The organism is Psychrobacter sp. AOP7-B1-25 (assembly GCF_052376195.1).
GTDB lineage: Bacteria > Pseudomonadota > Gammaproteobacteria > Pseudomonadales > Moraxellaceae > Psychrobacter.
The window spans coordinates 1-56355 of record NZ_JBQSVK010000014.1 but is presented as its reverse complement, the minus strand read 5'-3'; the positions used below and the strand labels follow the sequence as shown (position 1 = coordinate 56355).

The window sequence follows — 56355 nt, the reverse complement described above, 5'->3', positions numbered from 1 at the left end:
AACAGCAATAGTAACGCTGCCCAAATTAGAGGAGCAGATTATATCAGCACATTTTCAAATCTACCAAAAATAACAAGCAAATTGAGCAATGAGTCTAGCTACAAATGACAAAAAACCAAGTTATCCAGCCACATAATATATGATAGCGAAATAACTTGGCTTTTTTAGCTCAAAACTTATTGACTAATAACAATTAGACAAAAATAATAATAGTCACCAGCACTATTATTATCTTCGCCTAAGCTGTCATAGAGCCAATGTCTTAGGCGTCTTGGCTGACTTTGAACAGTTGACGACCACGGTAGAAACCATCTTTAGTCATGTGATGACGACGATGTTTTTCACCAGTAGTAGCATCTACGCTTAGTTCAGCAATTTCCATACGGTGATGTGAACGGCGCATGTCACGACGAGAACGGCTTTTACGACTTTTTTGAACAGCCATGATATAGCTCCTATACTTAAAAGGGATAAGCTTGAAATTCAGCTTAAGTCGATACTGACAGAGGCTATGTAATCATAACAACCTAAGTCTTAAGCATCATTAGTTAAATAGATTGCCACTCACATAAAACACTAACTAAGGCAGAATTTTATAAAAAATTTGTCCAGTTAGTTTTTGTCAGCAAGCAACAGGTTGCTCGAATGCAATAAACCGGACATTATACGCATGTTTATTAAATTAATAAAGCCCTGCCTCGCACTCTTCTGTACAAAGCTGATAAAAGGTTTTTAAATGCATCGAGTAGATAGTTTTGGTGCTTATAGTTTGCCTTTTAGCGAGGCTAAAGCAGCAAAAGGATTTTCGCTTTCCTCTTCTTCTGGTATCTCACCAAACTGCTCAACAGACATTTCACAGTCGTCATGCTTTGGCGCCATTGGCGTTTTGAGCAAGATCTCATCTTCTACCAACTTCTTAAATGGTAATAGACGCTCTGGAGATTGCTCGGTAACGATTTCATCTAGCAACAAATAGTCTTGCTCTTCATCAACCAAACGTACCTGACTATCATTTTCGAGTAACGCGATGTCATAATCATCAGACAAATCTATAGCGATTGGTTGCAAACAGCGCTGACAAGTTAACCAAACCTCACCAGTTAACGTAAAGGCTAGATGCAAGACGTTGTTGTGACGATACAAATTGGCATCGAGCTGTATGCTTGATTGTTCATGTTCAGTACTTAGAGTAGTAACAAGACGGTCAAACGAGTTTGGTTTTACCTCTCCTGACCATTCATAACCAGTGTCTGCCCATTTATCTAAGGAAATGTGCTCAGGCATGCCAGTAGATACAGGCGCTTTTTTATTGTCATTGTGCGATGCTGACGGTTTAGTTTCTGGAGTGTTTGACATGCGCGGCCTCATTGATCAAAACGGTGTATAATATTGCCTGCCATACTAACGGAAAGTACCATATTCTGCTAGCGCTAGTATGTTAAGATTTTTTGATAGTAAATTTGTTTAAGATCCTTTACTACTTACCTTTTTACCTAAAGTTTTTTGTCCTTAGTATCTATCAAGTCAATGTCTTCTCTATGAATCTATCCAATAATAAAATTGATTTTTCTGATTTACTTCCTACTGTTGTAGCAAGTTCGTTGCTTCAGCAGCTTACTAAATCAGGAAGCCAAACTAGAAGTATATCTGGTGGTAGACTATATTTTGATACAAATATAGATTTAACCGAGTGGAGAAATCAATGGCAAGAATTGTCTACTATTCAACCCAATAGTACTCACTCAACAGAATCGATAGTTGATAGCGAACGATTAGCTACCGATTGGCTGATACAGCTATTTAATACTTTGTTTTCTGATCAGCAAGTTATATTGGTTCGTAGCGATAATGAGCCTGAGTATTTTCCTGCTCAAGGTAATAAACCTGCGAGAATTGAATTTGCCCATGGATTTTTTGCAAGCGCGCTTCACGAAATGAGTCACTGGTGCGTAGCTGGTGTCGCTCGTAGGCAGCTGTCTGATTTTGGCTATTGGTATGCCCCAGATGGACGATCAGCGGCTCAACAACAAGCATTTGAGCGTGTAGAAATTAAACCTCAAGCATTGGAATGTTTGTTTACTTTGGCTTGTGGACGACACTTCCAAGTCTCACAGGATAACTTGTTTGCCGACTTCGATACTAGCAGTAGCACCTTCGCCAGTGATGTTTATCAACAGGTAGAAAGCTATATATCCAAACCTTATACTTTGCCACGTGACGCTAAGACTTTATTAACTGTATTACTTAACGTTTGTAAGACCTCTTCATCTGAAGCCAACGCTTAATTTGACTTACTTAGCTTCCTTACTTATTAACGATTTTCTACGGTTGGTAACGCCTTGCCACTAAATTCATACCTGCTTTAAGCTATACTGATAACTGAAGTGGTATTTTTTAAGATATTAATCTACTTCACTTATGAAGCAACTTTTCTAAAATATCCAGTGCTTGAATCACATCTAATCAATCAGGAAAAAACTTTGCTCAATTAAAAATCAATAATTATAAAATAAGGAACCACTATGGAAGTTTTCTATATTCATCCCGACAATCCGCAGCCACGTCTCATTGAGCAAGCCGCTAACCTATTACGCAAAGATCAATTAATCATTTACCCTACTGATACCAGTTACGCTTTTGGTTGTCGTTTGGGTGCAAAAGATGCTTTAGCTAAGCTGAAACAAATTCGTCAACTTGATGATAAACATCAATTTACACTACTTTGCCGCGACTTGAGCGAGATTGCCAACTACGCAACCGTTGACAATGTACAGTTCAAACAACTTAAGGCTCATACACCAGCACCAATTACTTTTATTCTTAATGCCACCAAAGACGTACCGAAAAAACTGGCGCATGCAAAGAAAAAAACTATTGGTATTCGTGTACCTAGCAACCCTATTGCTCAAGCATTATTAGAAGCAATGGATGAACCTATTTTGACCAGCTCTTTAATCTTGCCTGATCGAGACGATATCTTGGATGACCCATTTGAGATTGAAGATTTACTGGATAACCAAATTGATGGACTGATCAACGCAGGTATAAAAACAACCAAACTTACTACTATTGTAGATATGACTAGCAGTATTCCCGAGGTCATTAGACAAGGCGCAGCCAATGTAGATTCATTATTACTCTAAACAATTAATAATATAATTGGTCAAATTTAAGACAAAAAAAAGCTCCAATTCAATTGGAGCTTTTTTTTGAAATATGTCTTAAGTGCAAAATTAGTCGCGATCAACTAATTCAACATAAGCCATTGGCGCATTGTCACCATCACGGTAACCGCATTTTACGATACGCAAGTAACCACCTGGACGCGTCTGGTAACGAGGACCTAACGTGCCAAATAATTTGCCTACCATAGCTTTGCTACGCATACGGCTGAATGCTAAACGACGATTCGCAACGCTGTCTTCTTTAGCCATAGTGATCAATGGCTCAGCAACGCGACGTAGTTCTTTAGCTTTTGGTAAAGTTGTTTTGATCAGTTCATGCTCAAATAATGAGTTGGTCATGTTCTGAAACATTGCCTTACGATGACTGCCGGTACGACCCAGCTTGACTCCACTCTTACGATGGCGCATAGTCAAAAATCCTTAAAGTTTAACGGCTACGATAAGAAAAGCGATCATCAACACGTAAATCAGCTGGTGGCCAGTTATCTAGGCGCATACCGAGCTCTAAATCTTTAGACGCTAATACGTCCTTGATTTCTGTCAATGATTTCTTACCAAGATTTGGGGTTTTTAGAAGTTCAGTCTCTGAACGCTGTACCAAATCACCGATATAGTAAATGTTTTCAGCTTTCAAGCAGTTGGCTGAGCGAACCGTTAGTTCAAGATCGTCCACAGGGCGTAATAGCACCGGATCAACCTCTTCTTTCTCTTTCACAGGCTCAGGCGCTTCTTCAGCTTCTAGGTCAACAAAGATAGAAATCTGTTGTTGTAAAATAGTGGCTGCTTTACGAATTGCTTCTTCTGGATCTATAGTGCCATTAGTTTCAAGCTCAATGATAAGACGATCAAGATCAGTACGCTGCTCTACACGAGCGTTCTCAACCTGATAAGCAACACGAAGCACAGGACTAAAACTTGCATCAAGTTTTAAACGTCCAATTGCTTTAGTATCACCATCTTCACGGCGCTGGTTTGCTGGCTCATATCCACGACCCATCACTACACGCAAACGCATCTTAAGATGACCACGATCGCTCAATGTACCCAAGACCAATTCTGGATTGATGATGTCAACATTGTGCGGCAACGCGATGTCTGCAGCAGTAATAGTGCCTGGACCTTGTTTATCCAAGGTCAAAAATACTTCATTTTGGTCATGAAGCGTAATTGCTAAGCCTTTTAGGTTCAAAAGCAAATCAAGTACGTCTTCTTGCAGACCTTCAAGCGTTGAGTATTCATGGTCAACACCATCAATCTCAGCTTCAATGACTGCAGCACCAGGTAATGAAGATAACAAGATGCGACGCAGAGCATTACCTAGGGTATGCCCAAAGCCGCGTTCTAACGGTTCGAGCGTGACTTTCGCAATCGTTTCGTTAACCGTATCCACATTAATGGCATTCGGCGTTAGAAACTCAGTTGCATTTAGCATCATGATGTCACCTCGATTTATTAAACTGGTTTAATTAACGTTAATTGCTCAATGCTATATTCATAACATTGAGCGTTACGTCATTACTTAGAGTATAGCTCAACGATCAAGCTTTCATTGATTTCAGCAGGTAGATCAATACGATCAGGCGCATGTTTAAACGTGCCTTGTAATTTGCTGTGGTCAACATCAAGCCATTCTGGAATACCACGTTGTGTCGCTAATTCGATAGCGTTTTTAATACGTAGCTGTTCGCGAGATTTCTCTTGGATAGCGATGACATCACCATCTTGAAGCTGAATTGAAGGAATGTTCACGCGAACAAACTCATCACGACCAGCTTTTTTTACCATAATAGTACGATGACTAACTAGCTGACGTGCTTCTGCGCGAGTTGAGCCAAAGCCCATGCGATATACAACGTTATCTAGACGGCTCTCAAGCATTGCTAGTAGGTTTTCACCAGTAGCACCACGCTTACGAGCAGCTTCTTTATAGTAGTTAGCGAATTGACGCTCTAGTACACCATAAATACGCTTAACTTTTTGCTTTTCACGCAACTGTAGAGCGTATTCTGAGGTCTTGTTACGGCTTACGCCATGCTGACCTGGTGGACGACCAGCTTTTTTCGTTTTTACGTCATACGGTTTAACGCCAGACTTAAGGCCTAAATCCGTACCTTCACGACGTGATAATTTCAGTTTTGGTCCAATATAGCGGGCCATTGTTATGTCTCCTATAAGCTTTTAATATAAAAAGCTTCGTCTTTAATATTAGACGCGGCGCTTTTTCGGCGCACGGCAACCATTGTGTGGGATTGGGGTTACATCAGAGATGCTGTTAACTTTATAACCCAATGCACCTAGTGCTCTTACCGCAGACTCACGACCCGGTCCTGGTCCTTTGACCAAAACATCGATATTCTTAACACCATATTCTTGGGCCGCTTTACCAGCGACTTCAGCTGCAACCTGAGCTGCAAATGGTGTAGATTTACGTGAACCACGGAAGCCTTGTCCACCTGAAGTGGCCCAAGCCAATGCATTACCTTGACGATCGGTAATCGTAACAATGGTGTTATTAAAAGACGCATGGATATGGGCAATGCCCTCCGATACTGAACGACGAGTCACCTTTTTGCGACTACGAGTGTCTTTTGCCATCTTTTAGCTTCCTAAGTTAATTATCTTTTGAGAGGGCGTGTCGGACCCTTACGAGTACGAGCGTTGTTCTTGGTGTTCTGACCTCTAACTGGTAGGTTACGACGATGACGGATGCCACGGTAACAACCAAGATCAACTAAACGCTTGATGTTCATTGAAACTTCACGACGAAGATCACCTTCAGTCATATAGTTTGCAACTTGTGCACGGATAGCATCTAACTGTGTATCATCTAACTGACTAACTTTAGTAGTAGGGGCAATATCAACTGCTTCTAAGATTTTCTGAGCAGTAGTACGACCTACACCAAAGATGTAAGTTAGTGAAATAACAGCATGCTTATTATCCGGAATGTTTACGCCGGCAATACGAGCCATTGATTTCTCTCCATTAAAGAAAAATAAGCGTTATCTAGCGATAAGGCTTTACTCTTCAGATTTGTTGCTGTTAATACTAGAGCTTTTATAACCAGTCTCGATGTTGTGACTATAAGTCTGCTCATCGATTCTATTATAAAAGATTTTGTATAAACACGGCAAGTGGCGGATGATATCGCATCCGCCGTTATTTTTCAAGTATTAATTTAATTAGCAATGAAACCTAATGGTTTTCTAATACTAAATATTAACCTTGACGTTGCTTGTGGCGAGGTTCTGCTGTACAAATAATATGTACACGGCCTTTACGGCGCACAACTTTACAGCTACCACAAATCTTTTTAACTGATGCTTGAACTTTCATAGCATGCTCCTTGAAATATCGTACCGCTCATTTAAGGTTGAGTGGGCGATTGAATTAACGTCTGATCATGATATTGATGGGTCATCAAATGCGCTTGAATCTGCGAGATGAAATCCATTACCACAACCACCATAATCAGTAAAGACGTACCACCGAGTTGAAACGGCACACCGAACGATGACTGGACGACCATTGGCATTAAACAAATAACCGTCATATACATCGCGCCAATAAAGGTCAGTCGGTTTAATACATGATCGAGGTAACGCTGAGTTTGTTGTCCTGGGCGAATACCTGGGATATACGCACCACTACGTTTAAGGTTTTCTGCTACTTCACGCGGGCTAAATACCAATGCCGTATAAAAATAACAGAAGAAGATAATCATTGCGCCAAACAGTACCAAATATAGCGGTTGCCCCGGAGACAATACCAATGCCATATTTTGAAGTATTTTTTGTACTAAAGTAGGATCGGTCGATTGACCAACCCACTGCCCTAAACTTGCGGGAAACAACAATAGAGAGCTTGCAAAAATAGCTGGGATGACCCCTGCCATATTTAGCTTAAGCGGCAAATGTGACTGCTGCTGAGCATAAATTTTGCGACCTTGTTGCTGTTTTTGCGCGTAGTTAACAGGAACACGGCGCTGGGCACGTTCAATATAAACGATACCTGCAGTAACCGCGATACCTAGCAGTACAAAAATAAATAGCACAATCAAGTTCATCTGACCTTGATTGACCTGTTCGATAGATTGCGAAATCATACCTGGCGTACCAGCCACAATACTCGCAAAAATGAGCATTGAAATACCATTACCTACGCCACGTTCTGTAATCTGCTCACCGAGCCACATTAAGAACATTGCGCCTGCTACCAAAGAAGTAACAGCTGGAATATAAAAAGTAAGACCAGTAGATAAAGTAAGATTTTGACTGATTAAGCCGGCACACATTCCTAATGACTGTACTAGTGCTAAAGCAAGCGTTCCCTGGCGGGTATACTTGTTTAGCTTGCGTCGTCCCGCTTCACCTTCTTTTTTGAGGGCTTCAAGCGATGGCACTACTGCAGACATCATCTGTACGATAATTGATGCTGAGATATATGGCATAATGCCAAGTGCCATGATAGACATACGCTCTAGTGCACCACCTGAGAACATATTAAACATGCTCAAAATGGTATTTTCGTTGCGCGAAAACAGATCAGCCAAATTAACTGGGTTAATACCCGGAACTGGAATATGTGACCCTAAACGATAAACAATCAATGCGCCGATTAAGAATAATAAACGCGTCCACAGCTCATCATACTTACGTATAAATGCGAATGGATTAAGCGGTATACCAGCCGATGACATTGATTGTTTTGACACGTTACTACTCCTCGATGCTACCACCAGCAGCTTCGATAGCTTGCTTAGCACCTTTAGTCACTTTAATACCTTTAAAAGTATAAGCTTTAGTAACTTCGCCTGATAGCATTACACGAGCACGTGTCATATCGTGACGAATAAGGTTAGCAGCTTTAAGTGTTTCAAGGCTAACTACATCACCTTCAACTTTATTCAGTTCAGAAAGACGTACTTCTGCAGTCTTCATAGCCAGTTTACTGGTAAAACCAAATTTTGGTAGACGACGATATAAAGGCATTTGACCACCTTCAAATCCTGAGCGTACGCTAGAACCTGAACGAGATTTCTGACCTTTTACACCACGACCACCAGTCTTACCAAGACCTGAACCGATACCACGACCACGACGTTGGGCAGTTTTTTTCGCGCCAACACCTGGTGATAATTCATTTAATCTAAGACCCATTACGCTTCCTCCACTTTTACCATGTAGTTAACGCGATTTACCATACCACGAGTCGAAGGAGTATCTTCTACTACTACAGTATGATTAATACGGCGTAAACCCAATCCTTTCAAGCTCGCTTTGTGGCTCTTTAGGCGATGGGCACCCGATTTAAATTGAGTGACTTTCATTTTTTTCATCGTAACTCACCTAGTCTAAGTTAACCCAAGATTTCGTCTACAGATTTACCACGTTTAGCTGCCATCTTTTCTGGAGTTGACATATCACGTAAACCGTTAAACGTTGCACGAACAACGTTAGCAGTATTGGTAGAACCATAACATTTAGTCAAAACATCTTTGACACCAGCAACTTCCAATACAGCACGCATTGCGCCACCAGCGATAACGCCAGTACCTTCAGATGCAGGTTGCATGTAGACTTTACTAGCACCATGACGTGCTTTGATCGGATGATGCAAAGTTGCATCATTTAGCTCAACAGTAATCATATTACGTTTGGCAGCTTCTAGTGCTTTCTGGATAGCAGCTGGCACTTCACGTGCTTTACCGCGACCAAAACCTACACGACCGTTGCCATCACCCACTACAGTCAATGCAGTGAAAGAGAAAATACGACCACCTTTAACAACTTTCGCTACGCGATCAACGGTAACTAAGCGTTCTACTAGACCGTCAGTCTGTTCATGTTTATCATTTTTATCATTTCTAGCCATGATTAAAACTCCAATCCGTTTTCGCGAGCAGCTTCTGCTAAAGCTTTAACTCGACCATGATATTTAAAACCACTACGGTCAAAGGCAACTTTAGTAATGCCAGCTGCTTTTGCGCGTTCTGCGATCATTTGGCCTACAGACGTTGCTGAATCAGCATTACCAGTCGCGCCTGAACGCAAGCTGCTGTCTAAGGTAGATGCCTGAGCAATCACTTCACCACCATTTGGAGAGATAATCTGGGCATAAATATGTTTTGACGTGCGGTTAACCGTTAAGCGATGAACGCCTAAGAAACGGATATGTGCGCGTGTTTTCTTAGCTCGACGCAGACGAGCTGCTTTTTTATCAAACATTTCAACTCACCTTATTTTTTCTTAGCTTCTTTGCGAATCACATGCTCGTCACTATAACGAATACCTTTACCTTTATATGGCTCAGGTGGGCGGAAACCACGGATGTTAGCCGCTGCTTGACCAAGCTGCTGTTTATTGTTTGATTTTAAAACAATTTCAGTTTGCGTTGGGGTTTCAGCTGATACACCTTCAGGTAACGTATATTCTACTGGATGAGAGTAACCAACATTCAAGGTCACTTTGCTACCAGTAACTTGCGCGCGATAACCAACACCAATCAATTGAAGACGTTTTTCAAAGCCTTCGTTTACGCCAGTAACATAGTTGTTAACAAGAGCGCGCATGGTGCCAGTGTGCATCATAGCTTCTTTTGAATCGACTGTAGGTGAGAAAATGATAGCATCATCTTCCTGTTTCAGCTCGACCAATTCATGCAGGCGTAAAGACATAGTACCATTCTTGCCTTTAACTTCGACCTGCCGATCGTTCAAAGTAACGCTTACGCCGTTTGGCAGCGTCACTGGGGCTTTAGCCACACGAGACATAGGAATATTCCTTAAAAAATTTAACTTCTTTATATTAGCGAAAAAACTAACAGGCTAAAAAGCCTGCTAGTTTAGCATAGTTGTTCTCATTAAGCATCATTCAATTTTATTAACATCAAATACTTAGATCCTAAAGCTATACTGATTAATCATAAATTGGTATAACTTTAGGGAGAAACAAATAGACTTTATCGTCATATTACCTGAAGCAATAAATGCAAATTAGGCAACAAATGCAACGATTTCACCACCGATACCAGCAGCGCGTGCAGCACGATCGCTCATGATACCTTGGCTAGTAGATACGATAGCAACACCCATACCTTGCTTAACAGTAGGGATAGCGTCTTTACCGCGGAACTGGCGTAAACCAGGACGGCTATAACGTTGGATAGTTTCGATGACAGCACGGCCTTCGAAATATTTCAATTCAATAGTAAGGGTTGCTTTGTTGTTTTCTTCTTCAGCAACAACAGCGCTAGCCACATAACCTTCGCTAACTAGCAAATCAGCAATTGATTTACGTAATTTAGAGCTCGGCATTGCTACCGATACTTTGTTAGCCATTTGTGCGTTACGAATACGGGTTAGCATATCCCCAACGGTATCTTGCATACTCATATAGTTACTCCTTACCAGCTTGCTTTACGAACACCAGGCACATCGCCTTGCATGACACGCTCACGCAGCATATTGCGTGATAAGCCAAACTTGCGGAAGTAACCATGAGGACGACCGGTGATAGCACAACGATTACGCAGACGTACTGGTGATGAATTACGTGGAAGAGCTTGTAGCTCTAACATCGCTTCCATACGAGCTTCGTCACTTGCAGTCATATCACTGATAGTTTCTTTTAGCTTGATACGCTTTTCAGCATATTTAGCAACCATTTTTTCGCGCTTTAATTCGCGGTTAATCATGCTCTTCTTTGCCATAACGTCTTTACCTTATTTAAATGGGAAGCCGAATGCTTTAAGCAACGCACGACCTTCTTCATCAGATTGAGCTGACGTGGTGATTGTCACATCCATACCACGGATACGGTCAATCTTGTCAAAATCTACTTCTGGGAATACGATTTGTTCTTTAATACCCAATGAGTAGTTACCACGTCCGTCAAAGGCTTTAGGTGAAAAACCGCGGAAATCACGAATACGAGGAATTGCAATGGCAACGAGACGATCTAAAAATTCGTACATTTGCTCACCGCGTAGCGTTACTTTACAGCCAATTGGCCATTCTTCACGAATTTTGAAGCCAGCAACAGATTTACGCGCTTTTGTGACTACAGGTTTCTGACCAGCAATTGCAGTCATATCAGCTACAGCACCTTCAAGCAATTTCTTGTCCTGAGACGCGCCGCCTACACCCATATTAAGTGTGATTTTAGTGATTTTAGGCACTTGCATCACGTTGTTCAAACCAAGCTCTTCTTTGATTTGCTGTTTCAATTTATCGTTATATAAAGATTTTAATCTTGCCATTACCATTACACCCTTAGTGTCTTACGCAGTCGCCACTACTTCACCGTTTGAACGATAGACGCGTTGTTTCTTGCCGTCTTCGTCAAACTGATAAGTAATACGGTCTGCTTTTTGGGTTTGCGCATTTAAGATTGCGACATTTGAGATATGCAGAAAAGCTTCTTGCTTAACGATGCCACCTTCAACGCCAGTAGCCTGATTTGGCTTCTGATGTTTAGTAACAATATTAACGCCTTCAACTTTAATACGATCGTTTTTTACAGCTTGTACAGTACCTTGTTTGCCTTTGTCTTTCCCAGCAATCACGATAACTGTATCGCCTTTACGTAATTTTGACATGGATTACCTCACAATACTTCTGGTGCTAGTGATACAATTTTCATAAACTGATCACCACGTAGTTCACGAGTTACCGGTCCAAAAATACGAGTTGCAATCGGCGCTTTGTTTTGGTTCAACAATACCGCAGCATTGTCATCAAAACGTAACACAGAACCATCAGGACGACGAACGCCTTTCTTGGTACGTACAACTACTGCATTCATCACGTCGCCTTTTTTAACACGACCACGAGGAATGGCTTCTTTAACCGTTACTTTAATAATGTCGCCAACTGATGCATAACGACGATGAGAACCACCCAGTACTTTAATGCACTGAACTCGCCTTGCACCGCTATTGTCTGCAACTTCCAGCATTGACTCAACCTGAATCATAGCGTTACTCCACACGTATGAGCAATAAAAACCAGTTGCTGCCGCTAGCACAGTATGAGTAGACGGCATTTTGATATAAATAACCGCCACTTACTCTTAATGTGAGTGATATACGCTCGGCGCAATCAGCATCCCTAAAAAGGCGGCTATTTTAACAGCTTCTGGCTTTTAATGCAATTTACTTAGATTTTTTCTACTTTTTCAACCACATCGACTAAAGTCCAAGACTTAGTTTTTGAGATTGGACGCGTTTCTTTGATGCGGACAAGGTCGCCTTGTTGGCAAACATTATTCTCATCATGTGCTTTGATTTTCGTAGAACGACGAAGCTGTTTGCCATACAAAGGATGACGAACCAGACGCTCAATCAAAACTGTGATGGACTTGTCCATCTTGTCGCTGACAACTCGTCCTGTCAATACGCTAGCATTGGTAGCTGTTTGATTGTTATCGCTCATGAGTCGCCTCGTTGTTTCTCGTTAATCAAAGTCTGAAGCTGGGCAATCGTGCGACGATTGGCTCTAACTTCATGGGTATTACCCAACTGACCAGTTGCTTTAGCCATACGAATACGGAAAGCATCAAGTTGCTTTTCATCAAGTAACTGGGTCAGTTCTTCTAATGATTTATCACGTAATTCACTGATCTTCATTACATTATCGTCCGCTTAACAATGGTAGTTTTAAAGGGCAATTTTGCTGCAGCGAGCGTTAAAGCATCACGAGCAAGCTCTTCAGATACCCCTTCAATTTCATATAGCACTTTACCAGGTTTGATTTCGCATACCCAATATTCAACAGGACCTTTACCTTTACCCATACGTACTTCTAATGGTTTGTTGGTAATTGGCTTGTCTGGGAATACACGAATCCAAATCTTACCGCCACGCTTAATTTTACGAGTGATGGTACGACGTGCTGCTTCGATTTGACGAGCTGTCATACGACCACGCGTCAAAGATTTTAGACCAATTTGTCCGAATGCAACGGTGCTTCCACGATGAGCTAGCCCAGTGTTACGACCTTTGTGCATTTTACGAAACTTGGTACGTTTTGGCTGTAACATAGTTTAACCTCTGTCTGAGTTTCGACGGTTTCCACGACCACGGCGTTTTGGCGCACGAGTCTGCTCTTCTTTGACGGGATTATATACGCTGTTCATACCGTCAAGGATTTCGCCACGGAAAATCCAAACTTTAACACCGATGGTGCCGTAAGTTGTCTCTGCACGAATTGACGAATAGTCAATATCAGCACGGAGTGTATGCAATGGCACACGACCTTCACGGTACCATTCGCTACGAGCAATCTCAGCACCGCCTAGACGGCCAGACAGCTCAACCTTGATACCTTTAGCGCCAGAACGCATGCTGTTCTGTACAGCGCGTTTCATCGCACGACGGAACATAACACGACGCTCAAGCTGGCTACCAATACCGTCTGCTACCAAACGTGCATCAAGATCAGGTGACGTGATTTCTTCAATGTTGACCTGAGCAGGTACGCCCATAATTTTAGTCAATTCTTTTTGAAGTCTTTCGATATCTTCGCCTTTCTTACCGATAACAATACCAGGGCGCGCAGTAGCGATGGTAATTTTAGCAGCGCCAGTAGGACGCTCGATCATGATGTTGCTGATCATAGCGTTATCTAGCTTTTTGCGTAGATATTCACGAACTTGAATGTCGTTGATTAGGTATTCTGAGTATTGTTTAGGGTTAGCATACCAGTTTGCGTTATGCTTTTTTACAACACCAAGACGAATTCCGATTGGATGTACTTTTTGACCCATAACTTATTCTCCTACCTTTATAGTGATGTGACAAGTACGCTTGCTGATACGATCAGCACGGCCTTTGGCACGTGGTAGGATACGTTTTAGCGTGATGCCTTCATCAACATAGATAGTAGCGACTTTTAGGTCGTCAATATCTAAGCCGTGATTATGTTCGGCATTAGCGATGGCTGAGTTAAGACATTTCTTAACAAACACAGCGCCTTTTTTATTGCTATACGTTAGGATATCCAAAGCACGCTCAATAGATTTGCCACGAACTTCATCAGCAACGAGTCTAACTTTTTGTGCCGATATGGCGGCACCGCGTAATTTTGCAGTTACTTCCATGGTAAGCACCTTATCTCTTAGCTTTTTTGTCAATGCCGTGACCACGATACGTACGAGTCGGGGCAAATTCACCTAGTTTATGACCAACCATCTGCTCGCTCACGATAACCGGTACATGAGTACGGCCGTTGTGAACAGATAAAGTTAGGCCAACCATTTGTGGCAGAATCATCGAGCGGCGCGACCAAGTCTTAATTGGCTTGCGTGAGTTGGTGTCTAATGCATTCTCAACTTTAGCAAATAAGTGCGCGTCTATGAATGGACCTTTTTTCAATGAACGAGGCATGAAATTCTTCCTTTATTTCTTCTTGGCGCGACGGCGGATGATCATATTGTCAGTACGCTTATTACTACGCGTTTTAAGTCCTTTAGACTTCTGACCCCAAGGGCTGGTTGGATGGCGACCTTTGTTACGACCTTCACCACCACCGTGTGGGTGATCAACCGGGTTCATAGCGACACCACGAACAGAAGGACGAACACCACGCCAACGTGAAGCACCGGCTTTACCAAGTGATTTCAAGTTGTTTTCAGTGTTAGAAACTTCACCGATAACAGCACGGCAATTTACGTGTACACGGCGAGTTTCGCCAGAACGCATACGTAAAATAGCATATACACCGTCACGACCTAGTAACTGAACGCTAGCACCCGCAGAACGAGCCATCTGTGCACCTTTACCGATTTTAAGCTCGATATTGTGAATCACAGTACCCAATGGGATGTTTTTTAGCGGTAAGCAGTTACCTGGACGAATTGGAGAAGTCTCGCCTGACATTACTGTATCGCCAACTACTTGTTTCTTAGCAGCAATAATATAACGACGTTCGCCATCAGCATACTTAAGTAGAGCAATATGAGCAGTACGGTTAGGATCGTATTCAATACGCTCTACCGTTGCTGGGATATTGTCTTTAGTACGTTTGAAATCGATAACGCGATAATGTTGCTTATGACCACCGCCAATGTGACGAGTAGTAATGCGGCCATTATTATTACGACCACCTGACTTGCTTTTTGATTCTAGAAGCGCTGCATACGGACGACCTTTATAAAGGTGTGGATGCACTACTTTTTCAACAAAACGACGGCCTGGTGATGTTGGCTTTGCTCTTACGATAGGCATGAGTGTAATCCTTATTCGTTATTCGCTGTTTCACTAGTAGAATCAGTAGTATTCGCTACGTCTTCACCAGCATCAGCCATTTGTACATCTTGACCAGCTTTTAAGGTAACATAGGCTTTTTTGTAGTCGTTACGACGGCCGATGCTTTTACCAAAACGCTTTGTCTTACCTTTAACATTCAAAGTGTTTACTTTAGTAACTTCAACACCTTCAAACATCAACTCAACTGCTTTTTTGACTTCAAGCTTAGTAGCATTAGAATCAATTTTAAATACCTGCACACCAAGTGAGTCGCCAAGCATTTGAGATTTTTCTGAGAATACAGGCCCTCTTAAGACCTGATAAAGTCTTGCGTTATTCATGCTAGTGCTTCCTCAAATTGTTTCGCAGCTTCAACTGACATGATCACTTTATCAAATGCGATCAAGCTCACTGGGTCCACTTCGTTTGTACCAAGTACATTGACATGTGGAATGTTGCGAGCAGCTAAGTATAAGTTTTCTTCAACTTCTTTAGTAACGATAAGCGCACGAGGTGCATTCAAATCATTCAACTTAGCAATCAGTTCTTTGGTTTTCGGCCCAGAAACGCTCAACTCTTCTACCAAAATCAAACGCTCTTGACGAATCAATTCTGCTAGGATGCACTGCATCGCACCGCGATACATTTTACGGTTTACTTTCTGTGACCAATCTTGTGGTTTTGCAGCGAATGCGCGACCACCTGAACGCCAGATTGGGCTACGAATAGAACCCGCACGAGCGCGACCAGTACCTTTTTGGCGCCATGGCTTAATACCACCGCCAGAAACTTCGGCACGTGTTTTTTGTGCGCGTGTACCTTGGCGAGCACCAGCTAAATAAGCGGTGACGACTTGATGCACTAGTGCTTCGTTGAATTCACGACCAAATGCCGTATCAGAAAGCTCAACCGCCGCACCTGTAACTGTTTTTAAATCCACGTTAATCCCCTTGCTTAGGCTTTGACTGACGGACGTACGATAACATCGCCACCGGTGGCACCTGGGATAGCACCCTTGATGACAAGTAACCCTTTTTCGGCATCAACCGAAATCACTTCTAGGCCTTGAACGGTAACACGTTTGTTACCCATCTGACCCGCCATCTTTTTGCCCTTGAATACTTTACCTGGTGACTGGTTTTGACCAGTTGAACCATGCGCACGATGAGACACTGAGTTACCATGAGTAGCATCTTGCATACTAAAGTTGTGACGCTTAACAGGACCCTGGAAACCTTTACCTTTACTGTTTCCTGTCACATCAACAATCTGACCTTGTTCGAACAAGTCAGCTAGAATCTCGCCACCAATCTCACGACCTTCAAGATCGCTTTCGTTAGCACGGAATTCCCAAACACCACGGCCAGCTTTAACGCCAGCTTTAGCGAAGTGACCCTTTTGTGCAGCTGTTACACGGCTGTCACGACGAGTACCTGTGGTAATTTGGATGGCTTGATAACCATCTACATCAGTATTTTTTACTTGAGTAATGCGGTTTGCATCGACCTCAACAACTGTTACAGGGATAGATGCGCCTGTTTCAGTGAAGACACGGGTCATGCCGCACTTTTTACCGACTAAACCGATCGCCATTTTAGACCTCTTTATATCTTATATTAATGGGTTGGGTGTTTAATGTGCATTAACCCAAAGCAATTTGAACGTCAACACCCGCCGCTAAATCTAATTTCATTAGCGCATCCACAGTTTTGTCAGTTGGCTGAACGATATCAACCATACGCTTATGAGTACGGATTTCGTACTGGTCACGAGCGTCTTTGTTAACGTGTGGTGAGGTTAGAACGTTGAAGCGCTCAATGCGAGTCGGCAACGGTACAGGACCACAAACTTGCGCACCGGTGCGCTTTGCAGTATCAACAATCTCTTGTGCAGATTGATCAATCAGACGATGATCAAAAGACTTAAGACGGATACGGATTCTCTGGTTAGCCATGCCAGCAAGCTCCTAATATGTGCTTTCGCCATTCTTGCGTCGCAAGACTATGATCAAAAGCAGTTTGGTTAAATATTCACTTAAAGCGGCCTTCTGTTCTTAACCAGAATGAGTTCTTTATCCGAACTTATAGCGTGCCAAAAGCAAAATAGTTTAAAGCCCCGCCGACCCTCCTATATATTGGAAAGCAGCAAAGGCATAATGAAATAGTGCTAGAAACGATGCTCTAGCTGTCATAGCGCCAGCCTTTCTAGTCAGCTGCGCATATATAATTCAGTGGGGTATATTATACATAGTATTTTAGGTATTGCAAGAGCAATCTCCAGTGTGATTAAAGACACTCACTTTTAGATTGACCTCCAATCACATTAACGCTTTTATCGAAAATTATTATTTATTTTAAATAAAATCAATCTAAAACAATATCATACTGTTCTTGGGTATATAGGTTCTCTACATCAAAAGTAATCACTCTACCTAGCAGATACTCTAGATCGGCTACCGTATCTGACTCTGAAGTAAGTAGTAAATCAATGACTGCCGCATGAGCCACTACCGTGAACTTTTTGGGTGAATTATAAGTGCGAGCACAACGCATGATTTCTCGGAAAATCTCAAAACAAACTGTCTCCGCCGTTTTGACGAACCCGCGACCTTGACAAGTTGAGCACGGTTCACAAAGCTGCTGACCTAAAGACTCACGCGTGCGCTTACGTGTCATCTCTACTAATCCAAGTTCGCTAACTTGCGTAATCTTAGTTTTTGCGTAGTCTTGGGTCAACTGTGCTTGCAAGCTCTCTAATACGTCGTCTTTATGCTGTTGTTCTAGCATATCGATAAAGTCTAAAATAATAATGCCGCCTAGATTGCGTAGGCGCAGCTGACGGGCAATAGCATGTGTGGCTTCTAGGTTGGTTTTATAGACCGTATCCTCTAATGAGCGACCACCTACAAAAGACCCTGTATTAACATCAATCGTAGTCATTGCTTCTGTCTGGTCAATGATCAGATAACCACCAGATTTTAGATCGACACGGCGCTTTAGTGCATCACGTAAGTCGTCCTCGACACGGTGTACATCAAACAACGATTGCTCTGCGGTATAATGCACGATTCGATCATAGACAAAAGGAACAAACTCTTTGGCAAAATATTTTACTTGTTCATAGGTTTGCGTATTATCAATAATGACCTTTTCGGTATCAGCGTGAACCAAATCACGTATAGAGCGTAATGGTAGCGACAGCTCTTGGTAGATCAGCTCCGAGCTCTGATGATGATTAATCTCTTGGCGACGAGCACAGATAGTACGCCACAGCTGCAAGAGATAATAGATGTCCTCTTCTAACTTATTGACAGGGACGCGCTCTGCGGCAGTACGGGCAATAAGACCACCCTTTAAGTTAACAGTTTGCATCAGGCTACTAAGTTCTGTCTTTAATCGGGTACGCTCTTCATCACCGTCGATCCGCTGTGAGATACCAATATGATCACTCGATGGTAAATATACTAGATAACGTGATGGCAAGGAAATATTAGTCGTCAGACGAGCCCCTTTGCTACCCAACTGGTCTTTGGTTACTTGTACCAGAATGCGCTGGCTTTCATGCAGACGATGCTGAATCAATGTTTTGGACGCTGGTACTATCTCTGTACTTTGCGCACTAACAATAGGCGGTGTCACAGCCAAGCTGTCAGCAGCGGCGTTGGTAGTCGCGTCGTCCTCATTGATCTCGTGCTTGGTAATTTTAGCCGCTTTGTTTTTTTCTACAATTGGGCGTGGTTCACGCTGCATATCATTGACATGTAGAAATGCGGTCCGCGATTGGCCAATATCTACAAAGGCTGCCTGCATACCAGGCAAAACACGTACGACCGTCCCCAGATAGATATTGCCGACCAACCCCAATTTATGATGTCGTTCAATATAAATCTCGCCCAAAATACCATTGTCTAAAACCGCAACACGCGACTCCATTGGACTAATATTAATCAGCAGCTCTTCGGACATAGTTTTTTCTCTTATCTCTCAGCTTTTTTATCAGACGGTCATCGCCTATTAGATTGACAGTGTAACAAATGCGACTTGCTCTTGCCCATTACCCTACCGTGTCATTATGTGCACATCCCAATATTACGAGTTGACAGTGTCGACACTACTTTTTGTCATCTTTTTGATTAGTGCCAATGTTTGCGCTAATGGCAGACCAACAACACTGGTATAACTGCCATTGATGCGACTGACCCAAGCTGCACCCAACCCTTGGATGCCATACCCTCCTGCTTTATCAGTTGGCTCACCACTATCCCAATAGTCGCTCATCATCTGTGTCGTCAGTGGTATAAAAGTCACTTCCGTACGCTCAGTAATTCGCTGTTGGTTGATAATTTGGAAAGGCGTTATAGTTTTTGATGTACTTGGTTCTGCTATAGGTGATAGCTGTACTTGCGTCGCTTGAACTGCCGTCCATACTTCATGGACATTATCAGACATGTGCTGCCACATGCTATATGCATGCTCGCGATCGACGGGCTTTACCAATACTGTTTTACCATCTGACAGCACGCCAATGGTATCAGAAGTCAAAATAATAAACGGTGACGTCAGACTATCGTGATCCGCTTGAGACGTCTCACTTAGTTTCTGTATTGCAGCATCAGCTTTGGTTGCTACCATGCGTTCAATATATTCTGCTGGAGACTCGTTATCCAATGGCGTTTCATCGATATCTACACTTAAGATAGTAAAGTCTAACTGTGCTCTTTCCAGTAACTCACGACGACGCGGAGAGCCCGACGCTAAAATGATATCCATCGTTATTCTCTTCAATTATAAATTTAAGATGTGTCATACAGTATGACTATCAGACAAGCCGTTAATCTGAACAGCAGCTATAATGATTGATCATTAACGCGAAAACTTGCGCAAAGCAAACAGCACGAGCGGCCAGCTAAGAATACTCATTAATAGTGACAAAGAGGACTGCGCGACAAAGACGCCTTGAATAAACATCTGTAGTATCCATAGCGTCAACTGGAAGACAATCAACCCCAGACTGGCAATCAACCATGCGCTAATCGTGTTCAACCGCCTCACATAGATACTGGTAATTTTGATAACCAATGCGACAACCACAGCGGCAAAAGCTTGCTGTCCTAAATGTGTATCCATCAGTAAGTCAGCAATCAGACCAACTGTAAATGCAGTAAAAATACCAACATAACGTGGTTGAAATAACAACCAATAAATCAACACCATGATCATTACCATAGGACGCAGTGTTGCCATGCTAGGACTTAATGGATAGACATTGAGTGATGAGGCCACAATAAAACTCAGAACAATCACAACTATCAATAGTACCGTTGAGTTCTCAGAGTCAGGATACGACATGGGTACTTACCTTAGCGAGTGTTTGATGATTGCTATTATAGTATTGATTGGATATTGGCAAGGTGGATACTATAAGTGGGAAGCACTATAAATGGAAGCTGTTGAAGTATCGATAAGCCATTTATTTGATAATGAGAGTTGAGACTAGTGCCACCATTAGCTATGGAAAAATAGACGTATTATTCTCATTCAATACTTTGTCTTGAAGTATCAAAACATAGGCATTATCAATAAAATTAGCCGCTGGAGTGACTTCGATCGTTCTAAAGTTATCGGTTTGCTCGTCTTTGACATGTGCAATGCGACCTACTCGATAGCCTGCCGGAATACGACCGCCCAACCCCGACGACACCAGCTCATCACCTACTCGTACATCTGATGTTTTGAAAACATAATCGAGACTTAGTGAGGACGGAATACCTTGACCTGTGACGATGGCACGCTGACCTGTACGTTTGACCGTAACAGCAACTGATTGCTGCTCATCTGTAATTAATAACAGGCGGCTAGTATTAGGATAGACATTAATAATCTGTCCCAATACACCATCTTCATCGATAACCGTTTGTCCAACTTGCACACCGTCTTGTTCACCTTTATTAAGCACCACAATCTGCCTGAGCAAATTGGTATCTGTACCGATAACTTGCGCCAAATTAAGATCAAATTGCTCAGGCTTAGTGGTAGATAAGATGCCTTGCAAGCGTGCATTCTGTGCCAAGATATAGTCTTGCTGTTGTAGCTTGGCCTGCGCGTGTATCAGTTGTGAGTTCAGTTGCATGTTTTCGCGACGCAGTGCTTCCTTTGATTGCAGACTACCACCAGCCCAATGCTTGGCATAGCTTGGCAATAGAGACAACTCATAGATAGGCTGCATGGCGGCATGACTGGTGCTACGTACTGGTTCAAACCATTCGGAGTTTTTGCTATCGAACCACATCAAAACTAAGGCTACTATCAACACAATAGCAGTCTTACGAAGTGATAACGGCTGGCGAGCAAAAATACTTGGAATCATAAGTCGTCTGATTTGAGAGGTCTAAAAGGAACAATAGCACTTATTTGCAGGATCAGTGTTTATCGATGATATTGGGTTCTAGCACAATTGAATGCAATTAAAGGTAGCACAATCGGCTACCTTTAATTTTATATATTTACAGCTCTATCAGTCACATAAATCATTATTATCATCTATTACCAATAGAATATGGCAGTTAGGGATAAAGATGATTTAGACAAAAATCATGTTCAAACTTTTGTTATTGATGAAATCAAGCGCGATACCACCGCCGCGACTAACGCAAGTTAATGGGTCTTCTGCTACCGTCACTGGCAAACCTGTCTCTTGAGAGATAAGTTTGTCTAGGTCACGTAATAGTGCGCCGCCACCTGTCAATACGATACCGCGCTCAGCGATGTCAGATGACAACTCTGGTGGTGTCTGCTCAAGTGCTACTTTTACAGCGCTCACAATACCGCTCAATGGATCAGTCAAAGCTTTTTGTACTTCTTCTGAATTGACGGTAAAGGTCTTTGGTACACCTTCTGCCATGCTGCGGCCACGGACTTCCACTTCTAGTTGGCTGTCTTCATTCAATGCAGAGCCGACTTCTTTTTTGATGCGCTCAGCGGTTGTTTCACCGATAACACAACCATGCGTACGGCGTACATGGGTAATGATAGCTTCATCAAACATATCACCACCGATACGAATCGACTCAGAATACACACAGCCAGATAATGCGATAACCGCAATTTCAGTCGTGCCGCCACCGATATCAACCACCATAGAGCCACTGGCTTCGTGAACTGGCATACCAGCCCCAATTGCCGCGGCCATCGGCTCTTCTAGCAACAGTACTTTGCTCGCACCTGCAGATGATACGGCCTCACGAATCGCCTTGCGCTCAACCAAAGTAGATTTGCATGGTACACAAACCACGACGTTAGGCTGCGCCATAAAACGCTTAGCTTTTACTTTAGCGATAAAGTGCTTGAGCATTTTTTGCGTCACTTCAAAATCAGCAATCACACCGTCTTTCAATGGGCGAATCGCAGTGATGTTCGCAGGCGTACGCCCTAGCATCTGCTTGGCATCGATACCAACAGCAGCGACGGTCGGGTTTTGAGTACGATTGCTTCGTAACGCGACCACCGTAGGCTCGTCAAGTACGACGCCTTTATTAGGAATAAAAATTAGGGTGTTCGCAGTACCGAGGTCGATAGCGATATTATTTGATAAAAATCCAAACAGGTTCATGACTAATATATCCAGCGTCTTACGAATGAGGCGAATGAGATTGACTGAGGTGTTACTCGTCAGTGTTGAGCAGGTCGTCGTTAAACATTACTTGTGGCAACAGTTATCATCCCAACAAGTCAAAATCCAAGCAATAACGATGAAATGAAAAACTGGGCTAAATTATACCGATTTAGCTCAAAAAAAACATAGATATTTGCATCAGTAAGTAAGGATTTTCGTATTAGACGCCAAAAGTTGTTACAAAGTTTGAATTAATAATAAATATCATTCAACTCAATGAAATAACGTTTAATTTGATAACTAACAAGGCTCTACAGGCAGAGGAATGTTTTGCTTAACAGCAGATGCATACTGTAACGTATTTTGACGGCCAATTGGAGAGCAATTGAGGAACAATGATGAATTAGGGGTCAGTTTTGCAATTCTATGTAAATATCTACGTAAAACACTGTACTTTAATTAGCATTATGACTTGGCTGACACTATATCCTATTTAATACTACGTCTTCGTCAATTAAGCCGCTTGGTTAGGATTGTGCATCAATGAAGCGTCATACTCTGTAAACTTGAGTCAGATGCTTTATAATGAGCCCACTTACTATTCATTTCTATTTTAGTTGTTTCTATTTTAGCGCTTACGTATTTTCGTTTTCGTAACCAACTACTCTAAAAAACTGTCCTTAACTGGAGAAACTATGTCTCAGCAGCCAACAACGTCTGATAGCAACGTCAGCCGTGAAGAAATCCTAGAAGTTGCCAACCTTGCGCGCTTAGGTGTCGATGAAAGTACAGCCGATAGCTATGCTGATGATATCAGTAAAGTATTAAAGCTGATGAATACGCTATCTAACGTTGATACCACAGACATCAAACCATTAGCTAATATCCATGAGGCATGCCAAGAATTGCGTGCTGATGTGGCAAAACACGATATCAATCGTGAGCGTAATCAGTCAGTCGCACCTGCCGTAGAAGAAGGCTTGTATCTAGTGCCTCAGGTAATTGAATAATAGTGTTTAAATAACACATCACGTATTTGTCATTACCCCATTTTATTTTATGCTATTAACATTTTGACGGACGACACCTTATGTCTGAACTTCATTTATTAAGTACCGAGCAGCTCATTACTGGCTTGCAAGACCAACAATTTAGCAGCGCAGAATTAACCGAACATTATATCAAGCGTATCGACGCGCTAGACGGCAAGATCAACAGCTTTATCACTCATACTTCTGAGACAGCACGCGCACAAGCAAAAGCCGCAGACGAGATGCGTGCACAAGGTGACAAGCGCCCACTACTTGGTGTACCGATGGCGCACAAAGACATCTTTTGCACCCAAGGCGTACTGACCACTTGTGGCTCAAAGATGCTGCACAACTTTGTCTCACCATATGACGCGACCATCGTCTCTAATATCGACAAAGCAGGCATGATTAGCTTAGGTAAGCTCAATATGGATGAGTTTGCGATGGGCTCAGATAACAGTAGCTCACATTACGGCACCGTACAGAACCCTTGGAATCTAGAGCGCGTCCCTGGTGGCTCGTCAGGTGGTAGTGCTGCTGCCGTTGCCGCTGGTTTTGTCCCTGTTGCGACTGGTAGTGATACGGGTGGCTCTATTCGGCAGCCTGCGTCATTCTGTGGCCTAACGGGTATCAAACCTACTTATGGCCGTGTGTCACGTTTTGGTATGATTGCCTACGCTTCAAGTCTTGACCAAGCGGGTAGCATGGGCCGCAGCGCCAAAGATTGTGCTTATCTGCTCCAGCCAATGATTGGTCATGATCCACGCGACGCAACTTCTATCAAATATGAGATGCCTGACTACGTACAAGATATCAATGATGCCGAAGCCGCAGCTGGTGATAAGCCATTTGATGGTCTTCGTATTGGTGTGGCCAAAGAATACTTCAGTACAGGGCTCGATAGCGAGGTTGAGCAAGCAGCACGTGCCGCGTTGAAAAAATACGAAGAGCTAGGCGCAACGATCGTAGAAGTGAACATCACTGATCCTGAGATCACGCTTGCCACTTACTACATGCTAGCGCCTGCCGAAGCATCATCGAACCTATCACGTTTCGACGGTGTACGTTTTGGCTATCGCTGTGAGAACCCAACCGATCTGATCGACCTTTATACTCGCTCACGTTCTGAAGGATTTGGCCCTGAAGTACAGCGCCGTATCTTGACAGGGACTTATGCCCTATCGGCTGGCTACTTCGATGCGTACTATACCAAAGCACAGAAAATCCGTCGCTTGATCGTTAAAGACTTTGACGAAGCATTTGCTAGTTGTGATGTGATTGCCAGTCCCACTGCACCGACAGCTGCCTATAAACTTAGTGAAGACCTAGATCCTGCAACGATGTACTTAGGTGACGTTTATACCATCGCGGTCAACCTGGCAGGCCTACCTGCACTCAGTCAGCCAGTTGGTTTGACTAAAGAGGGCCTACCTATTGGATTACAATTAATCGGTAAGCACTGGCAAGAGAGTCAACTGCTCACGACTGCGCATCTGTTCCAGCAGCATACTGATCATCACCTACAACAATCACTCGTCGCAAAGGAGACGGTATAATGAGTACAACTACTACTGATAACAATGCCGTCCGTAAAGAGCTATTCGTCGATGGTTATGAAGTGGTCATCGGTATCGAGATTCACTGCCAGCTAAATACTGAAAGTAAGATATTCTCAGGAGCACCAACTGACTTTGGTCATGAGCCAAACAGCCAAGCCAGTATCGTTGACTTAGGTCTACCTGGCGTATTGCCAGTGCTAAATGCTGGCGTGGTCGATCGCGCGCTAAAATTCGGTATCGGTGTCAATGCGGAACTGGGTTTGTTCAATACGTTTGACCGTAAAAACTACTTCTACCCTGACTTGCCTAAAGGCTATCAAATCACTCAGATGGCCAACCCTATCGTCGGTGAAGGTTACATTGATGTCGTGGTCAATGAAGGTGAAAAGAACGAATACCCTAAACGTATGGGTATCACTCGCGCACATTTAGAAGAAGATGCTGGTAAATCAGTACATGACGCAGTCGATGGTATGACTGGTGTGGATTTGAACCGTGCTGGTACACCGCTGATCGAAATCGTCTCTGAGCCTGATATGCGCTCAGCTCACGAAGCATTGGCTTATATTAAAGCCATCCATCAGCTAGTCACATGGCTAGGTATCTCGGATGCCGTAATGGCTGAAGGTTCATTCCGCTGTGACTGTAACGTCTCTGTACGCAAGCCAGGCGCTGATCTCGGTACACGTACTGAGCTCAAAAACCTCAACTCGTTCCGCTTTATTGAACGTGCTATCAACCGTGAAATCGAGCGTCAAATCGATATCATTGAAGACGGTGGCAAAGTCGTACAAGCGACGATGCTATATGATCCAGAGCGTGATGAAACGCGTACCATGCGTACCAAAGAAGACGCCAACGACTATCGCTACTTCCCTGATCCTGATCTGCTGCCTGTCCGTATCGAGCAGCATACGGTTGATGCGATTAAAGCAGCGATGCCAGAGCTACCTGTGGCTCGTCGCGCACGCTTTGAAGAAGCGCTTGGTCTATCAGAGTATGATGCGCGTATCTTGACTGGTAGTCGTCAAATTGCCGACTACTTCGAAGCAGTGGTAGCTGAAATCGGTCAGCAAGATGCCAAAATGGCTGGCAACTGGGTCATGGGCGACTTGCTCGGTGCACTGAACAAAGATGACAAAGACATCGTCGACTCCCCTATCAGTGCCAAGCAATTGGCTGGCATGCTCAAGCGTATCAAAGATGACACACTGTCTGGCAAATTGGCTAAGAAAGTCTTTAGTGCTCTATATGAGCGCGAAGGCGGCGATGGTGATGATGCAGCAGATAAAATCATCAAAGACAAAGGCCTCAAACAAGAAACCGATACTGGCGCTATCAAAGCGATGGTAGAAGAAGTTATCGCAAAAAATGAAGCCATGGTAGAAGAATATCGCGGCGGTAAAGAAAAAGCCTTTAACGGTCTAGTTGGTCAGGTCATGAAAGCCAGTCGCGGCAGTGCTAACCCACAGCAAGTGAACCAAATTCTAAAAGAATTATTGGGTTAACATTGGCTGCTAAGCAATTATACTGACTATGCTCGGCAGAATAATATTGTATATATTGGCTGCTATAAATAGCCCTTGCAATATACATAATTTTGCGTAAAATAGTCAGTCATTCGGGGCGTAGCGCAGTCTGGTAGCGCACTACACTGGGGGTGTAGTGGTCGCAGGTTCAAATCCTGCCGTTCCGACCAAACATAGCAGTAATAGAGAAAAGCCAATCATTGTTTTCAATGGTTGGCTTTTTTTTGGATTAAATTTGGCTAGCTAATATATAGTGCAATGGGTAAAAAATAAGTTAAACTTTAGTCAGCTTTAAGAACAATATTGAAAACAGAATATGTCGTAGAGCTAGGGCTAGTTACCCAAGCGCCAGCCATTTCATGCTTTAAGATGGAATGCCTTGCACCTATTTAATTAAGATATGGATAACAAGTAAGGCATAACTATGAAATCTAGTCGCAAGGTAAATATAGATGGGTATTACACAATAATTAAAGATAATATTCCTGAGATGAGTATTGGCTTTAGTGCTTGGTCACTTGTTATAACCCATGTTTCAGACTCGTTTCAGTACCATAAGATTTTTTTAGGAATTATAGACAGATTAGAAAAAGAGCATAGAGAAAATGTCGAGGTTATCTTTAATAAATCTCTAAATATGTTAATCAATGATTTTTATGATGGGCTAGATGGTGGTTCAGATACTGAGATTAATAATGCTCTTATAGGTCTCATGAAATATGGCACACCTAACGGTCAAGAGATAGCTTTTATACTCCATGACATTACTTCTAATGCAACAATATATGCTTTTGAAGAATTAGAGAAAAACATACCTGAACCTAACGCTTTCAAATACATGGTTTCAGATATGATTACTTTACTATTAGGTCTTTTATGTTTTAAGAACAATATATTAATTCCTGCTGGCTCTGCAGCACTTCATATATTCTCAAAAAATTATAACAAGTTACTTTATATTGGAGACGCAGATTTTGATTGGCTTATAGAGTCTAAAATATCTACGAAGAATAAAGAAAAAGCTGATAATCGCTGGTCAAGGCACAATCGAACTAGACCTAAAAAAAAGAAACAATACTTAGAAATTATGGATCAACAGAACTTTACTACTTTTGCTGAAACAGCCGAATATATAAAGCAAAACATAGAAACAGACAAGACCCCATCTTATGACACTATTAAACGATGGTTAAGCCAAGCCAGAAAAGGCGATTTTTCGTAACCTATAATAACTGTGGTATGCAGGCATACGACACAATATGCACGCATACCATGCTCTATACATGCAAAAGTATTCAGCTATAACCACACAACCTATAATATAAATCCATGAAACTTCACACACCTTAGTGTAACGGTATAACATGGAGCTAAACATGACTCAACCTAACTCAGAGCAGCAACCACCACATAACTCGTCTAGCGATTTATCAAAACGACTACCGCCAATACTCAAAGCGGTATTTAGCTTTCTATTACCCTACTTGCTATCACCGCCTAATATCAGCATTCATATTTATCACATTAATATCCTGTTTTAAAGCCAAAAAACTGAGCACTGCCCTAGCGGATACTCGTATCCTACAGACTTTTATAGGGCTAGCCGTTTGGGTAAATACTACATCTTTACACTGGTTTATCTTATGTCCGAGCCTATCGATCAGTCCAAACCTAATCGCCTTATAGATAATGCCCCTTGGGAGCGTTACCGCCGGCCTTATGTGCGTGATTTGGCTTATGTACTAGCGTGTCCTAACGTCTTGACGCAGTGGTTAGACTTTGCACCGCATGAGAACACACATGCTGTTTCAGTACATAGCGCCAGTTTCTGGCAGGCGCAGTTTGAGGCGTATGAACAACGATTAACGGAGCTAGACACCACCACTGACTATCAAGCGCTGACTCGCTATTTACTCAAGCGCCCAAGTCCCAATCGACTAGGCTTTCACTTTGAAGGCTTATTGTCGTTTTGGTTAGAGGATGGATTTGCGCGCAAGCTGCATCCGTATGAGACACTAGCTAGCAATGTGCAGCTGTATAATGGCAAACAAACCACTGGCGAGCTAGATTTGATTTTGTATAACCATGCAAAACAGCTGGTTGAACATTGGGAGCTGGCCATTAAGTTTTTTATGGGCTCATTACCGTTTGAGCCTGTTAACTGGGTTGGAATTAACTCCAATGACAATCTACAGCGCAAAATGACATACATGCAGACCAAGCAGTTTCGAGCAGTATGGGTAAATACGGAAAATCACGGACAGGTAAAAATAGATAAGCGCTACGGAGTCATTAAAGGCCGATTCTTTTTACCGATTAATACAAATGATTGCGGTGATTATGACTGGCCATATTGGCTAACGCCAAGCTTTCCGATACATGAATGGTGTGATAAGAGAGACACGAAAGGTCTTGCGACTATTGACGCTACAGTATTGCGAGCCGCGCATTATATTGAATGGTTCACCAAGCGCGACTTTTATGATGAGCGAAATGTTTACGATAATCAGCAAATGGCTTGGTCAGATAACGAGCTACCTAAAACAGGTTTATACTTTGAAGGTAACAGACCAATTGTCATTTATCCAAGACAGTCAGACCAAATCGATAGATAAGTTTAACTAGCCTGGGGTTTTGAAAAGTAGTCGCTTAGAGAATATTCTAGTTTTAATAATCGGACGGCTTTCATAGAATACTTAATAACTCTCAATCACCTGCATTAGCTCATACCTAAGCATATCTGCACTGGGCATACGCTCAGCGTGGAAACGCACCATCGCAATACCTGCACTGGCAAGCGCTTTGTCCTTTTTATCATCCGCTTTTTGACGGGCTTTACTACTATGCGTCCAGTCATCAAGCTCGATAGCCACTAGTGTTGTTTGGGCATCGATATCCACGACCACATAGTCAACGCTCTGACGGCATATACGATTAAACCAAAAGCTACGCTCTGATGTCTCACTACTATTGGCTTCAATAATCCGTGATAACTGCACTTGGACAAATATGTGGTATTCAGGGAGAGCGTTTTTTAACTTATTAAAAAATATCACTTCTGTATTGGTCATAATTGGCATCGGTGCAAATGGCCAGATAGCCAACTCATCACCACGTACTGGCTTTGAATCTGGCTCAACGACGGGGCGCTTTGCTAACAGCTTTGGTAACGTAATCAGCCCCAAAAACCCAACGGCCAATATTAAAAATACAACACCAAACGACATGGTTCTACCTTATAGAATATGAGAGTGATGGGCTAATTGTCATTATTGATGGCAATTAATAATGCGCCGACCATGACAAGGCAACCTACATAGGCTGACAGGTTATACAACGACAGATTATAAAAATGGCGCTCATCTTAACTAAGGTTGTGTCAATCGGCAATCTATAAAACAAAAAACACGACAGTATTTGTCGTGTTCCCATATAAAATAAATAAAAATCGAATCGAGATCGTTAGAAATGCTCTACCTTAACGCCAGTACAGTACCCAAGCACCAGTCGTATCGACCTTAGGATCGCTATTAATTTTATCTTTCAAGGCTAGTGCGGCAATTTTACCACGCTCAGGTCCTACGATGACTCGTACACCGCGACTGGTACGACTGGTTTTGGCCTGATAGCCTGCTTGCTGGAATCTTTTTACCAACTCATCTGCTTTGGACTGGTCATTTGCTAGTGCCACTTGCACCCCAAAGCTGCCTTTCGCATCGGTTTCTTTAACCTCTTTACGAGCTTCGCTTAGTTTTTGCTGCGCTTCACGTTTAGCATCGGCAGATTTTTTTGCTAGTGCCTCTTCTTGTTGACGCTTCTTCTCTCGCGCTTGTTCAGCGGCAGCCGCTTCACGCTCTAGACGTTGCACTTGTTTGCTCGATGGTATGGTAATGCTTTGACCCAGCTGTAGCGCTGCAGATGGTGATAGATTGTTGGCTTGAGCCAATACTTCAACGGGCATGTTGTATTGTCTTGCCAGTTTGATGAGTCCATCACCTCTTTTAATTTGGTACTCAGAAGGCGATTTTGGTGGCTCGTTTTTAGCCGCTTCAGTTGCTTCTCTTTTCTTCTCAGCCGCTGCTTGGGCTTCAGCCTGCTTTTTTGCTTCTGCTAGTTTCTCTGCCTCCGCTTGTTTTTTGCTTTCGGCAAGTTTTTTGGCAGCCGCTTGCTCTTTAAGAGCAGCTTGCCTTTGAGCTTCTTGTTGCTCTTGGGCAGCCTTTTGCTTCTCGGTGTCACTAGGCTTTGTAGTATCAGTAGTCGTCTCACTATCAGTACGAGGCTGAACCTTTAGATCTGTAGAAACGTCCTTTGTAGACTCTGTACTGGTAGCCTCTTCACTAGCTGGCGCGCTATTGGCAACATATTGTTGACTCTCAGCACGTGCCTTAGCCAACGCTTCTGCTTCGGCAACTTCTTGCTCTGTCAAAAACTCTTTTGCACGTTTCTCTTGCTCTGCAACGCGTGCTGCACGCTCTTTTTGCTTTTGCGCAAGGATACGTTTTTCTGTCTCAATATCAGTTGTGAGTGGCTGCGGAGACTCTTGCTCCGAGCTTAGTTTGTCGACCATCGCTGATATCGGTTCTGGTTGGTCGCTATCACCAATCTGTTGCACCATGGCGTATAGCATCACGCTACCGCCAATAATCATCCCAATGCCCAATAAGGCTTGTCTCGAAAAGTTCATCCGTTTACGTCTCTTAGTTGGTAATAAGGTTGATTGAGCGTCGCAGCGACTATCCTAAAGCAATGTATCAAATCGCTTTAATCATAATCTCTTACCGCCAGTTACTGCCATCAAGTTTCAAAACTCATGCCGACCCTCTTATAGCAGTCTGGCAAATCGTTTTGATTATAAAGCATATTTTTCATGCTGTCTGCTATCAAGCTATGACTAAGATTAACATTAAACAGGCGCTACTTTAACTTAAATTCTCATACGCTAAGTGCATTCAATGCTTCACCAATCGTATGAAACGAGCCGCATACGACGATAAGGTCTTGCGGTTGGCTCGCCTTTATCATTGCATGGGTCGCTGTATGCAAGCTATCAAACTCATATATACTGGTATTATCAATATATTCAACCAAAATATCTTGCAGCTGCTCAGTAGTCGCGGCACGGGGATAATCAATCTCAGCAATAAACCAATCATCAATCGGTAAGCCTGCCTGAGTTAAACGCTGTACAACCTTGTCGATATCTTTGTCACCCAACATAGAAAATAACATTTTTATCTTCGGTGTCGGGACATTCGCTGAGCTATTTTGATTACTGTACTTGGTTAGATGCTGCTGCCAAAATGGTAATAGCTGGTCTAGTAAGAACTCAACGCCTTGCTCATTATGCGCGACATCAAATAACCAATGGCGACTATGGCTTTCACGATAATCGAAGCGACCAGCTAATTTGACGGTTCGTAGCGCTTGCTTAATAGCAGTAATACCAATATCTAATGGGCTTGCTAATACGGCTGACAATGCATTGGCGGTGTTAGTCAACGATAGCGCAGGACGTGGTAATTGCAAGGTAACTGCCGCATTGCTGTATTGCCAAGTCGTTGAATCAATATCACGGTAGCTAAAATCTTGTCCAATCTGATAACAAGTTGCCTGCTGAGTATCGATGGCTTGTTGCACACTGTCTGGCATCTCAGTAGCACCATAAATTAGAGGAATGCCGCTGCGTAAAATACCTGCTTTTTCGCGGCCAATATCTTCAACATTGTCACCCAACCAGTCAACATGATCGATGCCAATATTAGTAATGACTGCCATATCAGGATCGATAATGTTGACCACATCTAGACGTCCACCCAACCCTACTTCTAATACCCATACATCGCAGTCTACCTCAGCGAATATCAGTAGCGCTGCTAGTGTGGTCATCTCAAAGAACGATAACGTCAAATCGCACTGTAAACGTGCTACTTCTACTTTGCTAAAAGCCTCAGTCAGTGTTTCATCGCTGACCATCTCACCATTGATACGCACCCGCTCGTTGAAAGCGCTAAGATGTGGCGACTGATATAGCGCCGTCTTATAATCTGCGGCTTTGCACATTTCGGCGATAACAGCGGTTGTAGAGCCTTTACCATTAGTGCCTGCTACAGTAAACACATAAGCATCATCTTTGGCTGATTGCACCACTCCTAACGCTTCTGCGACAGGCAGTACACGTGATAACCCCATATCAATCGCAGACACATGAATCTGCTGCATATAATCGAGCCATTCAGTTAGGCTAGCACTTTCATTAAGGCTATGGGCTTTAGGGCTTCTGTGATCAGATGCTAAAAGGTCAGACATGAATAAAACCTATATAAAATTTAATAAAAAATAAAAATATATGTGTTCGCTAAAACCAAAAATAGCACTTACCGTGCAATGACGATAAATGCTATTAGAGGGTCTTGCATATGCAGTAGATATTAGCATGCAGCTAAGTCATTATGCACTCAATAAATGACTCATTATGCTGAATGACTTACCTTATTGAGCCTCTACATTTGGTACGCGGCATAGTTTTGCAAGCAAACGATAGATCGTATCAATTAATTGATGACGATGTACCACTTCATCTACTACGCCATGCTCTAATAAGAACTCAGCGCGCTGGAACGGCTCTTCCAACGTCTCACGTACGGTCTGCTCGATCACACGCTTACCAGCGAAGCCAATCATTGCTTTTGGTTCTGCTAGATGGATATCGCCTAGCATCGCCAATGATGCAGTTACACCGCCGTACACAGGATTGGTCAATACCACAATGTAAGGAACCCCAGCGATTCTTAAACGCTCGATCGCTGCTGCTGTACGTGCCATTTGCATCAACGATAGCAGCCCTTCTTGCATACGTGCGCCGCCAGAGGCAGCAAAGCAAACCAAAGGTACTTTTTGCTCTAGTGCTTTTTCAGCTGCTTGGACAAAACGATCGCCAACAACTGAGCCCATTGATCCACCCATAAAGCGGAAATCAAAAGCACAGGCAACGATGTCGAGATTACGCAGTTTGCCATACATGGCAACCAACGCCTCAGACTCGCCTGTCTTTTCTTGTGCTTCACTCATGCGCGTAGGATACGGCTTACTGTCCACAAAGCTTAATGGATCTTTAGCGGTAAATTCTTGTCCCGTTTCACCGTCTACTTGATCTAGTAACCAGTTCAAACGCTCACGAGCACTCATTGGTAGATGATGATCGCAATGTGGACACACATAGCAGTTAAAAATCAGTGCTGTGTTGGTAATCATCGAATGACAATTACTACACTTGGTTGACGGCTCAGTCTCTACCGCAGTCAATTGTGCAGTCAGTTGCTGCTTAACACCAGGAATAGGACGGTTGAGCCATGATTGCGTATCCGTATTGCTGTTTGGGCCGGCTTTAGCAGTATTGTTGTCAGGTTTTGTTATTGTATCAGTCATATTATTTGCCATCGTAAAGGCTTATCGACAAGTTTGCTCATTCACTTGTCATTGAAAGTTTAATGGTTGTCTAAACAAAGCGTCTAATACAGTCATAACATGAGCGGTTATGCGACATACTCACAAATACACTTTATATATCGGTAATTTGGTACCCGCTTGTTGATAGATAACGTATTTGCCAATAAAAAACGCGAACAAATCGCTACTATCAGACACCATATAATAGTGATGTTAGTTTACACTCGTAAACTAATTTTAGCAAAGTCATTTGATATTGTCTTCACATAAAGCTTTGCAGTAAATACTTTGAGTAAACAATAGCTACATCTTTACTTTTACTTTGCGATTTCAAATAACGACTTCTTTAAATATCTGTTTCGACATCGCCGCATCAAATCAATCATGACCTTTGTTGTATTACTTCAATCAAACGTTTAGTCAAACGCTAAAACAAAGTCGCTATCACTACACTATCATCTTAATAGCAGCAGTACTAAAGCAATCACTATTAAGCGCTTAAACTATCTAATGCCGAGCGTAGCTCATCCATTTTTGCCATGATGTTCTGCTGTGCATTCGCAACCGCTGCGGTATCGCTGGCATCAATATCGGCAAAGTTCTGTACCAATGCGCTACCAACAATAACGCCGTCTGCATGAGTACCAATCGCTTTGGCAGAAGCACCGTCACGGATACCAAAACCAACACATACTGGTAGATCTGTTTCCGCTTTGATTGCTTTAACTTGGGTTGCAACATCATCGGTATCGAGCGTAGCTGAACCAGTGACACCTTTTAATGATACATAGTAAATATAGCCACCACAATGGGTCAATACTTGCTCACGGCGCTCAGGCAACGTCGTTGGCGACAATAAGAAAATCTCATTCATAGAATGATCGGTCAAATGCTGAGTGAAGCTACCTGCCTCTGCTGGTGGTAAATCTACCATCAATAAACCATCAACGCCTGACTGCTCACATAGCGCCACAAAGTTGTCATAGCCAATGATTTCAACAGGATTGAGATAACCCATTAGGATAATTGGCGTCTGCGTATCTTTTTGACGGAACTCTGCAACCATTTCTAGTGCATTGCGAGTACTCGTACCTGCTGCCAATGCACGCTCACCCGCCAAGGCAACGGTTGGTCCATCAGCCATTGGATCAGAGAACGGTAAACCAACTTCGATCATATCTGCACCGTGTTTCACTAAATCATGCAGCAAACCTACAGTAGTCGTCGGATTAGGATCACCTGCCATTACATAAGGAATCAGGGCTTTTTTGTTTTGTGACTTTAAGGTTTCAAAGGTACTTTCAATTCTGGTCATAGCGGTCTCTTAATTATAATAAACTGGCTTACTTAATCCTTTATCTAATAATCTATATCAGACAAAGGGGGCTAAGCAATGTCTTTTACGAGGGAGAGTCTTGCAATCTATAAAATAGGCAACTTACAAAGTTGATAATTTATAAAGAGACTCGTTACTACATCTCAATCCCTTCTGCCTTCATGACTGAATGCAGATCCTTGTCACCACGACCTGACATATTAACGATGATCGTTTGATCAGGTGTCATGGTTTTAGCCAGTTTTAGTGCATAAGCGATGGCATGAGATGTCTCAAGTGCAGGAATGATACCTTCTTTTTGTGTGGCTTCATGAAAGCCTTCTAGCGCTTCTTTATCGGTACAACCGACATATTCAACGCGCTTCATATCTTTTAGGAAGCTATGCTCTGGACCGACACCAGGGTAATCAAGACCCGCTGAGATAGAATGCGTTTCTTGAATCTGGCCATCATCATCTGCCATTAGGTAAGTACGGTTACCATGTAGTACGCCGATACGACCAGCAGCCAGTGGCGCTGAATGACGACCTGACTCGATACCATCGCCTGTCGCCTCGACGCCATACATTTTAACGTCTGTATCGTTTAGGAAATCAAAGAACAAACCAATAGCGTTTGAGCCACCACCAACACAGGCAACCAATGCATCTGGCATTTTGCCTGTTTTTTCTAGATGCTGAATACGTGCTTCTTTTCCGATAATCGCTTGGAAATCACGAACCAATAGCGGATAAGGGTGCGGGCCTGCAACCGTACCAATAATATAATACGTGCTATCGACATTAGTTACCCAGTCACGCATGGCTTCGTTCATCGCGTCTTTGAGCGTACGTGAGCCAGAGGTTACTGGTACAACCTTTGCGCCAAGCAAACGCATACGATAGACGTTCATCTTTTGACGTTCGACGTCATCCGCGCCCATATAAACGATACACTCTAGTCCCAAACGGGCAGCAATCGTTGCCGTCGCTACACCGTGTTGTCCTGCGCCAGTCTCAGCAATGATACGTTTTTTGCCACACATTTTGGCAAGCAGCGCCTGACCAATGGTGTTATTCACCTTGTGCGCGCCTGTATGGTTTAGGTCTTCACGCTTAAAGTAAATTTGCGCACCACCAATCTCATCGCTCAAACGCTTGGCATGATATAGCGGCGTTGGACGACCAACATAGTTGACCAAATCGTTGTGGTACTCTTCCCAGAATGCAGGATCTGCTTTTACTTTGGTATAGAGCGTCTCTAGCTCTTCTAGGGCAGCCATTAGTGTCTCAGAGACAAAACGACCGCCGTGTACACCGAAGTGCCCGCGAGCATCAGGGTATTGATTAAAGTCATTTACGTCTGTTGGGTTGGTAAACGTATTGACAGATTGTGCGGTGGCAGATGGATTTTTATTATCGACATGACTCATGGTAATTCCTACTGTAATAAGTGGTATTTTTTAGAATAAGAAAGAAATAGGGTAAGTAACGAGTTATAGAGCTGGTTGTAAACTAGCTACTTATGTTCGAAGGTTCGCTAGGCGTCGCATTTTGCCATCGGTCGCGTTTTACCGCTTTCATAAAGGCTTTCATCTTGGCAGCATCTTTTTTGCCTTTATCCACTTCAATACCGCCGCTGACATCAACTGCATAGATAGGCAGCTCTAAAGTCGTAGCGACATTTTCGGCATCTAGTCCACCCGCTAGGATAATCGGTAGCGAGCTGTTCTTTGGTATCAAACTCCAATTAAAACGTGCGCCTGTACCGCCATACTTATGCTGATGATAAGCATCTAATAAGACACTACTCGCCCCTGCTGCTGCAAACTCGTCAATCTGAGCGCTGACACTAGCAGCACTATCTGCATCAGCATTAATACGTAACGCTTTAACCCAGCGTTTATTGACCATACCTGCCAGTTGCTCACACAGCTCAGGTGTTTCGTCACCATGGAACTGAATAATATCAAAAGAGACGTCATTTGCTAAATTGGTCAGCTCAGTTTCAGACATATTAACCACTAGTGCCACCACGCTGACAAAAGCAGGTACGGCAGCGCTTAGAGTTTGTGCTTGTTCTATCGTGACCGCGCGGGGGCTTGGTGGATAAAAAACCAAGCCTACTGCGTCTGCACCTAATTGTGCCGCAGTCTGTATATCACTAAGCTGAGTAAACCCGCAAAACTTGACGTGCATTTTGTGACCTTGCGTTTCATGATACTAAATATGACACCGATTATAGCGGCATCAGATAGGTTCAAGCTAAAGATAAATTGTTAGATGTGATTAGGTTTTGTTAACCAAACGGCAAAGCCATTGCATCCAAAAACTTATCCTAGCATACTTTTATCCTTAGTTTTATTTATGATTGCGATTGATTAATATGGGGATACTTTGATGTCTAAGACTGCACAGACAGCGACGAATAATACTGATACCGACAACAATGATACTAGCAAAAATCCACCGCATTACTTGATGTGGTTTCGTCGTGACCTACGTATCCATGACAATACCGCTTTAGCAGCGCTTTGCGAACGTGCAAAGGAAGAAAACGCCTCCGTGTCTGCCGTATTCTTTCTGACCCCTGAGCAGTGGCAAGCGCATGATACGTCTCTTGTACAAGTCGATCATATTGCTCGCACGCTACCTATTTTAGCCAAGAAATTGCAATCGAACTTGAACGTCACTTTAACAGTACAGCTCTGTCCAAACTTTGCTGACTGTGTAGAGGCACTCACCGCTTTATGTAAAGATAATGAGATCAGCTGCGTCATGGCCAATCATGAGTATGAAGGCAATGAGATTGATCGTGATGAACAATTAACCAAGCAGCTTGCAAAGGACGATATCGAGTTTTTCCGCTGGCATGACCAGTGCATTTTGCCACCGCAAAGTATCACAACCAACGATGGCGATAGTATGTATAAAGTCTTTACCCCGTTTTATAAAAAATGGCGACATACGTTGGACGTCAGCACCATTCAAATGCATGAAGCGCAAGCGGTGGATAGCGATTATAAAATCAAACTAAAATCATCGCAAACGTTTGCTAATACAATCGAAGATATCGAAGCACTAAGTGAAGAGATGCTCAGTGACTACCAGAAGGCACTAGAAAAGAGCGAGTCTTTACAACATATTGATATGACCGCTCAGCTTGACCGAGCAAGAGACACCTACCCAGCTGGTGAATTTGCTGCTTGCCAGCGTCTACAGGCATTCGTTGATGATGATATCAACGATTATGATGTCAGTCGCGATGTTCCCCATTTACACGCCACCAGTCAGCTGTCGGCTTATCTCACTATCGGGTCTATCAGTCCTAGACTATGCTATCTACAAGCGAGCAAAGCACAAGAAAAGCTACACGGTAACGATGGTGATAATGAAGATATCAATCGCTGGATAAGTGAGCTTGCGTGGCGAGATTTTTATCGTCATGTGCTCGTAGAAAAACCAAACCTAATCCATCATAAAGCCTATAAAGAAGACACCGATACCAAGGTCAGTTGGTCGTACGATGAAGATGATTTTGAGACATGGTGCACTGGTAAGACAGGTGTACCGCTCGTAGATGCAGCAATGCGCTGCTTAAATGCGACGGGATTTATGCATAATCGATTGCGCATGGTTACAGCAATGTTTTTAACGAAGGACTTGCTGATTGATTGGCGCTTGGGTGAGCGTTACTTTATGCAGCAGCTGATAGATGGAGATTTTGCCTCCAATAACGGCGGCTGGCAGTGGAGCGCGTCAACAGGTACGGATTCAGCGCCCTACTTCCGTATTATGAACCCCTTTAGCCAAGCCAATACGCATGACCCCAAGGCCCTATTTATCAAAACTTGGCTACCAGAATTAAAAGAGGTTCCTAATAGTATTTTGCATGACGAAAACAAGATGCGTAAAGAATTGGCAAAAGATGGTAAGTTTGCTGATGTTGACTACCCTGCACCGATGGTCGAGCATAAATCGGTACGCAAGCTGGCTATTGCCGAATTCAAAAAAGAAACTTAATTCAAAAACAAATATCAGCTTAGCCATTGGTAGTGACTGGCAGCTGGCACGCACCTGCACCTTGAGTGGTAACTATAACTACCGCTCCCGTGAGTGCAAATAGCTGCTGCAATTGCGTTTGCGCATTTTGCAGCGCCATATTCATGACGTCACCTCGGCAGGCACGTTCTAATACTTCTTTTTTGGCCATAGTCTGTGCCTGCGCCAATATCTTAGGATCGACTTGCATCATGCCAAAAGCCCCTGTTTGCCAGTCATAAATCTCGATATCATCTAAATATACTGAAAATATCTCTGTAGGCGGCAAAGTAATATTGATTTGCGGCATAGTAGCAGCTGGTGAGTTGGGGTTAGCTACTTGCTCGTTAGCAGTATTAACTTGAGCAGGTTGCACTACCTGTACCATCTCAGGCGTTAATGCACTCAAATCCACGCCTGCCTCTACGCGACCATGGGCGATAAACAATGCTTTTTGCTCATCCTGCCACAATTTCATCCAACTTCCTGGTCGCTCGCTCGTAATCACTGTATCGACACTAAATGCGACAGTATGTAAACGATTTAACTGCTGAATTTGAGTGACCACTCCTTCGCGAGTAATCGTTTCTATCGGCGCTTCTTCTGGTTTATTTTGCGCACTATAAATGGCAAAGACAATCGCTGCCAAACCGATGAGTAATATCACCCACGACATCGTAGCAACAGGTCTTTTTTCAAGCTTTTGAGTAGCATTGACGTTATTCGTATCAGGATTATTCATAGAAGCTACCTTTATAATATTGCATCGTTCTTGTAAGGCTAACAGCATTGCAAAATAGCATTGTAAAACCAGAGCAGATATTTAATTTATAAATGCGACTATTGTGCAGCAACTTCAAGTAATAGCTACCATTCTTCTACATAACTTCATGTACAGCTCTCCACATAATCATCTCAATAAACTGTCGCCAAAATAAGCAGTACTTTCGCTATAAAATCATACGAACAACTCAATTATTTGCCCCTTATTGAAACCTTTGCATTGCGTTCGGTCTGAAAAGAAAAAAATTCATTGCGTCTTAGGCTAACTTTACCTAACATAGTCAGATTGTATGAATAAAATGTCAGTCTTAAAGCACTTATTAGGTTTCTAACCTGAATACATTGCATTTTTGGCATATTGATACATCAAATCAAATTTGTCTCTCTTTTGTGAGAGCAGTTTTTACTGATGTGCTTTGTATATAAGCAAATTGGTAACTAGGGAAAATCCTAGATTATTGCTAAGTGATAAAGGTAAGCTTGCGGCGGCAATGAAACGATTAGCCATACGCTCAACATCCTACTATTTCTTATTTTTTTATCGTTGATAAGGTTACGCTTTATTTATGAAAGCCAGTCAATTTTTATTTGCCACACTAAAAGAAACCCCAAGTGATGCCGACATCGCCTCAAGCCAATTGATGGTGCGTGCTGGTCTTATCCGCAAGATTGCTTCTGGATTGTACATTTGGCTGCCGATGGGTCTACGCATCTTACAAAAGGTCGAGCGTATTATTCGCGAAGAGATGCAGAATGTCGGTGCACAAGAAGTGCTTATGCCGATGACTCAGCCTGCTGAGCTTTGGCAGACGACCGGACGTTTTGATGATTATGGTCCTGAGTTATTGCGTTTTAAAGACCGTCATGATCGCGACTTTGTGCTTGGCCCAACGCATGAAGAGGTCATTACCAATCTTGCCCAAGGTGAGCTGCGTAGTTATAAACAATTACCGATTACCTTTTTTCAGATTCAAGGTAAGTTCCGTGACGAGATTCGTCCACGCTTCGGTGTGATGCGTGCACGCGAGTTCACCATGAAAGATGCTTACTCATTCCATGTGGATCAAGCGTCATTGGCCAAGACCTACCATGATATGTATGACGCTTATACACGCATCTTTACCCGCTTGGGCTTAGATTTCCGTGCAGTACAAGCAGATACAGGCTCTATCGGTGGTTTTGCATCCCATGAGTTCCATGTATTAGCAGATAGCGGCGAAGACGATATTGCGTTCTCAGATTCTTCTGACTATGCTGCCAACGTTGAGCTGGCAGAATCGGTCAGCACTGCCGAGCGTCAAGCGCCAAAAATGGAGCGCGCAGACGTTCTAACCGAAGGCATGACCAGCTGTAAAATGGTGGCTGAGCATTTAGACGTACCATTAGAAAACACGGTCAAAACCTTAATTGTCCATGGTCATACTGAAGATGATGAGCCTCAATTGATTGCTGTCGTATTGCGCGGCGATCATCAACTCAATACCATCAAAGCTGAGAAAATTGAAGAAGCCAACGTGCCATTAACCCTAGCGTCTGACGAAGAGCTAAAAGCCGCTGGCCTGCACAAAGGCTATATCGGTGTCGACCTAGATATGCCTGTATTTGTTGATCGTTCAGCCGCCACATTGTCAGACTTTGTTTGTGGTGCTAATGAAGTGAACAAACATACTATCGGCATGAACTGGGCACGTGATACTCGCATCACTCGTATCGTTGATGTGCGCAATGTAGAAGAAGGTGATCCTTCTCCAGATGGCAAAGGTACGCTCAAAATCAAACGTGGTATCGAAGTCGGTCATATTTTCCAGTTGGGTGATAAATACTCACAGGCAATGAACTGTACCGTATCAGGTGAGAATGGCAAGCCAGTCACGCTGATGATGGGTTGCTACGGTATTGGTGTGAGCCGTATCATTGCCGCTGCCATCGAGCAGAACAACGATGAAAATGGTATCATGTGGCCAACCACACCAACCGTTGATGACTCAATCGCTCCTTTTGAAGTCGCCATCATACCGATGAAATCAAAAGAAGAAACCGTCATGCAAACGGCAACAGCGCTGTATGAAGAGCTAAAAGCACAAGGTATCAATGTACTGCTTGACGATCGTAACGAGCGTCCAGGTGTGAAGTTTGCTGATCTAGAGTTGATTGGCATTCCGCATCGTATCGTAGTCTCAGACCGTAACTTGGCTGAAGGTAAGTATGAATACGTCAATCGCCGTGAAGCTGAAAAACAAATGCTAAGCCGTGAAGAAGTCATGGCAAAAGTAAGCAGTAAATAGTTTTGTAAATAGAGACTATATAACAAAAAGCGCCTATCTCATTATATGAGATAGGCGCTTTTTTATGAGCTTAAAAATATTCAATATTATGCTTTCTAACTAGAATTTACTGTCGGATTAGACGGCTTGGCTTGGGCAACAGATTGATATCACTAACACGGCAAGGATTGATATCAATACCACCTCGGCGCGTATACCACGCTCGTACCATTAACTCACTTGGCTGATATTGTTGGCTCAAATCAGCAAATATCTGCTCAACACACTGCTCGTGGAAGCCATTGTGCTGACGGAAGCTTAATATATAACGCAGCATATTTGCATTATTAAAAGGCTTAGAAGTCGTAATCGATACGGCTAACGTTCCCCAGTCTGGCTGGTTGGTCACTGGGCAATTACTACGTAGCAGATTGGAATAGAAGATGTACGGCTGCATACCATCACTTGCCACGCTTTCACTGCTCACCTCTATTTCATTTCCTCTTAGCAAGGTCGCGTCAGGATGTTCAGTCAATGCAACTTTGTCCGTGCTATCTGCTAGCGCCTCATCAATACAAACCCCTTCAGGCTGAGCAATAAGTAATCCTGTAACTTTATCATTCAAGTCATCGTTTAATCCAAATAACGCTACTTGTACATCTGCTTGCAAGCAATCTGACAGGTCTTTTGCAATCAACGCTTGTACATCGTTCCAACTGGCAAACTCGGTAAAATTGATACTATTCAAATATAACTTAAGCGACTTTGATTCTACGATAAATGGTGAGCTAGCAGGAATACAAAAGCGCGCAATCGCTACTTGCGAGATACCTTGCGGATTTAACCAAGATATCTCAAAAGCCTGCCACCAATCTACACCGACGGTCAATTTATCATCTTGCCAACCAATCGCATCACGTCCCATGCTGCGCGCAATAGGATATAGCGTCTCTGGGCTATACTCAGTTGGATAGTCTGTGGTTTGCTCACCCAAGATACCGTGAATACTCATCTGTTTTCCTAATATTAATCTGTTTAAAATTTGCCCTAAATAATATGTTCAGCGAATAACGCGTACTACAGACGCACTCGCGAGCCGTTACTTAGCAAGCGATAGGCGATGGTATAGAATATCGCACAGAATACAAATATAGCCGCCATTGAATACCAGACATTGACATCAGAATAGCCAAGAATACCGTAACGGAATGAGTTAACCATATAGACGATAGGATTCAATAGCGAGACATTCTGCCAAAACGGAGATAAATTTTCCATCGAATAAAACACACCGCCAAGATAGGTTAATGGCGTCAAAACAAAACTTGGAACGATAGAGATATCATCGAATGAACGGGCAAATACGGCATTGATAAAGCCGCCCAATGAAAACAAAATAGATGTGCCAAGTACTGTAAATACAGTCACAAATAAGTGCTCAATACCAAGATCCGTGAAGAACAGCGCTACTATCGAGACAATCACACCGATGGCTAGTCCACGGAAGATACCACCGCTGATATAACCCATCAAAATAGCATGCTTAGATACTGGCGAGACCAAAAGCTCTTCAATACTGGAAGTAAATTTGGCGCTAAAAAAGCTTGAGACCACGTTAGAGTAGCTGTTGGTAATGATCGACATCATAATCAGGCCAGGTACAATAAACTGCATGTATGGCACACCGCCCATCTCTCCCACACGCGAGCCAATCATCTTACCAAAAATGACAAAATACAGGCTCATCGTGATAACTGGCGGTAACAATGTTTGCGGCCAAATACGCAAAATACGGCGCACTTCTTTCAACCAAATAGTGCGAAACGCAATCCATTTTTTGCTCCATGACATGGTTTTATTATGATCGACTAGTTCCTGACTCATAATCCCGCCTCCTTCATACTATCTGCACTCTGAATGTTTTTGTCTACCAAGCGCATAAACAACTCTTCTAATCGGTTGGCTTTATTGCGCATACTCGCCACACTGACACCTTTCTCAGATAGTTGATCAAAGACACCATTTAGTGACTCACCTTCTGTCAAGGTAACTTCTAGCGTCTGCTCATCTGGCTGTGTTACACCCGTGACTCCTGTCAGAGCCAACTGCTCAGTGAGCGGTGTATCCAAATCAAATACAAACGTTTCCACAGACAGTTGCGCCAGTAGCTCTTTCATTTCCGTATTGATACGAATCTCACCGTGATCCAAGATGGCAATACGTTTACACAACTGCTCAGCTTCCTCGAGATAATGAGTCGTCAGAATAATAGTGGTTTTTTCTTCAATATTAATCTGCTGCATGAACTCCCACATCGAGCGACGTAGCTCAATATCGACACCAGCTGTTGGCTCATCTAGGATCAACAACTTTGGCTTATGAATCAATGCGCGCGCAATCATTAAACGGCGTTTCATACCACCAGATAGCTCACGTGATTTGCTACCGCGCTTGTCCCATAGCCCTAGCGCAGTTAATAGTCTCTTTGCACGTGGCTTGGCTTCTTTTGCTGGAATACCAAAGTACCCTGCTTGTGTAATCAGGATATCTTCGACTTTTTCGAACATATTAAAGTTAAATTCTTGTGGTACAACGCCAAGATATTGCTTAGCAATCGAAGGGTTCTCTAATAAATCTGTCCCAAAAATATGAACGCTACCAGTGGTTGGCTTAAACAATGAGCTAATAATACCAATCATGGTAGATTTGCCCGCGCCGTTCGGTCCAAGTAACGCAAAGAAGCCGCCTTGTGGTACTGTTAAATCAACCCCTTTTAATGCCGAGAATCCATTATCATAGGTCTTGGATAAGTTCTTTATAGAGAGTGCTGGTGCATCAGACATGAAGACCTCTTTATTGGTTATCAGTTTATATAAAATGCGATTTTAGAATAATAGGCCGTGTTGAACATTCAACTATCGTTATCATATGGGCAGAAGCCGTACAAAAATGTTCAACACACTCTACTGTCTAAAAGAAACAATGTACTGTAATAAGTGAACTAATCTCATAAAATGAGGCTACTAATGGCGAATTTCAACTGCCTTATATTTGAAGTACCATATTAATAATACTCATCATGAAAAAGCGCCTATCTCATTACTGAAATAGGCGCTTTATAGATATAGATCGTCAAAGCTTAGTAATTAATCAATAAAGATTAGCTAGCTTCTGCAACCATATAATCTACGGCATTTTGGACTTCTTCATCAGGGATATCCGCGCCGCCTTTAGCAGGCATCGCATTGAAACCATTGATAGCATGGGTATATAGCGTCTCTTTGCCTTTTGCAATACGTGGGCCCCAAGCACCAGCATCACCAAAGATAGGAGAGCCTAGTAAGCCTGCTGTATGACAAGTCTGGCATACTGCGTTATATACCGCTTTACCATCACGAGGACCGTCGCCAGCAGATGGGCCTGATGAGCGTGCCGTTACATCGCAAACTTCATCATCTTCAAAACAGATATTGGCAACCGGCTGAATACGAGCAATCAAATTAGGATACAAAGCAATTAGTTTCTGCACTTGCGGCGTATCTTGCGGGATTGGCTCTTCGTCGTCGGCAGGCGCTGCAGCAGCAGTTTCTTCGCCCTCTGCTAGAGCAGCTTCGTCAGTAGGCTCAGCACCATCTGTCGTATCTGCAGCAGCTTGGGGCTCATCACCTAGCGTTTCAGGAGCAGCTTCTACGACCTCTTGGCCTTCTGCTACGTCTGACGCAGTTACAGGAGTGTCTACAATATCTTCAGCTTGGCTCACCGCGATACTAGCGATTCCTAGAATGGCAGCTGCCGATAACATAACTACTTTTCTCATTCGTCACGTTCTCTTATTACATATGCAAGGACTGGTACGGCTCGGACATTCTGTCTGTCCTCCTTTGACGACCTCTAAGTCTTCAATAGCAGATAGCCATCCCGCGTACCAGCGCACTTGCAATCGGTGATTATAAATATGAATTCTCCCCAACATTATAAGGGAAAAGGCAGGTAAATTGCCATGCTTGTTTAATGACTTGGCTGTTTTTTCTTAAAAAACCTCAATCGCAACTGTCATTTATTGGCTTTATGCGTTTTATTTGTTAGACTAAGCGGTCTTTATTTTTAGACACCTTATGCCAGTTATCATGCTCATCTGAATGTGATAGTCAGACATATCGTTATCATATGCGCTCGTAGCTCAGTTGGATAGAGTATCGGTTTCCGAAGCCGAGGGTCGTGGGTTCGATTCCCGCCGAGCGCACCAATTACAATATTTACACCTCCACTCCATTATTTCCTCAGCACTACCCTCAACTTCCTATACTTACTGAACCGACACTTTCGTATGTTTGCGGTTTTCTGTGCTCGTATGTTTCTTAAGCTCTCACCTACATAAAACTTATTCTGCGTCCTGTAAACTGGCAGTCAATTGAGCGCGGCTAGGTACACGGTGATAATTAATCACTGGCACATCACCCAAACTGCGCTGACCTTCAGCGATCTTTTTATCAATCGTAATCATCGCTATTTTTTTGCCTTGTTGGCTAACGAGCAAATGGTTCGCCTTACGTGTGACTCGATAATTAGCAAAATACTGCTTTAATATCGCTGAAGTTTTTTGCAGAGCATCATTCGGTGTTACATTCTTTGATTTTGCGCCACTCTGCTTTTCACCTGCTTTTGCGCCGCGCGATTTTGCCACAAACCATAAAACTGCGATGACAGCGCACAATATGACAAGCCACCAAATTCCGTCTATCATAAGTAAAAATATCCATTATTAGCGAGAGTTGGCTCATGTTAGCAGAATTATCACCAGCGTTAATAGCAGAAGTAAAACTTGCAGCACAACTGCTAGCATCAAAACAGCGTATTTGTATTTTGACTGGCGCTGGCATTTCAGCAGAAAGCGGCATTCCGACGTTTCGAGATAAGCAAACAGGACTGTGGGAGAACTACGGTGTCGAAGACTTGGCAACCCCTGAAGCCTTCACTCGTGGTCCAAAGCTAGTATGGTCATGGTATCAGTGGCGGCGGCAACTAGTCGCAGACAAAGCGCCAAACCCAGCGCATCATGCATTGGCTCAGTGGCAATATCATGCACAAACCACCGATCAAAAAGTGACACTTATCACCCAAAATGTCGATGACTTGCACGAGCAAGCTGGTAGCGCAGTGACTCACCTGCATGGACATCTGTGGCGCAACCGCTGTAGTCAGTGTGAGATACCCTATCAGGATCAATCAAGGGCATCATATGATAACCAAGATACTATGAGTTTCGATGAAACATTGCTTACCTGTCCGCATTGCGACGGCTACATCAGACCAGATATTGTTTGGTTTGGCGAAGCTCTACCTGTACAAGCGTGGCAGACTGCCGAAGAAGCTGCGGCTAATTGCGAGGTATTTATCAGTATCGGTACATCAAGCTTGGTCTATCCTGCTGCTGGTTTAGCACAGCTAGCCAAACAAAATGGCGCGCAAGTTATCGAAGTCAACCCTGACCCAACACCAAATACTACCGTCGATATCCTATTAGCAGAAAAGGCTGGAATAATATTGCCACTGCTTATAGAGAATATTACTGCTTTATAATTGCTACTGCTCGTAAGTATTACTAACGACAGGCAACAAAAAAGGCGTAACGGTTTATATAAACTGTTACGCCTTCGCTACTCATAACGAACTCGTTAAAGTTATTTCAATGCAAGATCCACTCTCGCCAAATAAGTTTCTTTTAACTCGTCGCTTATAAATGCCGATTTAAAAGAGTTCTTTACTAATGTAATTACATCATCTTCTGTAATCGGTAGATTCTCATACAGATTGATGAAATTTTGATTCACATAACCTTTGAAGTACGCAGGGTCGTCTGAATTAACACTAATATTTAGACCATAATCTAAAAGCTCTTTAATATTGTGCTCTTTATAAGTCTCGAAAACTTTTAGCTCGATGTTTGAGTTCGGGCAAACTGTTAGTGGCATTTGCTCATCTTTTAGTCTTTGCATCAACTCTGGGCTTTTTATAGATTGCACACCGTGATCAATTCTATTGATATTCAATAAATCTAATGCTTCGTAGATATACGAAAAGTCTGCTTCTTCGCCTGCGTGAGCAACCAACTTAAAGCCTTCCTCTTTAGCTTTTTGGAAGACCTCTTTAAACTTCGATGGCGGGTTGCCCAATTCTGATGAGTCCAGACCCACACCAATAATGTCGTCTTTATAGTCCAGTGCTTGCTCTAACGTTTCAAACGCTTCTTCTTGCGATAGATGACGCAAAAAACACATGATGATGCATGATGTAATACCGTATTTTGCTTTGGCATCTGCCAGTGCTTCTTTGATACCTGTAATTACTGCTTCAAAAGGCACGCCTCGTTCAGTATGCGTTTGTGGGTCAAAGAATATCTCTGTATGGATGACATTGTCTTCGACACACCTAAGGATATATTCCCACGTCAAATCATAAAAATCATCTTTTGTGAGCAGAACGTTTGCGCCCGCATAATAGATATCTAAAAAGGTCTGCAGATTGGTGAAATTATAAGCACTTCGTACATCTTCGATATCTTTATAAGGTATCTCTACGTTGTTCTTTTTGGCCAATCTAAACATCAGCTCAGGCTCGAGAGAACCTTCAATATGCAGATGAAGTTCAGCTTTTGGTAGCTTCTTTATTAACTCAATCATAGTATTCCAATAATGGCGTTATCGGGACGAGCCATCGTAAATGTTGCAAAGTAAGATAATCAAACCATGCATATACAAGGCACTATCTGTCCCAGAACCATCATTTTAACACTAAAAACATATTGCCTAAAACAAAACCCTTTGACCGTATAGACAACTTACTTATAAAAGCAGGCATCTTAATAAAACCACACCAAGCACACACTACTTTAAAAATACCACTGTATCGGACAGCTCATTACCTTCTGGATCATGCTCTAGATGATAGTATTGACGTAGCACTTGTCCCACTTCATCCAGCAGTTCAGCTAAGCTCTCTTCTGTTTTTTGAGTAGCAATACCAGATACCGCTTTTTCACACATGGCATTCCACACAGTCGGACTAACATGAGCACTAATACCGCGATCTGCAACAATCTCTAGTTTGCGCTCGCATACATTGACATAGATCAAGACACCTGTATTTTCTTCCGTGTCCCAGACACGATATTCACTAAACAAATCTATCGCACGCTCACGGCAGTTCATGCGATAGGCTTCTTGAATAGGCAGATGGTTTTCTACAATTAAGAACACCTCACCACGATGCCCACGCTCAGCTCGTGTCACAGCTTCTGTTAGGCGCGCTTTGGAGTCTGTTGTCAGCCACTTACTATGTAATAAAGGGACGAACAAAACTTGACGCCACCAGCGGGCAAAACTGGGAGTTGAAGCGTTGTTTTCTACCATTATATTATTTCCTCAAGTACGTCATGTTCGATGGTTATTTAGAGTCTACTTTATTCGATCATGTGGAATACTTACCACGAGCCACCTGCGCCGCCGCCGCCGAAACCACCACCGCCACCGCCAAAGCCGCCGCCTCCAAAACCACCACCGCCAAAGCCGCCTCCACTACCGCCGCCCATACCTGGTAAGAAAATCATGCCGCCTCTGCGCCCACCTTTACCGCCGCCGCCTTTTCCACCGCCACCGCCGCGTGAGATCAAAAACATCCAGATAAATATTGCCATAATCAACGTCATGAAGAAACCGCCACCTAATGCCATTGAACCTGCAAAAAACCCACCAGCGGTAATGATAGAACCAAAGACTCGGCCAAATATGTTGGTAATAAAGCTACCAAAAATCATCGCCATAATAAATAAGAAAATAGGTGACGGCATATCGTCTGAGCTTTGCTGAGCAGTACGTTCTGCAGCTTGTGCATCAGCACGAGCTAATACTTCAGGATCGGCAGTTAAACGCGTTTTGAGCGCTTCAACACCTGCGATTATTCCTGCACCATAATTATTTTGTTTGAATAGTGGTGTGATGTCTTCTCGAATGACACGGTTGACCGCCGCATCTGGCAAGACACCTTCTAAGCCATAACCCGTTAAGATATACATATCACGGTCATTGACAGCGACGACAATCAACAGGCCGTCATCAATAGCTTCATCACCCAGTTCCCACTTCTCAGCAACTTGCAATGCATAATCGAATATTGGTACACCATTGGTGGTTGGTACGATAACCACCGCTGCCTGTGCTAGACCTTCCTGATAAATACTTTGAAGCTGCGCCTCTAGACGTAGCTTTTCTTGCGGATTTAAAATATTGGCCTGATCAACGATTGGTTCGTTGAGTATCAGTTTATCAGCATCCACACCCTCAGCACTTGAACGTACTGGCGGCTGATCAGTTGTTTGAGTACTGGTTGTCTCATTTGCTGGGTCTTGGTTATCTGCGTTTTGATTGATAGCATCGTTGCCAAGCACCGCTTCATTGATAGCATCGTTGTTTAATACAGCATCATTGAGAGCTTCGTTAGACTCGCCTGCTTTGGCAACAGCTACCAACTCTTCAACGCTACGGTTTTGCAGATTCGAGGTGCTATCTGTCGCCACCGCCGTATCATTAGGTGCAGCATGCGATACTGGCACGCTGACCACACCTAACGTAAACAGTAATGCTGATAAGATTGCTTTTGAATTATTCATCTAATCTATACCACCTCAGATAACATCTTTACCAATTGATAGAGTCTAGTTAGTAATCACCAAACTATTAGCTAAATAAACAGAGCCGCTTATGCCACTCTGTCATCACATTATTTTCAAACTTTATTCAGCAGAATTTTATTCAGAATCACCAAAATCAACACTGGGCGCCGTTGAAATGGCTTCTTCATTAGCCACACTAAAGTTGGGCTTAGTATCCATGCCGAATACTTTTGCTGTGACGTTGGTAGGGAATTGACGTACCGTTGTATTGTACCCTTGCACTTCTTGAATATAGCGGTTACGAGCAACGGCAATACGGTTCTCAGTACCTTCTAACTGTGCTTGCAAATCCTGAAACAGTGCGTCTGACTTTAGATCAGGATAACGCTCCGATACTGCCATCAAACGTGATAAGGCACCTGTCATCTGCTCTTGGGCAACTGCATAACGTTCCATCGCTTCTGGATCATTGAGTACTTCTGGCGTCACAGTGATACCGCCTGCACGTGAGCGAGCTTCAGCCACTTGCGTAAACACTTCCTGCTCTTGCTCGGCATATTGCTGTACAACTTTCACTAAGTTTGGCACCAAATCAGAACGACGCTGATACTGGTTGACCACTTCTGACCATGAAGCAGTAACCTGTTCATCTTGCGCCTGCAGGTTGTTATAACCACAGCCGCTCAGACCAACAGTGGAAGTTGTCAATAAAGCAGCTAGCAACATTGGCTTCACAATAGATTTACGCATCATCGTTAACTCTCCTAGTAATAAATAATAGATGTCTAGTACTACATTTTTAGTATTTTTTAAGTTTTCTTTTTATTCATACCTCAGTCATACATTTTATATAGCATATATCTATACATGACCCTATCAGCATAATATCAAAAGAAGTTGTACTAATGATGGCGTTATAACCAGCTTTTTACAATTGACCGTTACCAAAACACAACCGCTTGACGTTAACAATAACGTGTCTTTATAGCGATATATATAGAACAAAAATCTATCTGTACAGCATAGCTAGACAAAATATTCTGAAAGTACAAACAATTATTTATATATTGTCTAAATCCTGCTAATGTATTTACCGAACAAAGTATGAATATATTTACTGCTGAAAAAGAAATTTCTAGTAATTAGTGTAAAAATATGGCAAATTGCTGTTACGTAGCCGTACGGTTTGAATACATTTGGTAGTGGACTTATAGCTTGATTAGTATTAGTGAGTTATTGATTTTTCAGTAAAAATATCAATTAACTGGTAGGTTATCGCTTAATATTTTCAATTCGCCATACCAGTTATGTATTCACTCGGGACAGCTCATAACAAGTTGAATACCATCATGGCGATGGATATTCAACTATATAATCCCCTGTTTTATCCGTGAGTTGCCTGACAGCTGATCTCACCCATCGTAAGATGCAAGGATACCGCAGTAGTGCAGGTTGCAATACAATCATAAACGTAACTGATGTTATCAATGATTGATATTGTACAAGTGGTCAATCGTGAAAGGCTAAGCGTAAGCGGATAAAGACAGACAACTACAGTCCATTCTTGGTGGCTAAGCACACATGAGACTTAGATAATAGATAAGTCAATGCAGAGATTTTAACTGCTTAACTTCAATAAGTAAGTTAACCAGTTAGTTTACTCCTAGCAGATAGCGCCACCTTGAGACAGTACTAGGAATATACATATGGAAGGTTTAGTTAATTTAGTAAATGGAATTATCTGGAGTCCAGCACTGATCTATCTGTGTTTGGGCGCTGGTCTTTTCTATTCCATCATGACACGCTTTGTACAAGTTCGCTTGTTCAAAGAAATGCTCAGACTATTATTTAAAGGTAAACCTGATAACGATGGTATCTCATCATTTCAAGCACTTGCCGTGTCCCTCGCAGGACGTGTGGGTATGGGTAACATCGCTGGGGTAGCTGCTGCTATCGGTTTCGGTGGTCCAGGCGCCGTTTTCTGGATGTGGGTTGTGGCCTTTTTGGGCGCTTCTACCGCTTATATTGAGTCTACTTTAGGTCAGATTTATAAAGAACGTGATGTCGTCACGGGTGAATATCGTGGTGGCCCTGCTTATTACTTTGAGCGCGCACTTGGTCAGAAATGGTACGGTGTTTTGTTTGCTATAGCATCGATTGTGGCTTGTGGCATATTCTTACCTGGTGTACAAGCAAACGGCGTCATCAACGCTGTCGCTCAAGTTGCAGGTGAAGGCTCAGCTCTGAACTTCATGGGAATAGAAACGGGTACTACTCGTATTGTTGCCCTTGGCATTGTTCTAGTCGTATTAGGCTTCATTATTTTCGGTGGTATCAAACGTATTGCTACCTTTACTGAATATGCTGTTCCTTTTATGGCACTAGGTTATATTGTACTAGCGCTACTTATCATGTTTGCAAACTTCAGTATGATTCCACAAGTATTTGGTGCAATCGTTGGCGATGCTTTCACTGCACAAGCAGGTTTTGGTGCTGCCATTGGTTGGGGCGTAAAACGTGGTATCTACTCTAATGAAGCAGGTCAAGGTACAGGTCCACATGCTGCTTCTGCTGCCGCTGTTGATCACCCTGCACAACAGGGTTTGGTACAGGCATTTTCAGTATATGTTGATACATTATTAGTATGTTCTGCTACCGCTTTCATGATCTTGTCTACTGGCATGTACAATATCCAAGGTACGCTACCAGACGGTCAGTTCATCGTACAGAACGTTGCCGCCACTACTGAAATCAATGCGCCTGCATTTACGCAGATGGCAATGGAATCAGTTTATGGTACTTTCGGTAATACTTTCATCGCAGTAGCAGTATTCTTTTTCGCCTTTACGACTATCTTGGCATATTACTATATCGCTGAAGTAAACATCTCATACCTGACTCGTTCTATGGGTACGGGAGCCAGTAAAACTGGTCAGTTTATCGTTAAGCTTATAATCATGTTTATGGTTGCTTATGGTGCTCTAAATAGCTCAGGATATATCTGGGGACTTGGCGATGTTGGTGTTGGTCTAATGGCTTGGTTAAACATCCTTGGTATCATTGTAATTTTCTTTGTCGCACGCCCTGCTATCGATATCCTAAGAGATTACGAAGCACAGCTTAAAGCAGGTGGTGGTACGACTGCTAAGAGATTCGTTTTTGATCCTGCTAAATTTGGTATCAAAAATGCACCATACTGGGAAGAGCGTCATCTAGAAGAGCAAAAGAAAATGAACGCAGACCCTTTACGTAAATAATCTTTTACTAAACGTTTTTATTGTTCAATCATGCTAACTGCAAATAAAAGCCCGAGACTATGTTCTCGGGCTTTTTATTTTTGAATAACTCTATACCTCATTATAAAATAGCTCCTCAATAAACATTGAAACTCACGTTCATACAGGCTATTTTAATATCTTAAAATCATTCTATCGTTTCTCAATGTTGACCTCAGTTTGAAGTAGTACTCAATAACTACTTTATTCTCTGACTGTCCTTTTACAAAGCTCACTCTGACACTTTATGACCTAATAATGATTAGATAACTGCATCAATCTAGGTAGCAAATAGTACATCAATACGCCCCTTCATCGATCTCCTTATTTGAAGCTCCCTATTCTTAAATGGTAGACACAAAAAAGCCCAGCACGATGGCTGGGCCTTCTTTCATGAACTTATAAACTAAAAATCTATAATTTAGTAAACAGATTATTCAGGCATCAATACTGCATCGATAGTATGAACCACACCGTTGGTTGCCATGATATCTGTACCAGTGATGTTTGCTGTGTTACCAGTAGCATCAGTAATTACATTATCTTCGCTGATAGAGATAGTTGCACCGTTTGCTGTTTCGATATCAGTACCATATGGGATATCAGCAGCTTTTACTTCCATTGCCAATACATGGTATGGGAGCACTGTATTTAGCAAGTCAGTATTTGCAAGTAGCTCTTCTTGAGTAACACCTAGTTTTTCTAATACTGGGGCAAATGCATCATCAGTTGGTGCAAATACAGTGTGCTTAGTATCTTCCATCAACATAGTGTCAAGGCCTGCCGCTTGTAGTGCAGCGGTTAAGATCGTTAGGTTTTCATTCTCTGCTGCAATTTCAGCGATTGTTTGAGTCGCTTCCATGTCCATTTCAGCCATTGGCTCTGCTTCTACAGCGGTATCTGTCTCAGCCATTGGCTCAACGACCGTTTCTTCTGTAGTTACTTCAGGTTCAGTTGGCTCTGCAACTGTTTCGGTATCGTTACAAGCGGCTAATGACATGGCTGCGGTTACAACTGCGATAGATAATAAATTCTTCTTTAACATGAGATAATTCCTTTTTGAGTAAATAATTGATTGAGAGGTTTAATTAAATTAATAACTTTCCATAAATATAATGCCGACTGAGGATTGATAAATTTATCAATTATTCAGTCATAGTATCTAGACCGTCATATTGATAGTTATCAGTCTAACGGTTTAATTTTCAATTGGTATTTACTTAGGTAGCGACACTGTATCAATCACGTATATAGCATTGTTTGCTTGTATATCAGTTATTGCATTACCTTAGAACAAAGTGCTGATTAGCTTTTTTAAGACCTTGTTTGCAATAACTAAACTTTTAGAAATTGAAAGTCAGGTCAATAAAACTTTAAATCTTGAAGCAGCCACTGTCTGATAA

65 protein-coding genes and 2 tRNA genes are annotated in these 56355 nt (G+C 42.7%); 14 read left to right on the top strand and 53 right to left on the bottom strand.

From position 1 onward, the window contains the following. Positions 1 to 262: 262 nt before the first annotated feature. Both rpmF and ACT3QR_RS11085 read right to left on the bottom strand, forming a co-directional pair. Entirely contained in the window at positions 263 to 445 is a 183-nt protein-coding gene (gene rpmF, locus ACT3QR_RS11090) for a 50S ribosomal protein L32 (protein WP_057758809.1), read from the bottom strand. 317 nt (positions 446 to 762) lie between these two features. Continuing rightward, on the bottom strand, positions 763 to 1356 hold the full coding sequence (locus tag ACT3QR_RS11085) for a YceD family protein (protein ID WP_444521384.1): 594 nt from the start codon (positions 1354 to 1356) through the stop codon (positions 763 to 765). A gap of 182 nt (positions 1357 to 1538) precedes the next feature. Here ACT3QR_RS11085 and ACT3QR_RS11080 point away from each other — a divergent pair, with 182 nt between their 5' ends. Next, positions 1539 to 2285 carry an elongation factor P hydroxylase gene (locus ACT3QR_RS11080; RefSeq protein WP_444521383.1) on the top strand — a complete coding sequence of 249 codons (747 nt, stop codon included), beginning with the start codon at positions 1539 to 1541 and terminating at the stop codon, positions 2283 to 2285. A gap of 237 nt (positions 2286 to 2522) precedes the next feature. Then, positions 2523 to 3143 (top strand): L-threonylcarbamoyladenylate synthase, encoded by a 621-nt coding sequence (locus tag ACT3QR_RS11075; protein ID WP_444521382.1) that lies wholly within the window; start codon positions 2523 to 2525, stop codon positions 3141 to 3143. A 90-nt stretch (positions 3144 to 3233) separates the two neighbouring features. Here the strand turns inward: ACT3QR_RS11075 and rplQ are convergent, their stop codons facing one another. The 33 genes from rplQ to ACT3QR_RS10910 all read right to left on the bottom strand — a co-directional run bounded on the left by rplQ (position 3234) and on the right by ACT3QR_RS10910 (position 23048). Then, positions 3234 to 3593, bottom strand: a complete 360-nt coding sequence (rplQ, locus tag ACT3QR_RS11070) for a 50S ribosomal protein L17 (protein ID WP_021813387.1) — start codon at positions 3591 to 3593, stop codon at positions 3234 to 3236. Between the two features lie 19 nt (positions 3594 to 3612). After that, on the bottom strand, positions 3613 to 4620 hold the full coding sequence (locus ACT3QR_RS11065; RefSeq protein ID WP_021813386.1) for a DNA-directed RNA polymerase subunit alpha: 1008 nt from the start codon (positions 4618 to 4620) through the stop codon (positions 3613 to 3615). An 80-nt stretch (positions 4621 to 4700) separates the two neighbouring features. Further along, positions 4701 to 5342, bottom strand: a complete 642-nt coding sequence (gene rpsD / locus ACT3QR_RS11060) for a 30S ribosomal protein S4 (protein WP_444521381.1) — start codon at positions 5340 to 5342, stop codon at positions 4701 to 4703. Between the two features lie 48 nt (positions 5343 to 5390). Further along, on the bottom strand, positions 5391 to 5780 hold the full coding sequence (gene rpsK / locus ACT3QR_RS11055) for a 30S ribosomal protein S11 (protein ID WP_045454458.1): 390 nt from the start codon (positions 5778 to 5780) through the stop codon (positions 5391 to 5393). Positions 5781 to 5800: 20 nt separating this feature from the next. Continuing rightward, a complete protein-coding gene (gene rpsM, locus ACT3QR_RS11050) occupies positions 5801 to 6157 on the bottom strand; it encodes a 30S ribosomal protein S13 (protein ID WP_444521380.1) in 357 nt (118 codons plus the stop codon). A 247-nt stretch (positions 6158 to 6404) separates the two neighbouring features. Then, positions 6405 to 6521, bottom strand: a complete 117-nt coding sequence (rpmJ, locus tag ACT3QR_RS11045; RefSeq protein WP_010196721.1) for a 50S ribosomal protein L36 — start codon at positions 6519 to 6521, stop codon at positions 6405 to 6407. A gap of 31 nt (positions 6522 to 6552) precedes the next feature. Then, entirely contained in the window at positions 6553 to 7884 is a 1332-nt protein-coding gene (gene secY / locus ACT3QR_RS11040) for a preprotein translocase subunit SecY (protein ID WP_444521395.1), read from the bottom strand. Between the two features lie 19 nt (positions 7885 to 7903). Beyond that, the gene (gene rplO / locus ACT3QR_RS11035; RefSeq protein ID WP_444521379.1) at positions 7904 to 8344 is read right to left on the bottom strand and encodes a 50S ribosomal protein L15; all 441 of its coding nucleotides are present in this window, start codon (positions 8342 to 8344) and stop codon (positions 7904 to 7906) included. Further along, entirely contained in the window at positions 8344 to 8523 is a 180-nt protein-coding gene (gene rpmD, locus ACT3QR_RS11030) for a 50S ribosomal protein L30 (protein WP_057758718.1), read from the bottom strand. Before rpmD ends, rplO begins: the two co-directional genes overlap by 1 nt. A gap of 20 nt (positions 8524 to 8543) precedes the next feature. Continuing rightward, positions 8544 to 9059, bottom strand: coding sequence for a 30S ribosomal protein S5 (gene rpsE / locus ACT3QR_RS11025; RefSeq protein ID WP_444521378.1), 516 nt, complete (start codon positions 9057 to 9059; stop codon positions 8544 to 8546). Positions 9060 to 9061: 2 nt separating this feature from the next. Continuing rightward, a complete protein-coding gene (gene rplR, locus ACT3QR_RS11020; RefSeq protein ID WP_057758713.1) occupies positions 9062 to 9412 on the bottom strand; it encodes a 50S ribosomal protein L18 in 351 nt (116 codons plus the stop codon). Positions 9413 to 9423: 11 nt separating this feature from the next. Further along, positions 9424 to 9957: a 50S ribosomal protein L6 gene (gene rplF / locus ACT3QR_RS11015; protein WP_444521377.1), complete on the bottom strand. Its 534-nt coding sequence runs from the start codon at positions 9955 to 9957 to the stop codon at positions 9424 to 9426. A 222-nt stretch (positions 9958 to 10179) separates the two neighbouring features. Next, a complete protein-coding gene (gene rpsH, locus ACT3QR_RS11010; RefSeq protein ID WP_101204864.1) occupies positions 10180 to 10578 on the bottom strand; it encodes a 30S ribosomal protein S8 in 399 nt (132 codons plus the stop codon). An 11-nt stretch (positions 10579 to 10589) separates the two neighbouring features. Then, the gene (gene rpsN / locus ACT3QR_RS11005; protein ID WP_193006033.1) at positions 10590 to 10895 is read right to left on the bottom strand and encodes a 30S ribosomal protein S14; all 306 of its coding nucleotides are present in this window, start codon (positions 10893 to 10895) and stop codon (positions 10590 to 10592) included. A gap of 12 nt (positions 10896 to 10907) precedes the next feature. Continuing rightward, positions 10908 to 11444, bottom strand: coding sequence for a 50S ribosomal protein L5 (gene rplE / locus ACT3QR_RS11000; RefSeq protein WP_444521376.1), 537 nt, complete (start codon positions 11442 to 11444; stop codon positions 10908 to 10910). Positions 11445 to 11465: 21 nt separating this feature from the next. Further along, a complete protein-coding gene (gene rplX / locus ACT3QR_RS10995; protein WP_444521375.1) occupies positions 11466 to 11783 on the bottom strand; it encodes a 50S ribosomal protein L24 in 318 nt (105 codons plus the stop codon). Between the two features lie 8 nt (positions 11784 to 11791). Then, positions 11792 to 12160, bottom strand: coding sequence for a 50S ribosomal protein L14 (gene rplN / locus ACT3QR_RS10990; protein ID WP_010196702.1), 369 nt, complete (start codon positions 12158 to 12160; stop codon positions 11792 to 11794). A gap of 182 nt (positions 12161 to 12342) precedes the next feature. Next, a complete protein-coding gene (gene rpsQ / locus ACT3QR_RS10985; protein ID WP_021813375.1) occupies positions 12343 to 12618 on the bottom strand; it encodes a 30S ribosomal protein S17 in 276 nt (91 codons plus the stop codon). Further along, positions 12615 to 12812 (bottom strand): 50S ribosomal protein L29, encoded by a 198-nt coding sequence (gene rpmC / locus ACT3QR_RS10980; protein WP_025644397.1) that lies wholly within the window; start codon positions 12810 to 12812, stop codon positions 12615 to 12617. Before rpmC ends, rpsQ begins: the two co-directional genes overlap by 4 nt. Continuing rightward, positions 12812 to 13225 carry a 50S ribosomal protein L16 gene (gene rplP / locus ACT3QR_RS10975; protein ID WP_025644399.1) on the bottom strand — a complete coding sequence of 138 codons (414 nt, stop codon included), beginning with the start codon at positions 13223 to 13225 and terminating at the stop codon, positions 12812 to 12814. Before rplP ends, rpmC begins: the two co-directional genes overlap by 1 nt. A 3-nt stretch (positions 13226 to 13228) precedes the next feature. Next, entirely contained in the window at positions 13229 to 13951 is a 723-nt protein-coding gene (gene rpsC, locus ACT3QR_RS10970) for a 30S ribosomal protein S3 (RefSeq protein ID WP_057758704.1), read from the bottom strand. Positions 13952 to 13954: 3 nt separating this feature from the next. Beyond that, on the bottom strand, positions 13955 to 14284 hold the full coding sequence (gene rplV, locus ACT3QR_RS10965; protein WP_021813373.1) for a 50S ribosomal protein L22: 330 nt from the start codon (positions 14282 to 14284) through the stop codon (positions 13955 to 13957). Positions 14285 to 14294: 10 nt separating this feature from the next. Next, positions 14295 to 14570, bottom strand: a complete 276-nt coding sequence (rpsS, locus tag ACT3QR_RS10960; protein WP_010196682.1) for a 30S ribosomal protein S19 — start codon at positions 14568 to 14570, stop codon at positions 14295 to 14297. Between the two features lie 12 nt (positions 14571 to 14582). Beyond that, entirely contained in the window at positions 14583 to 15410 is an 828-nt protein-coding gene (rplB, locus tag ACT3QR_RS10955; protein ID WP_444521374.1) for a 50S ribosomal protein L2, read from the bottom strand. A gap of 11 nt (positions 15411 to 15421) precedes the next feature. Next, positions 15422 to 15772 carry a 50S ribosomal protein L23 gene (rplW, locus tag ACT3QR_RS10950; protein WP_444521373.1) on the bottom strand — a complete coding sequence of 117 codons (351 nt, stop codon included), beginning with the start codon at positions 15770 to 15772 and terminating at the stop codon, positions 15422 to 15424. Beyond that, entirely contained in the window at positions 15769 to 16371 is a 603-nt protein-coding gene (gene rplD, locus ACT3QR_RS10945; RefSeq protein ID WP_444521372.1) for a 50S ribosomal protein L4, read from the bottom strand. Before rplD ends, rplW begins: the two co-directional genes overlap by 4 nt. Before the next feature lie 14 nt (positions 16372 to 16385). Then, entirely contained in the window at positions 16386 to 17024 is a 639-nt protein-coding gene (gene rplC, locus ACT3QR_RS10940; RefSeq protein WP_444521371.1) for a 50S ribosomal protein L3, read from the bottom strand. A 49-nt stretch (positions 17025 to 17073) separates the two neighbouring features. Then, complete coding sequence (rpsJ, locus tag ACT3QR_RS10935) at positions 17074 to 17385, bottom strand: 30S ribosomal protein S10 (protein WP_010196670.1); 312 nt, start codon at positions 17383 to 17385, stop codon at positions 17074 to 17076. 409 nt (positions 17386 to 17794) lie between these two features. Continuing rightward, a complete protein-coding gene (locus ACT3QR_RS10930; RefSeq protein ID WP_444521370.1) occupies positions 17795 to 19396 on the bottom strand; it encodes an Rne/Rng family ribonuclease in 1602 nt (533 codons plus the stop codon). 123 nt (positions 19397 to 19519) lie between these two features. Further along, positions 19520 to 20200: a Maf family protein gene (locus ACT3QR_RS10925; protein WP_444521369.1), complete on the bottom strand. Its 681-nt coding sequence runs from the start codon at positions 20198 to 20200 to the stop codon at positions 19520 to 19522. A 93-nt stretch (positions 20201 to 20293) separates the two neighbouring features. Continuing rightward, a complete protein-coding gene (gene mreD, locus ACT3QR_RS10920; RefSeq protein ID WP_444521368.1) occupies positions 20294 to 20779 on the bottom strand; it encodes a rod shape-determining protein MreD in 486 nt (161 codons plus the stop codon). 160 nt (positions 20780 to 20939) lie between these two features. Beyond that, positions 20940 to 21797: a rod shape-determining protein MreC gene (gene mreC, locus ACT3QR_RS10915; protein WP_444521367.1), complete on the bottom strand. Its 858-nt coding sequence runs from the start codon at positions 21795 to 21797 to the stop codon at positions 20940 to 20942. Positions 21798 to 22010: 213 nt separating this feature from the next. Next, positions 22011 to 23048, bottom strand: a complete 1038-nt coding sequence (locus ACT3QR_RS10910; protein WP_444521394.1) for a rod shape-determining protein — start codon at positions 23046 to 23048, stop codon at positions 22011 to 22013. Positions 23049 to 23737: 689 nt separating this feature from the next. On the opposite strand from ACT3QR_RS10910, the gene gatC reads away from it, so the two are divergent. From gatC to ACT3QR_RS10875, 7 genes are all read left to right on the top strand, one after another. Next, a complete protein-coding gene (gene gatC, locus ACT3QR_RS10905; RefSeq protein WP_201569441.1) occupies positions 23738 to 24052 on the top strand; it encodes an Asp-tRNA(Asn)/Glu-tRNA(Gln) amidotransferase subunit GatC in 315 nt (104 codons plus the stop codon). A gap of 80 nt (positions 24053 to 24132) precedes the next feature. Next, on the top strand, positions 24133 to 25629 hold the full coding sequence (gene gatA, locus ACT3QR_RS10900; protein WP_444521366.1) for an Asp-tRNA(Asn)/Glu-tRNA(Gln) amidotransferase subunit GatA: 1497 nt from the start codon (positions 24133 to 24135) through the stop codon (positions 25627 to 25629). After that, complete coding sequence (gene gatB, locus ACT3QR_RS10895) at positions 25626 to 27140, top strand: Asp-tRNA(Asn)/Glu-tRNA(Gln) amidotransferase subunit GatB (RefSeq protein WP_444521393.1); 1515 nt, start codon at positions 25626 to 25628, stop codon at positions 27138 to 27140. The genes gatA and gatB overlap by 4 nt, the downstream gene beginning before the upstream one ends. 114 nt (positions 27141 to 27254) lie before the next feature. After that, positions 27255 to 27331: transfer RNA gene (locus tag ACT3QR_RS10890), tRNA-Pro, on the top strand. A 254-nt stretch (positions 27332 to 27585) separates the two neighbouring features. After that, a complete protein-coding gene (locus ACT3QR_RS10885; RefSeq protein WP_444521365.1) occupies positions 27586 to 28383 on the top strand; it encodes a hypothetical protein in 798 nt (265 codons plus the stop codon). Between the two features lie 154 nt (positions 28384 to 28537). Continuing rightward, positions 28538 to 28702: a hypothetical protein gene (locus tag ACT3QR_RS10880; protein WP_444521364.1), complete on the top strand. Its 165-nt coding sequence runs from the start codon at positions 28538 to 28540 to the stop codon at positions 28700 to 28702. A 102-nt stretch (positions 28703 to 28804) separates the two neighbouring features. Continuing rightward, positions 28805 to 29776 (top strand): DUF1853 family protein, encoded by a 972-nt coding sequence (locus ACT3QR_RS10875; RefSeq protein WP_444521363.1) that lies wholly within the window; start codon positions 28805 to 28807, stop codon positions 29774 to 29776. 81 nt (positions 29777 to 29857) lie between these two features. On the opposite strand, the gene ACT3QR_RS10870 is transcribed toward ACT3QR_RS10875, so the two are convergent. From ACT3QR_RS10870 to ACT3QR_RS10840, 7 genes are all read right to left on the bottom strand, one after another. Next, a complete protein-coding gene (locus ACT3QR_RS10870) occupies positions 29858 to 30388 on the bottom strand; it encodes a DUF2726 domain-containing protein (RefSeq protein WP_444521362.1) in 531 nt (176 codons plus the stop codon). A 251-nt stretch (positions 30389 to 30639) separates the two neighbouring features. Next, the gene (locus tag ACT3QR_RS10865; protein WP_444521361.1) at positions 30640 to 31845 is read right to left on the bottom strand and encodes an SPOR and LysM peptidoglycan-binding domain-containing protein; all 1206 of its coding nucleotides are present in this window, start codon (positions 31843 to 31845) and stop codon (positions 30640 to 30642) included. A 248-nt stretch (positions 31846 to 32093) separates the two neighbouring features. Then, entirely contained in the window at positions 32094 to 33467 is a 1374-nt protein-coding gene (gene folC, locus ACT3QR_RS10860) for a bifunctional tetrahydrofolate synthase/dihydrofolate synthase (RefSeq protein ID WP_444521360.1), read from the bottom strand. 183 nt (positions 33468 to 33650) lie between these two features. Continuing rightward, positions 33651 to 34586 carry an acetyl-CoA carboxylase, carboxyltransferase subunit beta gene (accD, locus tag ACT3QR_RS10855; RefSeq protein ID WP_444521359.1) on the bottom strand — a complete coding sequence of 312 codons (936 nt, stop codon included), beginning with the start codon at positions 34584 to 34586 and terminating at the stop codon, positions 33651 to 33653. Positions 34587 to 35097: 511 nt separating this feature from the next. Beyond that, positions 35098 to 35922 carry a tryptophan synthase subunit alpha gene (gene trpA / locus ACT3QR_RS10850; RefSeq protein WP_444521358.1) on the bottom strand — a complete coding sequence of 275 codons (825 nt, stop codon included), beginning with the start codon at positions 35920 to 35922 and terminating at the stop codon, positions 35098 to 35100. A 157-nt stretch (positions 35923 to 36079) separates the two neighbouring features. Next, positions 36080 to 37354 carry a tryptophan synthase subunit beta gene (gene trpB / locus ACT3QR_RS10845; protein ID WP_444521357.1) on the bottom strand — a complete coding sequence of 425 codons (1275 nt, stop codon included), beginning with the start codon at positions 37352 to 37354 and terminating at the stop codon, positions 36080 to 36082. Between the two features lie 82 nt (positions 37355 to 37436). Beyond that, positions 37437 to 38120 (bottom strand): phosphoribosylanthranilate isomerase, encoded by a 684-nt coding sequence (locus ACT3QR_RS10840; protein ID WP_444521356.1) that lies wholly within the window; start codon positions 38118 to 38120, stop codon positions 37437 to 37439. A gap of 201 nt (positions 38121 to 38321) precedes the next feature. Between ACT3QR_RS10840 and ACT3QR_RS10835 the strand changes: the two genes are divergently transcribed. Next, positions 38322 to 39944, top strand: coding sequence for a cryptochrome/photolyase family protein (locus tag ACT3QR_RS10835; protein WP_444521355.1), 1623 nt, complete (start codon positions 38322 to 38324; stop codon positions 39942 to 39944). 19 nt (positions 39945 to 39963) lie between these two features. Here the strand turns inward: ACT3QR_RS10835 and ACT3QR_RS10830 are convergent, their stop codons facing one another. Next, positions 39964 to 40704, bottom strand: coding sequence for a DUF4230 domain-containing protein (locus ACT3QR_RS10830; protein WP_444521354.1), 741 nt, complete (start codon positions 40702 to 40704; stop codon positions 39964 to 39966). Between the two features lie 607 nt (positions 40705 to 41311). On the opposite strand from ACT3QR_RS10830, the gene ACT3QR_RS10825 reads away from it, so the two are divergent. Further along, complete coding sequence (locus ACT3QR_RS10825; protein ID WP_444521353.1) at positions 41312 to 43030, top strand: proline--tRNA ligase; 1719 nt, start codon at positions 41312 to 41314, stop codon at positions 43028 to 43030. Positions 43031 to 43136: 106 nt separating this feature from the next. Here ACT3QR_RS10825 and queF read toward each other — a convergent pair whose 3' ends face one another. The 4 genes from queF to ACT3QR_RS10805 form a co-directional block, all read right to left on the bottom strand. Next, positions 43137 to 44021, bottom strand: a complete 885-nt coding sequence (queF, locus tag ACT3QR_RS10820) for an NADPH-dependent 7-cyano-7-deazaguanine reductase QueF (RefSeq protein ID WP_444521352.1) — start codon at positions 44019 to 44021, stop codon at positions 43137 to 43139. 65 nt (positions 44022 to 44086) lie between these two features. After that, positions 44087 to 44860 (bottom strand): ABC transporter permease, encoded by a 774-nt coding sequence (locus tag ACT3QR_RS10815; protein WP_444521392.1) that lies wholly within the window; start codon positions 44858 to 44860, stop codon positions 44087 to 44089. A 29-nt stretch (positions 44861 to 44889) separates the two neighbouring features. Then, positions 44890 to 45852 (bottom strand): ABC transporter ATP-binding protein, encoded by a 963-nt coding sequence (locus tag ACT3QR_RS10810; protein WP_444521351.1) that lies wholly within the window; start codon positions 45850 to 45852, stop codon positions 44890 to 44892. Between the two features lie 317 nt (positions 45853 to 46169). Next, positions 46170 to 46826: a c-type cytochrome gene (locus ACT3QR_RS10805; RefSeq protein ID WP_444521350.1), complete on the bottom strand. Its 657-nt coding sequence runs from the start codon at positions 46824 to 46826 to the stop codon at positions 46170 to 46172. A gap of 352 nt (positions 46827 to 47178) precedes the next feature. Here ACT3QR_RS10805 and ACT3QR_RS10800 point away from each other — a divergent pair. After that, positions 47179 to 47255: transfer RNA gene (locus ACT3QR_RS10800), tRNA-Arg, on the top strand. A gap of 135 nt (positions 47256 to 47390) precedes the next feature. Here the strand turns inward: ACT3QR_RS10800 and ACT3QR_RS10795 are convergent. Next, the gene (locus ACT3QR_RS10795) at positions 47391 to 47753 is read right to left on the bottom strand and encodes a hypothetical protein (RefSeq protein ID WP_444521349.1); all 363 of its coding nucleotides are present in this window, start codon (positions 47751 to 47753) and stop codon (positions 47391 to 47393) included. Between the two features lie 35 nt (positions 47754 to 47788). Here ACT3QR_RS10795 and ACT3QR_RS10790 point away from each other — a divergent pair, with 35 nt between their 5' ends. Continuing rightward, positions 47789 to 48589 carry an SIR2 family NAD-dependent protein deacylase gene (locus ACT3QR_RS10790; protein ID WP_444521348.1) on the top strand — a complete coding sequence of 267 codons (801 nt, stop codon included), beginning with the start codon at positions 47789 to 47791 and terminating at the stop codon, positions 48587 to 48589. A 101-nt stretch (positions 48590 to 48690) separates the two neighbouring features. Here ACT3QR_RS10790 and ACT3QR_RS10785 read toward each other — a convergent pair whose 3' ends face one another. The 4 genes from ACT3QR_RS10785 to ACT3QR_RS10770 form a co-directional block, all read right to left on the bottom strand. Then, entirely contained in the window at positions 48691 to 49689 is a 999-nt protein-coding gene (locus ACT3QR_RS10785) for an adenosine deaminase (RefSeq protein ID WP_444521347.1), read from the bottom strand. 204 nt (positions 49690 to 49893) lie between these two features. Further along, positions 49894 to 50418: a TPM domain-containing protein gene (locus tag ACT3QR_RS10780; protein ID WP_444521346.1), complete on the bottom strand. Its 525-nt coding sequence runs from the start codon at positions 50416 to 50418 to the stop codon at positions 49894 to 49896. 71 nt (positions 50419 to 50489) lie between these two features. Further along, the gene (locus ACT3QR_RS10775; protein ID WP_444521345.1) at positions 50490 to 51674 is read right to left on the bottom strand and encodes a TPM domain-containing protein; all 1185 of its coding nucleotides are present in this window, start codon (positions 51672 to 51674) and stop codon (positions 50490 to 50492) included. Positions 51675 to 51812: 138 nt separating this feature from the next. Then, the gene (locus ACT3QR_RS10770) at positions 51813 to 52430 is read right to left on the bottom strand and encodes a LemA family protein (protein WP_444521344.1); all 618 of its coding nucleotides are present in this window, start codon (positions 52428 to 52430) and stop codon (positions 51813 to 51815) included. A gap of 953 nt (positions 52431 to 53383) precedes the next feature. Between ACT3QR_RS10770 and ACT3QR_RS10765 the strand changes: the two genes are divergently transcribed. Beyond that, complete coding sequence (locus ACT3QR_RS10765) at positions 53384 to 54934, top strand: alanine/glycine:cation symporter family protein (RefSeq protein WP_444521343.1); 1551 nt, start codon at positions 53384 to 53386, stop codon at positions 54932 to 54934. Between the two features lie 451 nt (positions 54935 to 55385). Here the strand turns inward: ACT3QR_RS10765 and ACT3QR_RS10760 are convergent, their stop codons facing one another. After that, positions 55386 to 55997 (bottom strand): fasciclin domain-containing protein, encoded by a 612-nt coding sequence (locus ACT3QR_RS10760; RefSeq protein ID WP_444521342.1) that lies wholly within the window; start codon positions 55995 to 55997, stop codon positions 55386 to 55388. Positions 55998 to 56355: the final 358 nt, after the last annotated feature.

What these genes read in the sequence shown, in the direction of transcription:
- rpmD (WP_057758718.1), bottom strand. Translation starts at nt 8,523, where the DNA reads ATGAAAAAAATGAAAGTCACTCAATTTAAATCGGGTGCCCATCGCCTA.
- ACT3QR_RS10880 (WP_444521364.1), top strand. Translation starts at nt 28,538, where the DNA reads ATGACTCAACCTAACTCAGAGCAGCAACCACCACATAACTCGTCTAGC.
- trpA (WP_444521358.1), bottom strand. Translation starts at nt 35,922, where the DNA reads ATGACCAGAATTGAAAGTACCTTTGAAACCTTAAAGTCACAAAACAAA.
- trpB (WP_444521357.1), bottom strand. Translation starts at nt 37,354, where the DNA reads ATGAGTCATGTCGATAATAAAAATCCATCTGCCACCGCACAATCTGTC.
- rpsK (WP_045454458.1), bottom strand. Translation starts at nt 5,780, where the DNA reads ATGGCAAAAGACACTCGTAGTCGCAAAAAGGTGACTCGTCGTTCAGTA.
- ACT3QR_RS10785 (WP_444521347.1), bottom strand. Translation starts at nt 49,689, where the DNA reads ATGATTGAGTTAATAAAGAAGCTACCAAAAGCTGAACTTCATCTGCAT.
- ACT3QR_RS10795 (WP_444521349.1), bottom strand. Translation starts at nt 47,753, where the DNA reads ATGATAGACGGAATTTGGTGGCTTGTCATATTGTGCGCTGTCATCGCA.
- ACT3QR_RS10810 (WP_444521351.1), bottom strand. Translation starts at nt 45,852, where the DNA reads ATGTCTGATGCACCAGCACTCTCTATAAAGAACTTATCCAAGACCTAT.
- rplN (WP_010196702.1), bottom strand. Translation starts at nt 12,160, where the DNA reads ATGATTCAGGTTGAGTCAATGCTGGAAGTTGCAGACAATAGCGGTGCA.
- rpsS (WP_010196682.1), bottom strand. Translation starts at nt 14,570, where the DNA reads ATGCCTCGTTCATTGAAAAAAGGTCCATTCATAGACGCGCACTTATTT.
- ACT3QR_RS11075 (WP_444521382.1), top strand. Translation starts at nt 2,523, where the DNA reads ATGGAAGTTTTCTATATTCATCCCGACAATCCGCAGCCACGTCTCATT.
- rpsN (WP_193006033.1), bottom strand. Translation starts at nt 10,895, where the DNA reads ATGGCAAAGAAGAGCATGATTAACCGCGAATTAAAGCGCGAAAAAATG.
- rpsQ (WP_021813375.1), bottom strand. Translation starts at nt 12,618, where the DNA reads ATGAGCGATAACAATCAAACAGCTACCAATGCTAGCGTATTGACAGGA.
- rplP (WP_025644399.1), bottom strand. Translation starts at nt 13,225, where the DNA reads ATGTTACAGCCAAAACGTACCAAGTTTCGTAAAATGCACAAAGGTCGT.
- rplX (WP_444521375.1), bottom strand. Translation starts at nt 11,783, where the DNA reads ATGTCAAAATTACGTAAAGGCGATACAGTTATCGTGATTGCTGGGAAA.
- ACT3QR_RS10765 (WP_444521343.1), top strand. Translation starts at nt 53,384, where the DNA reads ATGGAAGGTTTAGTTAATTTAGTAAATGGAATTATCTGGAGTCCAGCA.
- rplE (WP_444521376.1), bottom strand. Translation starts at nt 11,444, where the DNA reads ATGGCAAGATTAAAATCTTTATATAACGATAAATTGAAACAGCAAATC.
- rpsD (WP_444521381.1), bottom strand. Translation starts at nt 5,342, where the DNA reads ATGGCCCGCTATATTGGACCAAAACTGAAATTATCACGTCGTGAAGGT.
- queF (WP_444521352.1), bottom strand. Translation starts at nt 44,021, where the DNA reads ATGAGTATTCACGGTATCTTGGGTGAGCAAACCACAGACTATCCAACT.
- rplF (WP_444521377.1), bottom strand. Translation starts at nt 9,957, where the DNA reads ATGTCTCGTGTGGCTAAAGCCCCAGTGACGCTGCCAAACGGCGTAAGC.
- rplB (WP_444521374.1), bottom strand. Translation starts at nt 15,410, where the DNA reads ATGCCTATCGTAAGAGCAAAGCCAACATCACCAGGCCGTCGTTTTGTT.
- ACT3QR_RS10805 (WP_444521350.1), bottom strand. Translation starts at nt 46,826, where the DNA reads ATGAGAAAAGTAGTTATGTTATCGGCAGCTGCCATTCTAGGAATCGCT.
- ACT3QR_RS10790 (WP_444521348.1), top strand. Translation starts at nt 47,789, where the DNA reads ATGTTAGCAGAATTATCACCAGCGTTAATAGCAGAAGTAAAACTTGCA.
- accD (WP_444521359.1), bottom strand. Translation starts at nt 34,586, where the DNA reads ATGACTGATACAATAACAAAACCTGACAACAATACTGCTAAAGCCGGC.
- ACT3QR_RS11065 (WP_021813386.1), bottom strand. Translation starts at nt 4,620, where the DNA reads ATGATGCTAAATGCAACTGAGTTTCTAACGCCGAATGCCATTAATGTG.
- rpmJ (WP_010196721.1), bottom strand. Translation starts at nt 6,521, where the DNA reads ATGAAAGTTCAAGCATCAGTTAAAAAGATTTGTGGTAGCTGTAAAGTT.
- rpsH (WP_101204864.1), bottom strand. Translation starts at nt 10,578, where the DNA reads ATGAGTATGCAAGATACCGTTGGGGATATGCTAACCCGTATTCGTAAC.
- rpsM (WP_444521380.1), bottom strand. Translation starts at nt 6,157, where the DNA reads ATGGCTCGTATTGCCGGCGTAAACATTCCGGATAATAAGCATGCTGTT.
- ACT3QR_RS10780 (WP_444521346.1), bottom strand. Translation starts at nt 50,418, where the DNA reads ATGGTAGAAAACAACGCTTCAACTCCCAGTTTTGCCCGCTGGTGGCGT.
- rpsC (WP_057758704.1), bottom strand. Translation starts at nt 13,951, where the DNA reads ATGGGTCAAAAAGTACATCCAATCGGAATTCGTCTTGGTGTTGTAAAA.
- ACT3QR_RS10760 (WP_444521342.1), bottom strand. Translation starts at nt 55,997, where the DNA reads ATGTTAAAGAAGAATTTATTATCTATCGCAGTTGTAACCGCAGCCATG.
- ACT3QR_RS10885 (WP_444521365.1), top strand. Translation starts at nt 27,586, where the DNA reads ATGAAATCTAGTCGCAAGGTAAATATAGATGGGTATTACACAATAATT.
- gatC (WP_201569441.1), top strand. Translation starts at nt 23,738, where the DNA reads ATGTCTCAGCAGCCAACAACGTCTGATAGCAACGTCAGCCGTGAAGAA.
- secY (WP_444521395.1), bottom strand. Translation starts at nt 7,884, where the DNA reads ATGTCATCGGCTGGTATACCGCTTAATCCATTCGCATTTATACGTAAG.
- ACT3QR_RS10770 (WP_444521344.1), bottom strand. Translation starts at nt 52,430, where the DNA reads ATGATGCGTAAATCTATTGTGAAGCCAATGTTGCTAGCTGCTTTATTG.
- ACT3QR_RS10825 (WP_444521353.1), top strand. Translation starts at nt 41,312, where the DNA reads ATGAAAGCCAGTCAATTTTTATTTGCCACACTAAAAGAAACCCCAAGT.
- mreC (WP_444521367.1), bottom strand. Translation starts at nt 21,797, where the DNA reads ATGATTCCAAGTATTTTTGCTCGCCAGCCGTTATCACTTCGTAAGACT.
- rplQ (WP_021813387.1), bottom strand. Translation starts at nt 3,593, where the DNA reads ATGCGCCATCGTAAGAGTGGAGTCAAGCTGGGTCGTACCGGCAGTCAT.
- ACT3QR_RS10840 (WP_444521356.1), bottom strand. Translation starts at nt 38,120, where the DNA reads ATGCACGTCAAGTTTTGCGGGTTTACTCAGCTTAGTGATATACAGACT.
- ACT3QR_RS11085 (WP_444521384.1), bottom strand. Translation starts at nt 1,356, where the DNA reads ATGTCAAACACTCCAGAAACTAAACCGTCAGCATCGCACAATGACAAT.
- ACT3QR_RS10775 (WP_444521345.1), bottom strand. Translation starts at nt 51,674, where the DNA reads ATGAATAATTCAAAAGCAATCTTATCAGCATTACTGTTTACGTTAGGT.
- gatA (WP_444521366.1), top strand. Translation starts at nt 24,133, where the DNA reads ATGTCTGAACTTCATTTATTAAGTACCGAGCAGCTCATTACTGGCTTG.
- rpsE (WP_444521378.1), bottom strand. Translation starts at nt 9,059, where the DNA reads ATGGCTAGAAATGATAAAAATGATAAACATGAACAGACTGACGGTCTA.
- folC (WP_444521360.1), bottom strand. Translation starts at nt 33,467, where the DNA reads ATGTCTGACCTTTTAGCATCTGATCACAGAAGCCCTAAAGCCCATAGC.
- ACT3QR_RS10830 (WP_444521354.1), bottom strand. Translation starts at nt 40,704, where the DNA reads ATGAATAATCCTGATACGAATAACGTCAATGCTACTCAAAAGCTTGAA.
- ACT3QR_RS10925 (WP_444521369.1), bottom strand. Translation starts at nt 20,200, where the DNA reads ATGGATATCATTTTAGCGTCGGGCTCTCCGCGTCGTCGTGAGTTACTG.
- rplC (WP_444521371.1), bottom strand. Translation starts at nt 17,024, where the DNA reads ATGGCGATCGGTTTAGTCGGTAAAAAGTGCGGCATGACCCGTGTCTTC.
- ACT3QR_RS10930 (WP_444521370.1), bottom strand. Translation starts at nt 19,396, where the DNA reads ATGTCCGAAGAGCTGCTGATTAATATTAGTCCAATGGAGTCGCGTGTT.
- mreD (WP_444521368.1), bottom strand. Translation starts at nt 20,779, where the DNA reads ATGTCGTATCCTGACTCTGAGAACTCAACGGTACTATTGATAGTTGTG.
- rplR (WP_057758713.1), bottom strand. Translation starts at nt 9,412, where the DNA reads ATGTTTGATAAAAAAGCAGCTCGTCTGCGTCGAGCTAAGAAAACACGC.
- ACT3QR_RS11080 (WP_444521383.1), top strand. Translation starts at nt 1,539, where the DNA reads ATGAATCTATCCAATAATAAAATTGATTTTTCTGATTTACTTCCTACT.
- ACT3QR_RS10865 (WP_444521361.1), bottom strand. Translation starts at nt 31,845, where the DNA reads ATGAACTTTTCGAGACAAGCCTTATTGGGCATTGGGATGATTATTGGC.
- ACT3QR_RS10815 (WP_444521392.1), bottom strand. Translation starts at nt 44,860, where the DNA reads ATGTCATGGAGCAAAAAATGGATTGCGTTTCGCACTATTTGGTTGAAA.
- rpmC (WP_025644397.1), bottom strand. Translation starts at nt 12,812, where the DNA reads ATGAAGATCAGTGAATTACGTGATAAATCATTAGAAGAACTGACCCAG.
- ACT3QR_RS10835 (WP_444521355.1), top strand. Translation starts at nt 38,322, where the DNA reads ATGTCTAAGACTGCACAGACAGCGACGAATAATACTGATACCGACAAC.
- ACT3QR_RS10875 (WP_444521363.1), top strand. Translation starts at nt 28,805, where the DNA reads ATGTCCGAGCCTATCGATCAGTCCAAACCTAATCGCCTTATAGATAAT.
- rpsJ (WP_010196670.1), bottom strand. Translation starts at nt 17,385, where the DNA reads ATGGCTAACCAGAGAATCCGTATCCGTCTTAAGTCTTTTGATCATCGT.
- rplO (WP_444521379.1), bottom strand. Translation starts at nt 8,344, where the DNA reads ATGGGTCTTAGATTAAATGAATTATCACCAGGTGTTGGCGCGAAAAAA.
- ACT3QR_RS10870 (WP_444521362.1), bottom strand. Translation starts at nt 30,388, where the DNA reads ATGTCGTTTGGTGTTGTATTTTTAATATTGGCCGTTGGGTTTTTGGGG.
- rplW (WP_444521373.1), bottom strand. Translation starts at nt 15,772, where the DNA reads ATGAATAACGCAAGACTTTATCAGGTCTTAAGAGGGCCTGTATTCTCA.
- rpmF (WP_057758809.1), bottom strand. Translation starts at nt 445, where the DNA reads ATGGCTGTTCAAAAAAGTCGTAAAAGCCGTTCTCGTCGTGACATGCGC.
- rplV (WP_021813373.1), bottom strand. Translation starts at nt 14,284, where the DNA reads ATGGAAGTAACTGCAAAATTACGCGGTGCCGCCATATCGGCACAAAAA.